54 protein-coding genes, 9 tRNA genes and 1 pseudogene are annotated in these 57,671 nt (G+C 30.8%); 34 read left to right on the forward strand and 30 right to left on the reverse strand.

All coding sequences use genetic code 11. The annotated features are described in order from the left end of the window. Nucleotides 1–180 precede the first annotated feature (180 nt). The 7 genes from EO083_RS07785 to EO083_RS07815 form a co-directional block, all read right to left on the reverse strand. Nucleotides 181–741, reverse strand: a complete 561-nt coding sequence (locus EO083_RS07785) for a glycerol-3-phosphate responsive antiterminator (RefSeq protein ID WP_126993597.1) — start codon at nt 739–741, stop codon at nt 181–183. Next, entirely contained in the window at nt 741–2,210 is a 1,470-nt protein-coding gene (gene glpK / locus EO083_RS07790; RefSeq protein ID WP_444545708.1) for a glycerol kinase GlpK, read from the reverse strand. The genes EO083_RS07785 and glpK overlap by 1 nt, the downstream gene beginning before the upstream one ends. A gap of 25 nt (nt 2,211–2,235) precedes the next feature. Continuing rightward, on the reverse strand, nt 2,236–2,595 hold the full coding sequence (locus EO083_RS07795) for a DUF1667 domain-containing protein (RefSeq protein ID WP_126993599.1): 360 nt from the start codon (nt 2,593–2,595) through the stop codon (nt 2,236–2,238). Then, on the reverse strand, nt 2,588–3,814 hold the full coding sequence (locus tag EO083_RS07800) for an NAD(P)/FAD-dependent oxidoreductase (protein ID WP_126993600.1): 1,227 nt from the start codon (nt 3,812–3,814) through the stop codon (nt 2,588–2,590). Before EO083_RS07800 ends, EO083_RS07795 begins: the two co-directional genes overlap by 8 nt. Further along, entirely contained in the window at nt 3,811–5,247 is a 1,437-nt protein-coding gene (locus tag EO083_RS07805) for an NAD(P)/FAD-dependent oxidoreductase (RefSeq protein WP_126993601.1), read from the reverse strand. Before EO083_RS07805 ends, EO083_RS07800 begins: the two co-directional genes overlap by 4 nt. A 129-nt stretch (nt 5,248–5,376) precedes the next feature. Beyond that, nucleotides 5,377–6,864 (reverse strand): GGDEF domain-containing protein, encoded by a 1,488-nt coding sequence (locus EO083_RS07810; RefSeq protein ID WP_126993602.1) that lies wholly within the window; start codon nt 6,862–6,864, stop codon nt 5,377–5,379. 105 nt (nt 6,865–6,969) lie between these two features. Beyond that, nucleotides 6,970–7,058: transfer RNA gene (locus tag EO083_RS07815), tRNA-Leu, on the reverse strand. Between the two features lie 156 nt (nt 7,059–7,214). Here EO083_RS07815 and clpX point away from each other — a divergent pair. Continuing rightward, nucleotides 7,215–8,438 (forward strand): ATP-dependent Clp protease ATP-binding subunit ClpX, encoded by a 1,224-nt coding sequence (gene clpX / locus EO083_RS07820; protein WP_126993603.1) that lies wholly within the window; start codon nt 7,215–7,217, stop codon nt 8,436–8,438. Further along, a complete protein-coding gene (gene tsaD / locus EO083_RS07825) occupies nt 8,439–9,431 on the forward strand; it encodes a tRNA (adenosine(37)-N6)-threonylcarbamoyltransferase complex transferase subunit TsaD (protein WP_126993604.1) in 993 nt (330 codons plus the stop codon). On the opposite strand, the gene EO083_RS07830 is transcribed toward tsaD, so the two are convergent. The 8 genes from EO083_RS07830 to rodA all read right to left on the reverse strand — a co-directional run bounded on the left by EO083_RS07830 (nt 9,421) and on the right by rodA (nt 17,331). Next, complete coding sequence (locus tag EO083_RS07830; protein ID WP_126993605.1) at nt 9,421–10,341, reverse strand: CBS domain-containing protein; 921 nt, start codon at nt 10,339–10,341, stop codon at nt 9,421–9,423. The genes tsaD and EO083_RS07830 overlap by 11 nt on opposite strands. 54 nt (nt 10,342–10,395) lie before the next feature. Continuing rightward, the gene (gene hflC, locus EO083_RS07835) at nt 10,396–11,250 is read right to left on the reverse strand and encodes a protease modulator HflC (protein ID WP_126993606.1); all 855 of its coding nucleotides are present in this window, start codon (nt 11,248–11,250) and stop codon (nt 10,396–10,398) included. Further along, nucleotides 11,247–12,176, reverse strand: coding sequence for an FtsH protease activity modulator HflK (gene hflK, locus EO083_RS07840; RefSeq protein WP_126993607.1), 930 nt, complete (start codon nt 12,174–12,176; stop codon nt 11,247–11,249). The genes hflC and hflK overlap by 4 nt, the downstream gene beginning before the upstream one ends. A 63-nt stretch (nt 12,177–12,239) precedes the next feature. After that, on the reverse strand, nt 12,240–12,746 hold the full coding sequence (locus EO083_RS07845) for a rubrerythrin family protein (protein ID WP_126993608.1): 507 nt from the start codon (nt 12,744–12,746) through the stop codon (nt 12,240–12,242). 27 nt (nt 12,747–12,773) lie between these two features. Further along, on the reverse strand, nt 12,774–14,765 hold the full coding sequence (gene glyS, locus EO083_RS07850; protein WP_126993609.1) for a glycine--tRNA ligase subunit beta: 1,992 nt from the start codon (nt 14,763–14,765) through the stop codon (nt 12,774–12,776). After that, nucleotides 14,765–15,616, reverse strand: coding sequence for a glycine--tRNA ligase subunit alpha (locus EO083_RS07855; protein WP_126993610.1), 852 nt, complete (start codon nt 15,614–15,616; stop codon nt 14,765–14,767). The genes glyS and EO083_RS07855 overlap by 1 nt, the downstream gene beginning before the upstream one ends. 15 nt (nt 15,617–15,631) lie before the next feature. Further along, complete coding sequence (locus EO083_RS07860; RefSeq protein ID WP_126993612.1) at nt 15,632–16,267, reverse strand: hypothetical protein; 636 nt, start codon at nt 16,265–16,267, stop codon at nt 15,632–15,634. Next, nucleotides 16,264–17,331: a rod shape-determining protein RodA gene (gene rodA / locus EO083_RS07865; RefSeq protein WP_126993614.1), complete on the reverse strand. Its 1,068-nt coding sequence runs from the start codon at nt 17,329–17,331 to the stop codon at nt 16,264–16,266. Before rodA ends, EO083_RS07860 begins: the two co-directional genes overlap by 4 nt. A 112-nt stretch (nt 17,332–17,443) precedes the next feature. On the opposite strand from rodA, the gene EO083_RS07870 reads away from it, so the two are divergent. The 13 genes from EO083_RS07870 (at nt 17,444) to rplA (ending at nt 21,674) form a co-directional block, all read left to right on the forward strand. Then, nucleotides 17,444–17,520: transfer RNA gene (locus tag EO083_RS07870), tRNA-Cys, on the forward strand. Nucleotides 17,521–17,529: 9 nt separating this feature from the next. Beyond that, nucleotides 17,530–17,605, forward strand: a tRNA-Met gene (locus EO083_RS07875). A gap of 87 nt (nt 17,606–17,692) precedes the next feature. Next, complete coding sequence (gene rpsF / locus EO083_RS07880; protein WP_126993616.1) at nt 17,693–18,052, forward strand: 30S ribosomal protein S6; 360 nt, start codon at nt 17,693–17,695, stop codon at nt 18,050–18,052. Further along, the gene (locus tag EO083_RS07885; RefSeq protein WP_126993618.1) at nt 18,049–18,453 is read left to right on the forward strand and encodes a single-stranded DNA-binding protein; all 405 of its coding nucleotides are present in this window, start codon (nt 18,049–18,051) and stop codon (nt 18,451–18,453) included. Before rpsF ends, EO083_RS07885 begins: the two co-directional genes overlap by 4 nt. 25 nt (nt 18,454–18,478) lie before the next feature. Beyond that, nucleotides 18,479–18,703, forward strand: coding sequence for a 30S ribosomal protein S18 (rpsR, locus tag EO083_RS07890; RefSeq protein ID WP_114702926.1), 225 nt, complete (start codon nt 18,479–18,481; stop codon nt 18,701–18,703). 39 nt (nt 18,704–18,742) lie between these two features. Then, nucleotides 18,743–18,818 (forward strand) — tRNA-Thr (locus tag EO083_RS07895). A 9-nt stretch (nt 18,819–18,827) separates the two neighbouring features. Continuing rightward, nucleotides 18,828–18,914, forward strand: a tRNA-Tyr gene (locus EO083_RS07900). A gap of 25 nt (nt 18,915–18,939) precedes the next feature. Beyond that, nucleotides 18,940–19,089: a 50S ribosomal protein L33 gene (rpmG, locus tag EO083_RS07905; protein ID WP_004104464.1), complete on the forward strand. Its 150-nt coding sequence runs from the start codon at nt 18,940–18,942 to the stop codon at nt 19,087–19,089. Nucleotides 19,090–19,095: 6 nt separating this feature from the next. Continuing rightward, nucleotides 19,096–19,171 (forward strand) — tRNA-Trp (locus EO083_RS07910). Nucleotides 19,172–19,196: 25 nt separating this feature from the next. Continuing rightward, entirely contained in the window at nt 19,197–19,385 is a 189-nt protein-coding gene (gene secE / locus EO083_RS07915) for a preprotein translocase subunit SecE (protein ID WP_126993620.1), read from the forward strand. Nucleotides 19,386–19,402: 17 nt separating this feature from the next. Next, a complete protein-coding gene (locus EO083_RS07920; RefSeq protein ID WP_126993622.1) occupies nt 19,403–20,467 on the forward strand; it encodes a transcription termination/antitermination NusG family protein in 1,065 nt (354 codons plus the stop codon). A gap of 57 nt (nt 20,468–20,524) precedes the next feature. Beyond that, complete coding sequence (gene rplK / locus EO083_RS07925; protein WP_126993624.1) at nt 20,525–20,950, forward strand: 50S ribosomal protein L11; 426 nt, start codon at nt 20,525–20,527, stop codon at nt 20,948–20,950. A gap of 25 nt (nt 20,951–20,975) precedes the next feature. Further along, nucleotides 20,976–21,674, forward strand: a complete 699-nt coding sequence (rplA, locus tag EO083_RS07930) for a 50S ribosomal protein L1 (protein WP_126993626.1) — start codon at nt 20,976–20,978, stop codon at nt 21,672–21,674. A gap of 172 nt (nt 21,675–21,846) precedes the next feature. Here rplA and EO083_RS07935 read toward each other — a convergent pair. The 5 genes from EO083_RS07935 to EO083_RS07955 form a co-directional block, all read right to left on the reverse strand. Next, nucleotides 21,847–21,921, reverse strand: a tRNA-Gly gene (locus EO083_RS07935). 12 nt (nt 21,922–21,933) lie between these two features. Further along, nucleotides 21,934–22,020 (reverse strand) — tRNA-Leu (locus EO083_RS07940). A gap of 5 nt (nt 22,021–22,025) precedes the next feature. Further along, nucleotides 22,026–22,101 (reverse strand) — tRNA-Lys (locus tag EO083_RS07945). An 82-nt stretch (nt 22,102–22,183) separates the two neighbouring features. Next, complete coding sequence (locus tag EO083_RS07950; RefSeq protein ID WP_126993628.1) at nt 22,184–23,236, reverse strand: sensor domain-containing diguanylate cyclase; 1,053 nt, start codon at nt 23,234–23,236, stop codon at nt 22,184–22,186. Nucleotides 23,237–23,249: 13 nt separating this feature from the next. After that, nucleotides 23,250–23,714 (reverse strand): GNAT family N-acetyltransferase, encoded by a 465-nt coding sequence (locus tag EO083_RS07955; RefSeq protein ID WP_126993630.1) that lies wholly within the window; start codon nt 23,712–23,714, stop codon nt 23,250–23,252. Nucleotides 23,715–23,793: 79 nt separating this feature from the next. Between EO083_RS07955 and EO083_RS07960 the strand changes: the two genes are divergently transcribed. From EO083_RS07960 to EO083_RS07980, 5 genes are all read left to right on the forward strand, one after another. Next, nucleotides 23,794–24,279, forward strand: coding sequence for a dihydrofolate reductase (locus EO083_RS07960; RefSeq protein WP_126993632.1), 486 nt, complete (start codon nt 23,794–23,796; stop codon nt 24,277–24,279). A 93-nt stretch (nt 24,280–24,372) separates the two neighbouring features. After that, the gene (locus tag EO083_RS07965) at nt 24,373–25,824 is read left to right on the forward strand and encodes a GGDEF domain-containing protein (protein ID WP_126993634.1); all 1,452 of its coding nucleotides are present in this window, start codon (nt 24,373–24,375) and stop codon (nt 25,822–25,824) included. 138 nt (nt 25,825–25,962) lie between these two features. After that, on the forward strand, nt 25,963–27,483 hold the full coding sequence (locus EO083_RS07970) for a sodium-dependent transporter (protein WP_241230022.1): 1,521 nt from the start codon (nt 25,963–25,965) through the stop codon (nt 27,481–27,483). Between the two features lie 2 nt (nt 27,484–27,485). Beyond that, nucleotides 27,486–27,587: a MetS family NSS transporter small subunit gene (locus EO083_RS07975; RefSeq protein ID WP_126993638.1), complete on the forward strand. Its 102-nt coding sequence runs from the start codon at nt 27,486–27,488 to the stop codon at nt 27,585–27,587. Nucleotides 27,588–27,694: 107 nt separating this feature from the next. Next, entirely contained in the window at nt 27,695–29,635 is a 1,941-nt protein-coding gene (locus EO083_RS07980) for a S9 family peptidase (RefSeq protein WP_126993640.1), read from the forward strand. Nucleotides 29,636–29,660: 25 nt separating this feature from the next. Here the strand turns inward: EO083_RS07980 and EO083_RS07985 are convergent, their stop codons facing one another. From EO083_RS07985 to EO083_RS07995, 3 genes are read right to left on the reverse strand one after another with little or no spacing between them, the layout of a single operon-like run. Next, entirely contained in the window at nt 29,661–30,317 is a 657-nt protein-coding gene (locus EO083_RS07985; protein WP_241230023.1) for a DUF1175 domain-containing protein, read from the reverse strand. After that, nucleotides 30,235–30,633: a hypothetical protein gene (locus EO083_RS07990; protein ID WP_164723708.1), complete on the reverse strand. Its 399-nt coding sequence runs from the start codon at nt 30,631–30,633 to the stop codon at nt 30,235–30,237. The genes EO083_RS07985 and EO083_RS07990 overlap by 83 nt, the downstream gene beginning before the upstream one ends. Nucleotides 30,634–30,640: 7 nt before the next feature. Continuing rightward, nucleotides 30,641–34,555 (reverse strand): MG2 domain-containing protein, encoded by a 3,915-nt coding sequence (locus tag EO083_RS07995; RefSeq protein WP_126993642.1) that lies wholly within the window; start codon nt 34,553–34,555, stop codon nt 30,641–30,643. A 187-nt stretch (nt 34,556–34,742) separates the two neighbouring features. On the opposite strand from EO083_RS07995, the gene EO083_RS08000 reads away from it, so the two are divergent. The 9 genes from EO083_RS08000 (at nt 34,743) to EO083_RS08040 (ending at nt 44,428) form a co-directional block, all read left to right on the forward strand. Beyond that, nucleotides 34,743–36,056: an ABC transporter substrate-binding protein gene (locus EO083_RS08000; RefSeq protein WP_126993644.1), complete on the forward strand. Its 1,314-nt coding sequence runs from the start codon at nt 34,743–34,745 to the stop codon at nt 36,054–36,056. 71 nt (nt 36,057–36,127) lie between these two features. Beyond that, nucleotides 36,128–36,994 carry a carbohydrate ABC transporter permease gene (locus EO083_RS08005; protein WP_126993646.1) on the forward strand — a complete coding sequence of 289 codons (867 nt, stop codon included), beginning with the start codon at nt 36,128–36,130 and terminating at the stop codon, nt 36,992–36,994. 10 nt (nt 36,995–37,004) lie between these two features. Continuing rightward, the gene (locus EO083_RS08010; protein ID WP_126993648.1) at nt 37,005–37,838 is read left to right on the forward strand and encodes a carbohydrate ABC transporter permease; all 834 of its coding nucleotides are present in this window, start codon (nt 37,005–37,007) and stop codon (nt 37,836–37,838) included. Between the two features lie 192 nt (nt 37,839–38,030). Further along, nucleotides 38,031–38,234, forward strand: coding sequence for a hypothetical protein (locus tag EO083_RS08015; protein ID WP_126993650.1), 204 nt, complete (start codon nt 38,031–38,033; stop codon nt 38,232–38,234). Continuing rightward, nucleotides 38,228–39,892 carry a LytS/YhcK type 5TM receptor domain-containing protein gene (locus EO083_RS08020; protein WP_126993652.1) on the forward strand — a complete coding sequence of 555 codons (1,665 nt, stop codon included), beginning with the start codon at nt 38,228–38,230 and terminating at the stop codon, nt 39,890–39,892. The genes EO083_RS08015 and EO083_RS08020 overlap by 7 nt, the downstream gene beginning before the upstream one ends. Beyond that, nucleotides 39,889–40,569 carry a LytR/AlgR family response regulator transcription factor gene (locus tag EO083_RS08025; RefSeq protein ID WP_126993654.1) on the forward strand — a complete coding sequence of 227 codons (681 nt, stop codon included), beginning with the start codon at nt 39,889–39,891 and terminating at the stop codon, nt 40,567–40,569. The genes EO083_RS08020 and EO083_RS08025 overlap by 4 nt, the downstream gene beginning before the upstream one ends. A gap of 137 nt (nt 40,570–40,706) precedes the next feature. Further along, nucleotides 40,707–42,392 (forward strand): carbon starvation CstA family protein, encoded by a 1,686-nt coding sequence (locus EO083_RS08030; protein ID WP_126993656.1) that lies wholly within the window; start codon nt 40,707–40,709, stop codon nt 42,390–42,392. 147 nt (nt 42,393–42,539) lie between these two features. Further along, nucleotides 42,540–42,812 (forward strand): hypothetical protein, encoded by a 273-nt coding sequence (locus EO083_RS08035; RefSeq protein ID WP_126993658.1) that lies wholly within the window; start codon nt 42,540–42,542, stop codon nt 42,810–42,812. 233 nt (nt 42,813–43,045) lie between these two features. Then, a complete protein-coding gene (locus EO083_RS08040; RefSeq protein ID WP_126993660.1) occupies nt 43,046–44,428 on the forward strand; it encodes an ATP-binding protein in 1,383 nt (460 codons plus the stop codon). 167 nt (nt 44,429–44,595) lie between these two features. Here EO083_RS08040 and EO083_RS10230 read toward each other — a convergent pair whose 3' ends face one another. From EO083_RS10230 to EO083_RS10115, 4 genes are read right to left on the reverse strand one after another with little or no spacing between them, the layout of a single operon-like run. Then, a complete protein-coding gene (locus tag EO083_RS10230) occupies nt 44,596–44,985 on the reverse strand; it encodes a DUF4143 domain-containing protein (RefSeq protein WP_241230024.1) in 390 nt (129 codons plus the stop codon). A 29-nt stretch (nt 44,986–45,014) separates the two neighbouring features. After that, a complete protein-coding gene (locus EO083_RS10235) occupies nt 45,015–45,266 on the reverse strand; it encodes a DUF8612 domain-containing protein (protein WP_506016860.1) in 252 nt (83 codons plus the stop codon). Continuing rightward, on the reverse strand, nt 45,263–45,664 hold the full coding sequence (locus tag EO083_RS10190) for an AAA family ATPase (protein ID WP_206512286.1): 402 nt from the start codon (nt 45,662–45,664) through the stop codon (nt 45,263–45,265). Before EO083_RS10190 ends, EO083_RS10235 begins: the two co-directional genes overlap by 4 nt. Then, complete coding sequence (locus EO083_RS10115) at nt 45,631–45,753, reverse strand: hypothetical protein (protein WP_277600367.1); 123 nt, start codon at nt 45,751–45,753, stop codon at nt 45,631–45,633. Before EO083_RS10115 ends, EO083_RS10190 begins: the two co-directional genes overlap by 34 nt. A 741-nt stretch (nt 45,754–46,494) precedes the next feature. On the opposite strand from EO083_RS10115, the gene EO083_RS08055 reads away from it, so the two are divergent. The 5 genes and pseudogenes from EO083_RS08055 to EO083_RS08075 all read left to right on the forward strand — a co-directional run bounded on the left by EO083_RS08055 (nt 46,495) and on the right by EO083_RS08075 (nt 55,150). Next, nucleotides 46,495–50,235, forward strand: coding sequence for a PDDEXK-like endonuclease domain-containing protein (locus EO083_RS08055; RefSeq protein WP_164723709.1), 3,741 nt, complete (start codon nt 46,495–46,497; stop codon nt 50,233–50,235). 582 nt (nt 50,236–50,817) lie between these two features. Next, the gene (locus EO083_RS08060) at nt 50,818–51,327 is read left to right on the forward strand and encodes a hypothetical protein (RefSeq protein ID WP_126993664.1); all 510 of its coding nucleotides are present in this window, start codon (nt 50,818–50,820) and stop codon (nt 51,325–51,327) included. 459 nt (nt 51,328–51,786) lie between these two features. Continuing rightward, complete coding sequence (locus EO083_RS08065) at nt 51,787–52,116, forward strand: hypothetical protein (protein WP_126993666.1); 330 nt, start codon at nt 51,787–51,789, stop codon at nt 52,114–52,116. 25 nt (nt 52,117–52,141) lie between these two features. Then, nucleotides 52,142–53,255: pseudogene (locus EO083_RS10195) on the forward strand (IS3 family transposase). Nucleotides 53,256–53,767: 512 nt separating this feature from the next. Then, nucleotides 53,768–55,150, forward strand: a complete 1,383-nt coding sequence (locus tag EO083_RS08075; protein WP_126993668.1) for an ATP-binding protein — start codon at nt 53,768–53,770, stop codon at nt 55,148–55,150. Between the two features lie 85 nt (nt 55,151–55,235). Here the strand turns inward: EO083_RS08075 and EO083_RS08080 are convergent, their stop codons facing one another. The 3 genes from EO083_RS08080 to EO083_RS08090 form a co-directional block, all read right to left on the reverse strand. After that, nucleotides 55,236–55,634: a putative toxin-antitoxin system toxin component, PIN family gene (locus EO083_RS08080; protein ID WP_126993670.1), complete on the reverse strand. Its 399-nt coding sequence runs from the start codon at nt 55,632–55,634 to the stop codon at nt 55,236–55,238. Beyond that, on the reverse strand, nt 55,618–55,908 hold the full coding sequence (locus tag EO083_RS08085; protein ID WP_126993672.1) for a hypothetical protein: 291 nt from the start codon (nt 55,906–55,908) through the stop codon (nt 55,618–55,620). The genes EO083_RS08080 and EO083_RS08085 overlap by 17 nt, the downstream gene beginning before the upstream one ends. Before the next feature lie 349 nt (nt 55,909–56,257). Beyond that, nucleotides 56,258–57,427, reverse strand: a complete 1,170-nt coding sequence (locus tag EO083_RS08090) for an ATP-binding protein (protein ID WP_126993674.1) — start codon at nt 57,425–57,427, stop codon at nt 56,258–56,260. Nucleotides 57,428–57,671: the final 244 nt, after the last annotated feature.

Below are 57,671 nucleotides of genomic sequence, written 5' to 3' on the forward strand. Positions count from 1 at the left end.
TTACTCAAAAACAACGTACCTTATGTACCTAATAGATAAATGTAAATAGTTTAAAAGAGAAGTTACATGTGAATATGTATATTTAATCCTCAAAAGCCATATTATATGACTAAATATTTTTGTTTTTTTCTTTATCTCTTGCTTGACTCATTACCGGAAATCTGCTATATTTAGTATAGTTTAAATTAATTCAAATTCATTCCAGAGGCTTTCACAGCTTGTTGAAACTCCAATAGCACCATTTTCTAATAGTAGTTTTGCCTGCTCTTTTGTAGTAACAAGTCCACCTGATATTATTGGCTGAACAATTTCTTCTTTAATCTTTTTTACAAGCTCTGGTATTAAACCGGGTAAAACCTCCACAAAGTTAGCTTTGTGCTTTTTCACCTGCTCTATACCAGTTTGAAACGCTTTAGAATCAATTAAAAAAATTCTTTGGATAGCCATTAAATCCAACTTTCTTGCAAAATCAATCAAATTTGAACGTGTAGTTATTATCCCATCTGCACCTACAAATTCTTTAACCAACTTAACACTTGCTTTATCTTTTCCTATACCTTCAACAAGGTCTACATGAACAAATACAAACTTTCCGTGCTCCTTTAATTTTTTACACGCTCTTTTAATTTCAAATATATCTCCTTCAAGCAAAAACACAGAACTTGCCTGCGTACTAATTATCTTTTCAACCATCTTTAAATTACGTATAGCAGGCACAATAGGATAAATAAATGGGTGCATTACTCTTCACTCCATTTCATGGATCTCTTTACAGCTTCTTTCCATCTTGAATACAATCTTTCGCGCTCTTCCTTTGAAAGTTGAGGTTCAAAACGTTTATTTAAATTCCATGCAATTTCTTCCTTACTCTTCCACAAACCAACTGCAAGACCTGCAAGATATGCCGCACCCAAAGCTGTAGTTTCTGTAACTTCAGGTCTTTCTACAGGAACACCTAATATATCAGCTTGAAATTGCATCAAAAAGTTATTATTTGAAGCGCCACCATCTACTCTTAATGTTCCCATATTAATTCCTGCCTCTTTTGACATTACTTCCAAAACATCTCTTGTTTGATAGGCAATTGATTCAAGTACAGCTCTAACAATGTGTGCCTTTGTTGTACCACGCGTTATACCTATCAAAAGACCTCTTGCATACATATCCCAATATGGAGCACCAAGTCCAACCATTGCAGGAACAAAATACAAATCTCCAGAATCAGGAACCGATTTTGCTAAATCTTCAGTTTCTGCAGCGTTATCAATCAATTTTAAATTATCTCTAAGCCATTGCACTGCTGCACCTGCAACAAATATACTGCCTTCCAATGCGTATTCTACTTTATCATCAACACCCCAAGCAATGGTTGTTAAAAGCCCCGAATTTGAATAATAAGGAGTGTCTCCTGTATTCATTAGTATAAAGCAACCTGTTCCATATGTATTTTTCACCATACCCTTTTCAAAACAGGTTTGGCCAAAAAGTGATGCCTGTTGATCACCTGCATCTCCTGCAATTGGAATTTTACCCCCAAAAATTTCTGTATATCCATATACATAACTTGATGGCATTGGTTTAGGTAAAATCGCCCTTGGAATGTTAAGGATCTCTAAAATTTCATTATCCCAGTCCAAAGTTTTTAAATTAAACAACATAGTACGAGAGGCATTCGAATAATCAATCACATGTACCTTTCCACCGGTAAGATTCCAAATAAGCCAGCTATCAACTGTTCCAAATAATATATCTCCACGCTCTGCCTTTTCCCTTGCCCCTTCAACATTATCCAAAATCCACTTTATCTTTGTCCCCGAAAAGTATGCATCAACCACAAGCCCAGTTTTTTCCTTTATAAGTTTTTCATAACCTTTTTCCTTTAAACCATCACAAATTGATGCAGTTCTCCTGCACTGCCAAACTATAGCGTTATACACAGGTTTTCCAGTCTTTTTATCCCAAAGTATAGTTGTTTCACGTTGGTTGGTAATTCCTATCGCAGCTATATTTTCTGCTCCAACTGTTTCTACTACCTTTTTTGCTACTTCAATTTGTGAATTTAATATGTCGTATGGATCATGCTCTACCCATCCAGGTCTTGGATAAATTTGTTTATACTCTTTATTTAAACCATATACATATTCACCCTTTTCATTGAAAAGAATAGCGCGTGAACTTGTTGTACCTTGATCAAGTGCCAGTATATACACCATATCCCCCCTTGACTTATTCTAATCATTTTTTAAGAACGGTTCTTGTAGCAATAAGGTTTGCACCGGTATTTAAGAGATCCTTTACTATTATATCACCTCTTTTAATAGGTGCTTGAACTTTTAAACTTTTTATATATGAAATAGCCTCTTCTAATATTTTCTTAGGAATAGGTCTATCTGTCCTTGTCGAAACAAGATCCATAACACCATTTTCTACCTTCACACTTATTGTAAGCATCCTTTGAGGATTTGTTACCTCATTTTTTGCATATTCAAATCCTCTTGGACATCTGTTTCCTTCTACTTTTATATCATCACCTTCCACATAAACAGTAAGCTCACAACCAATAGGACATGATATACAAGTTAGTTTTTTAGTCAAGACTGCTCACCTCCACGGTGATTTTACTATCAAAGCCCTCAAAATCTTTTACAACCAAGTCTATCATCTCACTTGGTCTAATCCTCCAGTTGAATTTTCTAATTATTTTATCTGAAAATTTTAAGACAGATTTTTCCAAGCTTTTTGTAGGCCTTATATACATCTTAAATGATTGTGCCCCAGTAAACTTTTGAGGAAGCATTACTCCAACATTTTTACCTCTTACAAACTCGTATTTTACTTCCGGCAGCTTTTCTCCCAATGCATACCTTGCTGCATACATTCCAGCAATCTTTCCTTCGTCATATACAAAATCAACCAAATCATGTATAGCAACGTTATTACCTGCTGCAAAAATCCATTCAATACTTGTTCTCATGTAATCATCTACAACTGGTCCTCTATTTATCGGATCCATTTCAACAAAGTTTTCAATCAATTCATTTTGTGGAATAAGACCAACAGATGTTACTAGTGTATCAACTTTAACAACTTTTTCAGTTCCAGCAATTGGTTTTCTGTTTTCATCTACTTTTGCAATTACTACCTCAGAAAGCCTTTCTTTTCCATGAATTTCAATTACTGTGTGACTTAGCCACAACGGTATATTAAAGTCTTCAAGACATTGTACAACGTTTCTAATAAGGCCACCTGGCTCAGGCATTATTTCTACAACCCCCACAACATCCATGCCCTCTATCTTTAACCTTCTTGCCATAATAAGGCCAATGTCTCCAGAACCAACTATTAAAACCCTTTTCCCTGGAAGTCTGTTGTATATATTTACCATCTTTTGTGCAACTCCTGCTGTATAAATACCAGCAACTCTGGAACCTGGTATTCTAAGAGAATTCAAAGGCCTCTCTCTTGCTCCTGTACTCATAACAAGAGCTTTTGGTTCAAATACAATTATCCCATCTTCTGAAAGGGTAATTACTTCTCTTGTGTTAGGATTAATCTCCAAAACTGTAAAATTAGGCCTTATTACATCCTCTTTTAATTCTTCCCAGAGCCTTTCCATAAACTCTGGACCAGTAAGTTCCTCTTTAAATACATGAAGTCCAAAACCATTGTGAATACATTGGTTTAAAACCCCTCCAGTACTTCTATCTCTTTCTAGCAAAACTGTTTTCGCACCACTTTCGGTTGCAGAAATTGCTGCAGCAAGCCCTGCTGCACCTCCACCTACTATCAAAACATCTACTTTTTCCCTTCTCATGCTCTCACCTTGCCATCCATGATCCAAGAATTTTTTGAATTAAGCTTAACTTCTTCCATTGGTATATTTAGCTCCCTAGAAATTATCTCCACAATCTTCAAACTACAAAAACCTCCTTGACACCTTCCAAAAGATGCTCTTGTTCTAAACTTTACTCCATCAAGTGTTCTAGCACCCCTTCTTATAGCTTCAACAATTTCAGCTTCTGAGACATTATTACAAAAACAAACTGTTCTTCCATATCTTGGATCCTTCTTCACAAGTTCTTCCCATTCTTTTAAACTTACATCTCTTATATTGGTAATTCTCTTCCTATATGGATTAAAGTCTTTCTTTTTTGAAAGATTAATTTTTAGCTGATCCTGTAAAATATCTTCTACCACATACTTTGCAAAAGAAGGTGCTGCTGTAAGACCTGGTGATCTTATCCCTGCTACATTAACAAATCCCCAAACTTTTGTAGCAGAAATGATAAAATCTTTTTCTTTGGTTTCCGGTCTAAGACCAGCAAATGTTTTTACTGTATATGAAAGATCCACTTTTGGAACAAGTCTTTTTGATTTTTCATATACCTCTTGCAATCCTTCAGGTGTCGTACCAAGATCGTACTTCATACTCTTTGGAAGGTCTTTTGCATTTGGACCTAACAGTATTCCACCATCTACTGTTGGAACAACTAATATTCCTTTTGATTTTTTCGTTGGTGTAGGAAATACAACTGTATTCACAAGACCTTTCAATTTTTTATCAAGCAGTATATATTCACCTTTTCGTGGGAAAATTTCAAAATCACCAACGCCAGCCATCTTAGCTATTTCATCTGCAAAAAGACCTGCTGCGTTAATAACTACATCTGCTTCATATTCTCCTTTGTTGGTTATAACTTTCGACACTTTTTGATTCCTTGTTTGAATATCTAAAACTTCTTCTTCAAGGTGCAAAATTGCTCCGTTTTCAACAGCGTTTTCAATAGCTGCTATTGCAACTTCCCAAGGTTCAGTAATTCCTGCACTTTTACAATAAAGTGCTGCAATTGCTTCATCGCTTATATTCGGCTCAATCTTTTTTAACTCACTCTTTTCAAGGATTTCTAGATCATCAACTCCGTTTTTTTTGCCACGCTCTTTCAACTCTTTTAAATAATTTATATCTTCTTCTTTAAAAGCAACTACAAGAGATCCTATTCTTTCAAAATCAAAGTCAAGTTCTTTTGAAAGTTCCTCATAAAGACGGTTACCTTTTGCAGCAAATTTTGCCCTAACGCTTTGAGGTGGATCATCATATCCACCATGAACTATTGCAGAATTTGCTTTTGTCACACCCCAACCAATGTCTGGAGCTTTTTCCAAAATATGAACTTCACAATCATATTTTGAAAGTTCCCTGGCTATAAGACTACCTGAAATCCCCGCACCAATAACAAAAACTTTCATATCCACACCTCCAAACAAAAAAGCCATATGCCAGGTCTTTCTGGCATATGGCTTCTCCATTATCTCTTAAGCCTGTGCTTTATTTACTTTCACAAAGTATTATATCACAAACATGAAAAATTTTTTAAATTACTTATTTTTGTTTCTTGATTTCATATCATAGAGTAGTTTATCTGCCAATCTATAAGATTCTGAAAAATTGCTAAATTTGACTATGCCGTATGAAAAATCTAGATTAATAACCTTTATTGAAAGCTTTCTAAGTCTTTCAACAAAACTTTCAGGATCATCTAAATTAACAATTAAAGCGAACTCATCCCCACCAAGCCTTATAAATAGATCTTCTTCTCTAATATTTTCTCTGATTAATTTTGAAAATTCAACAAGAACTTTATCACCTTTATCATGCCCAAATTTATCATTTAATTTCTTAAAATCATTAAGATCAATTAGAACAAAGAAGCCTTCAATATTTGAATTATCTAGCTTTTCCAGAATGTTTCTGTTATAAGCTTTTGTCAATGGATCAATGTATCTTGAATTGGAAATTTTGTTTGTTTCAACAATCACCTTCTCAAACTCATCAGTTAGCATTAAAATCACTGAAATTGAAAGGAAAGCCGCTGCATAACCTGTCAAAAATTCTTGAAAATGATATGATCTTACATACAAAAAATAAAGGATAATATGAATATAAGAAAATACTATGAAAAATGTAGAAAAGTAAAGTCCGCTCATTTTTAAATGCAAAACATCGAAAATTACATAAAACAGGATAACAAGCATTAACATATTTGAAACTGTCGAAAACTTAGCATAATCATTTAAATTAAATGAAAAGATCGGAAAAAGGGAAGCAAAAATTACATACCAGACAAGCCATTTTGTTCTAAATCTTTTTAATTTATATTTTTCAAGAGCTGCTATATAAAATAGCGAAGAAAAATATGTGGAAATCAAAAATATCTTTTTAAAAATCAAAAAGGTAATTTCATTAAAATGAAAAGTTCTAACTTGATAATCAAATAACGCTATAGCTGTTAAAATTAAAAATAAGGCAAATAAGTCATAAGATTGACTTATCTGCTTTGCTTTTAACAAATAACCTAAAAAGAAAGATATTATCCCTGCAACAAAAGAAATTCCAATTGAAATTATGTAAAAATCGTGCCTTAGAAAATTTTGAAAGTTTTGATATCTTAAAGCATTTATTCTATCTGTCAAAAAGGGAAATCTTGGCAGTCCTGCATCGTATAAACCAAAAATTTCAATCTTTAATATATTTTTATTTGAACTTAAATTTTTTAGTGGAACAACATACGTATAACTCCAAATATTGCCAGTTTTTGTTCCAAAAGAATATATCTCTTCTCCATTAAAGTAAACTTTAAACAAATTACCAATAACTTTTGGAATGACAAGAGTATCAAAACTAGTATTATTAAATTCAGTAACATAAACGCATGTACTAGGCTCATCAAGTAAAATTTGATCTGGAACCTTTTGATTCCAGTTATTTAAAACATATTTGTCTTTTACAAAATTACCATTAATCAATATACCTAACACTACAAACGTAAAAAGTGCAATAATAAGGTTCTTAACAATCTTTTTCATATCCTCACACCATTGAACATTTTCTAAACTTTAAAGGTCAAAACAAGCGAAAACAATGTCACGTTCAAATAAAAGTTTGGGAGCCAAAACTGGCTCCCATTTTTTTGGTGCCGAGGGCGGGACTCGAACCCGCATGGGGCGTCAACCCCAGTTGATTTTGAGTCAACCGCGTCTCCCAATTCCGCCACCTCGGCATAGACTAATATCACGTTAAATATTTTAACATATAAATCTAGTATGTCAATAACCAGAAGGTTAATTACTGTGAAAAAAAGACTAAACATAATAGAAACAATTTGATTTTATTAATATGATAAAATTAGAATGAATTAATTTAAGGAGGCAAAAGGATGGCTCAAAAGTTTTGTTCATTCTGTGGAAGATCGGCTGATAAAGTAGAAAAACTTATTGCAGGACCCGGAAATGTATATATATGTAACGATTGTGTTGATATCTTTCACGACATTCTAAGCGAAGAAAAGAGAAGTTTTTCTCCAAAAAAAGACAAGAAAAATCTTCCAAAACCATCTCAAATAAAGGCTGAACTAGATAAGTATGTCATCGGGCAGGAAAGAGTTAAAAAAATCCTGTCAGTTGCCGTATATAACCACTACAAACGTGTATTTTCCGATATTGATTTTGACGATGTTGAAATAGAAAAATCAAATGTTATACTAATAGGGCCAACCGGTAGTGGTAAAACTCTTCTTGCAAGAACACTTGCAAAAATTTTAGATGTTCCGTTTGCAATTGCAGATGCAACTCCACTTACTGAGGCCGGATACGTGGGAGAAGATGTAGAAAATGTAATATTAAGACTTCTCGAAGTTACAAACTTTGATATAGAACGCGCACAATACGGTATCATTTACATCGATGAAATCGACAAAATTGCAAGGAAATCACCAAATCCATCTATTACAAGAGATGTTTCAGGTGAAGGAGTTCAGCAAGCACTATTGAAAATTGTTGAAGGAACTATTGCAAATGTTCCACCACAAGGTGGAAGAAAACATCCGTATCAAGAATTCTTAAAAGTTGATACATCAAACATCCTATTTATCGTTGGAGGAGCATTTGATGGAATTGAAGAAATAATAAAAAGAAGAATTCAAAGCAGTGCCCTTGGTTTTAATGCTCCTGTAAAGAGTAAAAAAGAAATGAGGTTGGGAGAAATTCTTTCACATGTAACTCCAGAGGATTTAGTGCAATACGGCCTCATTCCAGAATTTGTTGGAAGATTTCCTGTAATTGGAGCATTAGAAGATTTAACAGAAGATGATATGGTAAGAATATTGACTGAACCTAAAAATGCAATTTTAAAACAATACAAAAAACTATTCCTTCTTGATAACGTAGAACTCGAAGTAACCGAAGAAGCATTACGTGCAATCTCAAGAAAGGCTTTAGAGAGAGGAACCGGTGCAAGGGCACTAAAAAGCGTCTTTGAGGAAGTTATGATCGATGTAATGTTTGAACTTCCCGATCTAAATAACATTGAAAAGGTTATCGTCACTGAAGAATGTGTAACTAACAAAGAAAAACCACAGCTGGTAATGAAGGAGTCAGCATAGATGATAGTTTTAGGTATAGAAACCTCTTGTGATGAAACATCAGTTGCAATTCTCAGCGATGGAAAAATTTTAAGTAACGTAGTTTCTTCACAAATAGATATTCACAAAAAATTTGGTGGTGTCGTGCCAGAAATTGCGGCAAGACACCACCTTTCTAATCTTCCAATAGTATTTAAAAATGCTATAGATATTGCAAATATATCCCTTGATCAAATTGATTTGATCTCTGTAACATATGGCCCTGGCTTAATTGGAGCACTGCTTGTTGGAATATCCTTTGCAAAGGGACTTTCTTTAAGATTAGGCAAACCATTAATTGGTGTAAATCACATCGTTGGACATGTATTTGCAAACTACATAACATATCCACATCTTAAACCTCCGTACATTGTCTTAATGGTATCAGGAGGCCATACTGAAATTTTATTAGTTAGAGAAGACGATAAAATAGAAGTACTGGGAAAAACTGTTGATGATGCTGCAGGAGAAGCATTTGATAAAGTAGCAAGAATACTTGGACTTGGATATCCTGGTGGCCCAGAAATTGATAAATTATCCAAAAATGGTGATGAAAATAAATTTAATTTTCCAAGGCCAATGATGGATTCTAAAAACTATAACTTTAGTTTTTCTGGATTAAAAACTGCTGTGTTATACACCGTTCAAAAATTTGATAAAGACAACATCCCAAAAGAAGATATTGCCGCATCTTTTCAAAAAGCCGTTGTTGATATACTTTTAAAGAAAACATTCAAAGCTGCAAAAAATTCAAATGTAAATACCATAGTACTTGCAGGTGGAGTCGCCGCAAATTCGTATCTTAGAAAAAAAGCTCAGGAACTCTCTGAAAAGCAAAACATAAAAGTTTTAATTCCACCTCTTGAATTTTGTACAGACAATGCAGCAATGATAGCCATGGCAGGATACAAATTATATAAAAAATGTTTATCTTCAGATTTAACACTAGAAGCTGTGCCAAATCTTAAGATTTAAAAAATACCATTTCGACTATAACACCTTTATCTTTCTCAGAAAGTATAACCAATTTGTCAGAGTATCTTTTCATATTTGGAAGCCCCATTCCTGCTCCAAAACCTAATTCTCTAACATGATCCGGTGCTGTAGAAAAACCTTCCTTCATGGCAAGATCAAGATTTTCTATACCTTTTCCCTTATCCTCAACCCTTACCACAATACTATCATCTTTTATAAAACAATATATTTCTCCATCACTTCCACTATGAATTACTACATTTGCTTCAGCTTCATAAACACTAATAGCAATTTTCCTAACGAGTTTTTCATCTACACCTTTAGAAAGTAAAAACTTTTTCAAGCTTGCAGCACCTATTCCTATCTGATTTATATCATAATAATTTATCTTAAAATAAAAATCGCTCTCTTCTTTTTTTAAGTCCATTCCCAAGATTAGAGATTTTTCTGAATTTTGAAGCGCCCTTTCGCGTCTTTCATCATGAAGGTACATTATTCCTAGTTTCATTGCTACACTCTTTAATATATCATTTTTTGTAACTATTCCTACCAATCTGTGCTCATCATCTACCACCGGAAATCTTCCATATCCATACTTTTCAAATAGTTCCATTACATCCCTAAGAGTATCGTTAACATTTACAACCACAACGTTTTTTGTCATTTTTTCCTCTACAAGTGCATTTAAACTATTTGCTTCAAGACATTTTATTATATCTTCAATACTTATTATTCCAACAACTCTCTTTTTGTAATTAACAACTGGCACACCGGAAATTCTTTTGAGTCTTAGAATTTCCTTGACCTGTGCAATAGTTCTGTTTGGCAATACATAAATTACATCACTATTCATAAATTCTGAAACTTTCATATCAGAAAATATATGTTTTACTTTATCAAACAAATCCATTTATATCAAACTCCTTTTAGTTAAACTCCTTAGGGGGAAACTCCCCCTAAGGAATTATTTTACCTCAAAAATATACTTAAATATCTCTAGATCTTTTCCAAAAATCACCGTTCCATTGTTTAGTATTGTATCATATGCACTTAAACTTCTCCAAAGTTCAAAAAATTCTGGATTAGTCTTATATGCAAGTGCATAAATTCTAGTAGCGCTTGCCTCTCCGTCTCCTCTAATTTTTTCTGCTTGACTTTGCGCCTGTGCCAATATAACGGTAACATTTTTATCAGCTTCAGCTCTTATTTTTTGTGCTTCTTTTTGACCTTCTGCTCTGATTTGTGCCGCTATACTGTATCTTTCCGCTTTCATTCTCTCATATACTGCACTTACATTTTCCGAAGGTAAATCTGCATGTTTTACTCTAACATCTACTATTTCTATTCCAAAATTTTCAAGATCAGCTCTTGAAAGAGTTGTTACTTCCTTTAAAAAACTTTCCCTTTTGTCTGATATTATCTCATCAAAAGAGTGTTTTGCAAAGACATTTCTGATATTCGAGTATACTATATCATCTATCCTTGATTCAGCAAGACCAATTGTTTTCATTGTCTCAATAAATTTCTTTGCATCGACTATTTTCCATAGAGCATATGTATCAACTATCAATGTCTTTTTATCTAACGTGATAATTTTTTCTGGTTCAATATCGTATAGAAGTATTCTCTTTTCAAACTTTACAACGTTATCTACAAACGGAGTTCTAAAATGTATTCCTGGTGTTGAATATGTATTAACTATCTGTCCAAATCTTAAAACTACAGCCTGTTGAGTTTGATCAACAACAAACATTGAAAGTGTTAAAAATACAATAGCGATTAGTAAAATTACTGATATCGTTATTATTTTGGCTTTCATTTTGTATCACCACCAATCAAATCATTAACATTCAAGAGTTTTATTGTACCACTATCATCAAGAACAAAGATATTTTTTGTACTTGAAAATACAGTTTGAAGTTTTTCAATAATCAATCTTTTTTTGGTTATTTCAGGTGCTATTTCATATTCTTTTAAAACGCTCAAAAATCTCTGTGTTTCACCCTGAGCCTCAAGTATTTTCTTTTGAGCATAGGCTTCGGCTTCTCTCAAAATCTTTTCTGCTTGACCTTGGGCTTTTGGAATAACATCGTTTGCATACTTTGTCGCCTCATTTATAAACCTTTCTTTATCTTGCTTTGCATTGTTTACATCATCAAATGCAGCAACAACCTGATCTGGGGGTGCAACCTCTTGCAAGTATACCTTGTTAATTAGAATACCTGAATCGTAGCTATCTAATATCTCCTGAACTTTCTCTGCAGTCTCAAGTGCTATTTTATCCCTTTCAACAGTTAAAACATCGTCAATAGTTCTTACAGCAATTCTTTCCCTTAAAACAGACTCTGTTGTAAACCTTACCAGTTCTTTACCATTTATAACATTAAACGCAAATTTTACAGGATCTTTTATTCTATATTGTACTGCTGCTTCAACACTGATGATATTTCCATCGCCTGTTAGCATCAGCGCTTCTTCATTTACAGTTCTGTATGAAATTTTTCCATAGCTTTCAATAGTCCTAAAGCCTATCTCTTCTTTTCTAATAGTCTCAACATCTACTATTACGTGAGACTGGAATGGATAAGGAAGATGAAAATGTATACCAGGGCCTGTTGAATGTGTATATTTTCCAAAAGTTTTAATAAGTGCAACTTCAGATGGACCAACTTGATAAACACCTGTCGACAAATAAATTAAAATGATAACTGCTAGAACAAGCCAACCAATTAATTTCTTCCACATCAAACCACCTCCAAATAAATAAATGGGGGATCTATTTCCCCCATTTACTTTAAAAGCTAATAATTAAAATTCAACAAATTCATCCTTTGGAGCACCACATACAGGACATTTTTCTGGTGCTTCATCTTCTACGGTATATCCACAAACTGGACAGATATAAATTTTTTCTGCTGGATAATCCTCACCTTTTTCAACTAATTCTTTTGCTTTTTTGTACATATCCGCATGTATTTTTTCTGCCTCCAATGCAAAGTGCGTACTTCTAATGGCATCTTTTTCATCTTGAAATTCTGCAGCATTTTTATAGACTGGATACATTTCTTCAATTTCAAAAGTTTCTCCATCAATACAGCTTTGAACGTTATCCTTCATATCATCCGAAAGTTTTTTCAAAACTTTAAAATGATTCTTTGCATGAACATACTCTGCATATGCAATTGCTTTAAAAAGTTTTGAAAGCTTTAATAACCCCTTATTTTCTGCCTCTTCTGCAAATATTAAATATTTCATATGCGCCATAGATTCTCCAGCAAAAGCTGCTTCTAAAAATTGTTTTGTCATCTCACGCATATTTTTCACCTCCCCTGCGTTATTATATCATTTTTTCTCTATTAGATTCAAATCTCCAAGTTTTAAAAAGAGTTTGTCCAAATTCTTTAAAAATGCAAGTCTATTCATTCTAATATCATCTTGCTTTGTCATAACAAAAACATTATCGAAGTAATTATCTATAAATGGTCTTAATTCAATCAAGTACTTTAATGCTATATCAATGTTTAGATTATCTATTGCCTCAAGTATCTTTGGCTTTTGCTCTATGTACTTATTAAATAACTCTTTTTCTGCATCATCTAGGAACTTGGTACTATCAAATTCATATGAATCAAATTTGCTAGAAATGTTATGGACACGTTCAAATCCAGTTAGAAGATGTTGAAATTCTTCTTGATCTACAATGTTAATCAATGACTCTGCTACAAGTCTTCCATACAATGGTTTTTTCCAAAATCTTTTTACCGCTCTTGCTATATCGTATCTTGTATTTTGATTAAATAACTCATACCTTGTTTCAAAAAATTCAACAAGTTCATTTGGAATATCTTTTGAAAACAAACTTGCAGTAAATTTTGAAAGATTTTCAAGGTCAATATTGAGATTATATTTGACTATAATTTCAAATATGGTATCGGTTTTTTTCCTAAGTCCAAATGGATCTTTTGAACCAGTTGGAATATTTCCTACTAAAAAGTTTCCCACAATAGTATCAATTCTATCAGCTATTGCAACAATTGCACCTGTTAAACTTTCTGGAACATCTTTATAGTGCTCTTCTATTCCAATTGCAACTTTATAATCTTCTCCATCTTTTAGTGCATATATTCTTCCCATCGTCCCTTGAAGTTCAGGAAATTCATATACAACATTTGATGCAATATCTGCCTTACAAAGATGTGCTATTCTTAAAATCCTTACCTTATCTGAATATCCAATACTTAAATCATCACACAACTTTTCTGAAATTTTTTCAATTCTTTCAACTTTATCCATTAAAGTTCCAAGATCCTTCTGGAAAATTATATCCTTTAAAGACTCATTAAATTTCTCCAATGGTATTTTCAAATCTTTTTCATAGTAATATCTTGCATCTTCCAATCTTGCATTTACAACTTTCTCGTAACCTTTCTTTATAATCTCTATATTACCAGTTGGTGAGTCAATAAATGAAAGAAATTTATTGGTTATCTTTTCACCTTCATATACTGTAAATGACCTCTGGTGATGTTTAATGGTTGTAGTAATTAATTCCTCAGGCAGTTTTAAATACTCTTTAGAAAAACTTCCCTCAACTACTTGAGGATGCTCACAAAGTGTTACTACTTCATCTATTAACTCTTCATCTTTTAAAACACTGTAATTTGAAAGAATACCTTCCACCACTTTTTTTCTCTCATCATGCAGAGCAATAACATTTGTATCTTTGAGCTTTTTAAAATAATCATCTATTCCAGATATCTCTATAGGTTCGTCTTTAACAAATCTATGACCAAACGTCTTATTGTCCGCCTTTAAATCAAAAATTTCAAAATCCAAAACTTTTCCATTATATAACGACAAAATCCAGTGAGGGATTCTAACAAAAGAATAAGTTCCATTACCCCATCTCATCGGTTTTCTAAAACTTAATTTTGAAATAATACTTGGAATATTTTCTTTCAAAATAACGTCTGAACTTTTTCCTTCTACCTTTTTTTCTATATATACATAGTTATCTTTTATTACAACATCTTCTAATGAAGCCCCATTTGATTTTAAAAAGCCTTCAAGTGCTCTTGTAGGCTGTTTATTTTCATCATATGCAATATTTACAGAAGGCCCCCTCTTTTGGACAATTTTATCACCTTGTTTTTCATCGAGATCTTTTATATAAAATCCAAAGCGTCTTGGAGCATAAAAAACTTTCAACTCACCATATGATAAGCCTTCATCACCCAAAAGTTTTGAAATCTTTTCATTCAATTGAACCAATATGTTCTCAACTTCTGTGGTTGGGAGTTCTTCAACACCTATTTCAAAGATGTACTCTGCCATTAATTTTCACCTTCCTCAAATTCTAAAAATCTTTTTGCACATTGCATAGCCATAGTTCTTATATCTCTAATATAATTCTGTCTTTGTGCAACACTAATTGCATTCCTTGCATCAAGAAGGTTAAAGGTGTGAGAACACTTGATTAATTGCTCATATGCTGGAAGAAATAGATTATTCTTTATTAATCTATTAAACTCTTCCCTGTATAATTCGTATAATTTAAATAACTTTTCAACATCAGCCATTTCAAAGTTATAAATTGAAAATTGTTTTTCGTTTTCTAAAAAGAGCTCCTCATATTTTACATCCTTATTCCACATAACATCATAAACATTATCTACACCTTGAAGATACATGGCAATCCTTTCTAAACCGTATGTAATTTCAAGCGGTATCTTTTTCAAAGATATGCCTCCAACCTGTTGAAAATAAGTAAATTGCGTAATTTCCATTCCATCGAGCCACACTTCCCAGCCAACACCCCACGCACCAAGTGTAGGTGACTCCCAGTTATCTTCAACAAATCTTATATCATGCTCTCTAGGATTAATTCCCAATGCTTCTAGTGATTTTAAATAAAGTTCTTGAGAGTTTTCAGGGTTTGGCTTTATAATTACCTGATACTGCAAAAATCTTTGCATTCTATTTGGATTTTCTCCATACCTTCCATCTGTTGGCCTTCTACTTGGTTGAACAAATGCAACTTTCCAATCTCTGTTTCTTAAGACTCCAAAAAAGGTTGATGTATGAAATGTTCCTGCACCCATTTCCATATCATATGGCAGGTCTATAAAACAGCCATTTTGAGCCCAAAACTCATCTAATTTTTTTATCACATCTTGCAAATACACCTCATATCTCCTCCTTTATCTTCCAGGAACATATAAACTAAATGTTTTCATCAAATTATTCACCTTCATATCCTCTATATGAACAATTTTTGTCGGATGAAATGATGATCCTACACCATAAAATAGGAGATATACTTTTCCCGCCTTTCCTACAACAATATCAGCATCTGGCGGAACTATTATATCGTAATCCGTCATAATCTTTGGACTTTTAAAGTAATAAAACTTATACTTTGAAAGTCCTGGATAAATTTCTCTTGAAAAATACGTCTTTTTATCATCTTTAACCGTAACCCAGCTAGGTTCATTGCCAACTACAAAAACCATGAAATATCCAGTTCCTGGCTCATCTTCAATATTATTTAAAATGTATTCTAGATCAGCTCCAAAATTTTTTAAATAATTAACCGAAAGTATGTATTTATCCAAAACTGAATTTGGACCAAATTTACTTTCAAGATCATTTAGTTTAGCTTCGTATCCATTTAATTTGCTCTCAACAAATTTTTTCAGAGCACTATAATCATCTAAAATTTTTCTATACCTGAAAAAATTACCAAAAGCAAAAAACACTGTTATTATAAAAAGTATTACTAACCCAAATACTAAAACATAAGGCCAAATACGCTCCCGTCTTCTTTTGTGAATCATAAAATCACCTTCCTTGATTTATCGACAAGTGCTAAAGACTTTAAAAGAAAACCAATCATAATCCCAAATATAAATGTTGATGTTCCACCATAGCTTAAAAATGGAAGTGGAATTCCAGTTACTGGCATTATACCTATATTCATTCCAATATTTTCAAAAACATGAAATGTAAATGCTGATAGAATACCTACAGAAACAAGTCTCCAAAAATTATCTTTAAAATCTTTCATCTTACTAAACACTCTAATTATAATAACTAGATATGCTGCAAGGACAAGTATACTTCCTAAAAATCCAAATTGCTCACCAATTGCTGAAAAAATAAAATCCGTTTCCATCTTTGGAACATAATTACCATTTACAGCCGGAGAAATTAAATACCCTCTCCCAAGAAGCCCGCCAGAACCAACTGCATTTTTCGACATTATAACATTGTAGGCGGCTCCTTGTGCGTATTTTTCTGGGTTTAAAAACGATAATATCCTTGCTCGCTGATAGTCTTTCAAAAAGAAAAAGTATATTATTGGAATAGCACCTACTCCACTTCCAACTATGGGTAGAATATACTTAAACGATATTCCTGAAAACAAAAGCATTGTAAACCATACAAAGATATGTAATACTGACATTCCTAAATCGGGTTCCCTTAATATCAAGAATACTGGAACTACTAAAATAAGGATAGAGAAAAAAAACGATCTTAAATCTTTCTTTACAAAGATAACTGATAACATAAGTATTAACGATAATTTTGAAAGCTCTGAAGGTTGAAAAGAAAGTCCAAAAAATCTAAACCATCTTACAGAACCATATACCCTAGTCCCAAAAATCAACACAGCAGCCAGTAAAACTACAGAGATTATATATAAAGGTATCACTAATTTTTTAATCAAATTTTCTTTAAGAAAATAAACAAAAATTGCTGCTCCTATTGCCAGCAAGTCCCAGAAAAATTGTTTAACAACCAAATATTTAGATACACTGTATAAATTCAAAAGTCCAAAAACAATTAAAAAAATAACCGAAATTAAAATTATAAAGTCAAATTTTTTATTCTCCCTCATTTTATTCACCAAAGAAATTATATCATAAATTATAAAATGTATATATTTAACATTCTTTTAATAAAAGACTTATTGACAGAAAAAATATATTATGTTAAAATCTGACTTGCGAGGCGACGTGGCCAAGCGGTCAAAGGCGGGGGTCTGCAAAATCCCTATTCGTGGGTTCAAATCCCACCGTCGCCTCCAAAGTAAAGTGGGCTCGTAGCTCAGTTGGCAGAGCGTCCGGCTCATAACCGGATGGTCGGGGGTTCGATTCCTCCCGAGCCCACCAGAAGGGAGCAATAGCTCCCTTTTATTCTGAAAAGCCCGTTCCGCCTAAAAGAGGTGGGACCAAAAGACCGAGGGAGGAGGTGCAAGGATGAGAATATACGAAACAATGTTTATCATCAAACCAGATATTGCAGAAGAAGAAAGAGAAAAGCTTGCAAACGGTGTTGTAGAATTTTTGAAGGAAAAGTTAAACGCACAAATTGACAATGTAGACAGATGGGGAATAAGAAAAACAGCATATCCACTTAAGAAATACAACGAAGCAGATTATACAGTAGTATACTTCAGAGCAGACGGAGAAAAACTTAATGAGCTTGAGATGTATTTCAAAGTCAGGCCAGAATTCTTAAGATGGCAAACATTCAGAAGATTCGACTTAGAAAAGAAAGAAAGAAAAGCAGCAAAAAAAGAGGAGACGGTTGAAAATACCGAGAAGGTGGAAGAGTGAACTATAATAAGGTCGTCCTCGTTGGGCGACTGACGAGAGATCCAGAAGTCAAGCAAACAATAAACGGGACAATAGTCGCAACATTTACAATAGCAGTAAACAGAAGTAACAAGAGGGGTAATGATGAAGTAGATTTTATAAGAATAGTTACATTTAGTAGATTAGCGGAATTTGTTCAAAATTACTTGACCAAAGGTAGGCTAGTCCTCGTTGAAGGAAAACTAAGAATAAATAGATGGCAAACAAGTGACGGACAAAATAGGACTACACCAGAAATTTGGGCTGACCAAGTTACGTTTATGGACAAGAAAGATGATGTTTCAATAGTACCGGAAGCTGAGAATGAAATCGAATATGACGAGTTGTTTGATAACAATGATAATGATGAACCACCGTTTTGATCTTTGAAAAAGGGAGGTAATATAAATGAGATATAGAAGAAAGAGAAAACCAAAAGTATGTAAGTTATGTCAATCAAAGGTAGAATATGTTGACTACAAAGACGTCAAACTTCTAAGAGAATTTTTAACAGAAAAAGAAAAGATAATTCCAAGAAGAATTACCGGAAATTGTGCAAAACACCAAAGAATGGTTAAAATTGCAATTAAGAGAGCAAGACAAATGGCACTTTTACCCTATGTAAAGTATTGACAGGTTCTTTGATATAAGGTATAATAGAAACCGCAGCGAGCCAGCGTAGCTCAATTGGCAGAGCGATTGATTTGTAATCAATAGGTTGAGGGTTCGAGTCCCTCCGCTGGCTCCAAGTATAGGTGGTGAGGTGCCCGAGTGGCCAAAGGGGGCGGACTGTAAATCCGCTGGCAGAATGCCTTCGAAGGTTCGAATCCTTCCCTCACCACCAGATTTTTTTAATAGGAGGGAAGACGATGAGAATACAAGTTGCTTTGAAATGCTCCGAATGTGGAAATAAAAATTATTATACGACTCGCGAAAAAAACAAGAAGGAAAAATTAGAACTTAGAAAATATTGTCCAAAATGTAATAAACACACAAAACATGTAGAAACTAAAGCATAAAAACGCAGGGGCGTAGCTCAACTGGCAGAGCACCGGTCTCCAAAATCGGGTGTTGCGGGTTCAAGTCCTGCCGCCCCTGCCAAATTTTTTTATGGGGGAGATGCCAGATGGAAAAATTAAGAAAATTTTTTAGAGAAGTAAAGACTGAAATTAAAAAGACACATTGGCCAAATAAAAAAGAGCTTTGGGGAGCAACTGGTGTTGTTCTTGTTATTTTGTTGGTTACCGGAGTTTACTTCTTTACTCTTGACTTGATTTTCTCAGGCGCATTGAGTGCTCTATTTAAGCTTTTTTAATTTTTGAGGTGGTATAAATGAAAAAAAGATGGTATATTTTACAAACATTGGCGGGGTATGAAGCTACCGCCAAGGAGAATTTGGAAGCAAAAATAAAAGCTCAAGGACTTGAGCACGTTATTTCTAGGGTACTCTTACCTGAAGAAGTTGTTATTGATGCTTCTTCAAAATCGTCTGAAAGACACATCGTATCCTTAAATGCTAAAATTCTTGTATCAAATGGTACTTTAGTTAAAAAAGGTGACGTTTTAGCTGAAGAGCCAGCTATAAGGGTAAGAAGAGATGGCATTGTAACTGATGTAAGAAATGCCAAAAAGGTTGTTATAGAAACAGAAGATAAGAAATTTACAAAAACATATGTTATTCCTCAAAAAAATAAACCAATTACGGGACTTAAAATTGGTGGACATGTAAAGCAAGGAATGCCACTTTCTAGTGATGAAGAAATTATTTGTGAAATAGATGGAAAAATTATTCAAACTGAAAATATGAAAAGAGTTGTTGTAAGAAATTCTATTAGTGAAATAGATGTATATGTTGTTCCAAATGAAACTTTTGTCTCCACAATTAAGAAAGGAACGCAGGTAAAAACTGGTCAGATATTAGCTGAGCCAAAAAAAGTTACCGCAAAAAGTTCTGGGAGAATTGAAATTATAGATTTTCCAACAAAAAAAGAAATAAAGGTTCAAAAAGTGAAGGTTAGAAAGCTTTTCCCTGGTTATCTCTTTGTTGAAATGATAATGAATGACGAATTTTGGCACTTTGTTAGAACCGTTCCTGGAATTATAGATTTTGTTTCTTCTGGTGGTAGACCAATTCCAATTGATGATAAAGAAGCAAAGGTTCTACTAAGACTCGCTGGTGCCGAAGAAACTCCACAGGTAGAAAAAGAAAAAGAAATAAAGATTGAGTTTGATTTTGAAGTTGGAGATTCTGTAAAAATTGTTTCAGGTCCATTTGAAGGTTTTGTTGGAAGTGTCAAAGAAATTAATCCGGAGCATAACGAATTGAAAGTTTCTGTTACCATTTTTGGTAGAGAAACACCAGTCACTGTTCATACCAGTGAAGTTGAAAAAGTTTGATATATTTGTTACCAAGTGGGAGGGTTAACCCTATAACCACAAGAAGGAGGTTGTATTATGGCAAAAAAGGTAGTTGCACAAGTAAGATTGCAACTTGAAGCAGGAAAAGCTACTCCTGCACCACCAGTTGGTCCTGCATTAGGTCAACGTGGTGTAAACTTAATGGAATTCTGTAAAAAGTTTAACGCAGCAACTGCTGATAAAGCAGGTATGATAATTCCAGTAATTATTACAGTATACGAAGATAGGTCATTTACATTTATTACAAAAACACCACCAGCATCATTCTTGTTGAAAAAAGCTGCAAAAGTAAACTCTGGTTCTCAAGAACCAAAGAGAAAGATGGTAGGAAAAGTAACAAGAGAACAAATTAAAGAAATTGCAGAAATCAAAATGAAAGATTTAAACGCAAATGATATTGAAGCGGCCATGAAGATAATTGAAGGAACCGCAAAAAGTATGGGAATTGAGGTTGTAGACTAATAAATTTTAGGAAGGAGGAGGCAAAATGCCGAAGCACTCCAAAAGGTATAATGAGGTAAGAAAACTTGTAGACAGAAGCAAAGACTATGACTTAAACGAGGCAATCGATCTTGCTAAAAAAGTTGCAACAGCTAAATTTGATGAAACAGTTGAGCTCCACATAAAAACAAACATCGATTACAGAAAATCCGACCAACAAATTAGAAGTACTATTTCATTGCCACATGGTACTGGTAAAGAAGTTAAGGTTTTGGTATTTGCAACTGGTGAAAAGGCTGAAGAAGCAAAAGCAGCAGGTGCTGATTATGTTGGTGCAGAAGATTTAGTTGAAAAGATACAAAAAGAAAACTTCTTGGATTTTGACGTTGCAATAGCAACACCAGATATGATGAGAGTAATAGGTAAACTAGGTAAAATTCTTGGTCCAAGAGGCTTAATGCCAAACCCAAAAGCTGGTACAGTTACAAACGACGTTGCTTCAGCAGTAAAAGAATTCAAAAAAGGTAGAATGGAAGTTAGAACCGATAAAACCGGAAACTTACATATTCCAGTTGGTAAGGCATCCTTTGACAACGAAAAGTTAAAAGAAAATATAAAATCAGCATACGAACAAATATTGAATTTAAAACCAGCAGGAGTTAAAGGTAACTTTATAAAGAAAGTTGTTCTCTCAACAACAATGGGACCTGGTATAAAAGTTGATCCTGCAACATTAACACAATAAAGCAAAAAATCTCCCTTTCAAATGAAAGGGAGATTTTTTTACTTATATCTATTACTTATATCTACTAAAAATAAATGTTTTAGCATTTATATAATTTTTAATTATCAATAAAAAATGCTCCATAGAATGGAGCATTTTTCATATAATTTTGATTTAACTTTCATTTTCATTTTGGAGCGGGCGACGGGATTTGAACCCGCGACCTCCTGCTTGGCAAGCAGGCGCTCTACCACTGAGCTACACCCGCATACTTCCTTCTTGGTGCGAGAGGTGGGACTTGAACCCACACGGGCGCGAGCCCACTGGATTCTAAGTCCAGCGCGTCTGCCAATTCCGCCACTCTCGCCCCTCTGGTGACCCGGGCGGGATTCGAACCCGCGGCCCCCTGATTAAAAGTCAGGTGCTCTACCTGCTGAGCTACCAGGTCAACCGTCACAAGCCGATTAAAATAATACCATATACTTTATGTTCTGTCAAGTTTCTACAAAACTACAAAAGTAAATTATTCTTTAATTTTTGTTTTTATCTTTGTACATCCTTTCATCTGCTATTCTAATAGCATCTTCAAGTCCTTTATCCAACATACAATAGCCAATTGATACTCCGACATTCACATCTTTATCTTGTATATTAATATTTCTTGATACATGTTCTTTAATTCTTTGAATTAATTTTTCTAGACCTTCTCTAGTTGAATTTACTAAAATTATAAACTCATCTCCGCCATACCTTATTATTAGATCGTCACTTTTCACTGTATTTTTTAATCTCCTTGAAATTATTCTTAATACTTCATCGCCAACAAGGTGGCCAAAACTATCATTAACTTCTTTAAAATTATCCAAATCCAAAAAGATCAAGTAATTATATTTACTATTATCAATATAATCTAAAACTCCTCTATTGTATAAACCTGTTAGTAAATCAATATTTTTTTCTTCTAATCTTTCTTTAACCCTTAAAATATTCAAAATTGGTTTTGATAATTCTTCAGTAATTATTTCAAAAAGCATTTTATCAATCTTTTTCAGTCTTTTTTTTCTATACCAATCAACATTTAAAATTGCATAGACTTCACCGTTATAAACCAATGGAATACCGCACCACGATTTTGTATCTATACCTTTAACTTCTTTCCAATACTTCATTTTCAAAACATCAGAAATAAAGTAATAGCGTTTTTTAAAAATAATTTGATTGAGATTATACGGTGTATTATTTTGAAAAAATTCTCCCAAAATCTCAAGCGGCTTATCATCCAAATTATAGTTCCAAACAATAAATCTCCACTTTTTTTCTTTTGGAGTTAAAAGAAGAGACCAAGCTTGAGCTTCTAAAATCTCAACTATAAACTCAAATATTTCCTTTAAAGTATCTATAGTATCATCTTTATCGTCATATCTATTAAAAATCTTATACACTCTATACAAAAAATTCTTTTCAAAAGCCTTTTTACATGAAAAATCAAAACATCCAACTTTTTTCAAAACTCTTAAATTTCTCCAAAAATAGAGAAATAAAATTAGCAAAAAAAATGCTAAAATAACAACAAAATATATCATTTTTTACTCCTTTTTATTTATCTAGCAAATCTTTATATACTCCTGGACTTGAATCTGGAATTTCAATTGCTCCAACTGCTTTCTTATAATATTCAACAGGTCCCGCATCCCCAATTATAGCGTATGCATATCCTACATTCATCATATCCTGTAACGCTCTTAAAAGCAAAGTTTTGCCAATACCTTTCTTTCTATATTCTTTTAATACACCGGTTGGTCCAAAAAAACCTCTTGATGTCGTATCATAACAAGCAAAACCAACAATATCTTTACTTTCTTTTTCATATGCAATAAAAACGGATATTGGATTTTTTGAAAATGCAACATCAACTTCACTTGCCCAAAGTTTTCCAAAGTTTTTTAAAGTCCACTCAACCACATGAATCTTTTCAGGACCAATAGGTCTTTTTATAAGAATATTTTCTGGTAAATCGTAACTAAAATCCAAATCATATAATTTGACAATTAAATCCGACATGTGTTCACCTCATTTCTATATTCATATTATATAACAAATTATGTTAAAATTAAAAAAATGATAAAAAAGGGGGATTAATATGCATTTATCTATGATTGTTGTTACAGACATGTTTGGGGGATTTGCCACCTCTGAATACGATAGAATAGATTGGGGATCTAAAGAAGACAAAGCACATTTTAGAGAGATTACAACAAAGATAGGAACGGTAATAATGGGTCGAAAAACGTACGAAAGTATTGGTTTTCCACTAAAAGATCGCCTAAATATCGTTCTTACAAGTAAAAATTATAAAAATTCAGAAAATCTTATTTTCTTAAATGAATCACCAGTTCAAGTAATAAGATTTTTAGAAAAAAATAAAATTAATGAAGCTGCAGTTATTGGTGGTAAATCAGTATTCAAGCAATTTTTTCCATACATTGATAAAATTTACATTACAATTGAACCAATTACTCTTGAAAATGCAGAAAAACTTTCTTTTTCATATCAACAATTTAAATTAATTTCAACTAATATTTTAAATGAGAAAGGAACTATTCTCCTGGAATATTCAAAATTATAATGAAAATCTTTACTTCTTAGTTGCCATTTTTCTATAATAATGATAACATAATTTTGATAAATATATTATTTTTAAAATATACGTGAGGTAAAAATGAAAAAACTTTTCTTTTCTATTCTTATATTTACATTATTATTCCTTTTTCTAAACCAAATAGTTAAAGTAGACGGTATACCATTAAATGATATTAACTTTCCATATACTACACTTAGTAAACCTTCGACAATAAGTTTGTCAACTACTATTAAAGTTGACAAGTTTTATAATTATCTTTTCTTTGGAAAGGTTTCCGCAAGCAAGATCAAAATTTTTGTAGAAAATGATGAAATATTTGATCTTGGATCAGTTTCAGGAAACTTATGGCCTAAAGCAATTGTTGTAAAAATCCCAGAAAAATTTAACAATCAAAAGGTAAATTTAAAAGTCGTTTTTTTTGGAACCTACGATATCGGCATACATTATACTCCAGTTTTAACAGATCAAAAAACTGCCAACCTTCATGAAACATTAATCAAAGTCTTCAGACAAGATTTCTATATCTTTTCACAAGGGATAACACTTATTGTTGGAATAATTTTGATCCTGTCATCTTTTAAACTAGAAAAAAACATTGAAGGATCTATTTTCTACACAGGGCTTTCTTCAATTTTTACATTTTTGATGTTATTCGACTTTCAATTTAGAACTTATTCAGGGGATATCTCAACATTCATATTCTTTAGAAAAATATTCATATCTTCTGGAATACTTGCCCTCTGTTTTAACATTATAGGTTTTAATTCCTTTTTAAACAAAAACAAAAAAATATTCTTAGTACCAACATCTATTTTATTGTCCATATTCTTTGCGTTTAACTCTTTGAGTTTATTCAATCTTTTAAGTAGTATTTTAAATGTTTACATAATAATTCTGTCTGTATTTATTTTTTATTTGGTATATAAAAACAAACTTAAAATGTTTTACTTTAGTACAAACTTTCTCATTTTATCAATTTTGCAGACAATATATCTTCTTTTTTCAAAAACATCCAGTGAAATTATGCTTCCATATGGTGTTGTAATCTTTAGAACTGGAATAAGCTTAATTTTAATAAGAAAGTTTGAAGAAATTGTAAAAGAAAAAGAAAACCTAAAAGGACTTACGGTCATAGATCCAATGACTCAACTTTTTAATCGTAATATAATTGAAAATGTTCCAAACAAAGGAAAGCTAATTTTAATAGATTTAGATAACTTTAAAAAATTAAATGATACTCTCGGTCACCAGTTTGGAGACAAAATTTTAAAAGAATTTGCAGATATTTTAAAAGAAAACACAAGATCAACAGATTATGTTATAAGACTCGGGGGAGATGAATTTGCTATAGTTACTGACACAAAAAACCCAGAAGAATTGGTTAACAGGATTAGAAAAATTTCAATTAATAAGCTAAAGTTAGATTTTTCATATGGAATTTCCAACAATTTAAACTTTGATAAAGCATATAGTGTTGCAGATAAAAGGTTATACACAATGAAGAATGAAAAAAAGAAGATAAAAAAGTAACCCCCTCCTTACCTACCTTTTGTTACGTTTAAATTGCCTGTGTTGTTTTTAAATTAACAAAGTAAATTTTATTTGACTAACTTTTATGTTTTTTGATATAATATTAACTAAGCATTACATCTTTTGAGAGGAGGGGATATGGTGGCTAGGCAAAAGTGGGGTTCCAGATGGGCTTTTGTTCTTGCGGCAGTAGGGTCAGCTGCTGGTCTTGGTAATGCTTGGAGATTCCCTTACATGGCATATTCAAACGGTGGTGGAGCATTCTATGTTCCATATTTTATTGCTCTATTTTTGGTAGGTATTCCACTACTTATGGCCGAATTTGCAATCGGTCAAGGGCTTCAAAGTAGTGCTCCAAAGTCAATGGCAATCATAAGAAAGAACGCAGAATTCATTGGTTGGTTTGCAGTTATTGGCGGTGCAATCATTGTATTCTACTATAACGTCATTATGGCTTATATTTTCAACTATCTTTATTACTCTTTTGGAGTTGCCTGGAAAGATGATCCAAATGGATTTTTCTTTGGAAAATTTTTACAAGTATCAAGCGGACCTGGCGAACTTGGCTCAATTAGATGGCCAATTGTAATTGGGCTTGCTCTAACCTGGCTATGGATATACTTTATACTAAGAAAAGGAACAACCTCAGTTGGAAAAACAGTTGCATGGACAGTTCCACTTCCAGTTATACTTCTTTTAATCCTTGGAATAAGAGGGATTACATTAGAAGGTGCTGCAAAAGGATTAAATTTCTTGTTTGAACCAAACTTTGCAAAACTTGCTGATCCAAGAGTTTGGGCAAATGCATTTGGCCAGATATTCTTCACATTAAGTCTTGCATTTGGTATCATGATCGCATATGGTAGTTATAACAAAAAAGATAGTGATATTGCAAACAACGCTATTATAACCGCCCTTGGAAATAGTGCAACATCTTACCTTGCAGGTATTGCTGTATTTTCAGTTCTTGGATATATGGCAACCCAGTTATCTGTTCCAGTTGATAAGGTTGTAAGTGGTGGAATAGGCCTTGCATTTGTTGTTTATCCACAAGCTATTTCTCTTTTCCCAGGTGGAGTTGTTGTACAATCAATTATTGGTCTTTTATTCTTCTTAATGCTCTTAACACTAGGTATTGACTCTGCATTCTCTCTTGTCGAAGCAGTGGAAGCTGCTGCATCAGACAAATTTAAAGTAAATAAAAAGGCATTCTTAATAGGCTTTTCAATCTTTGGATTCCTCGCAGGTCTTTTGTTCTCAACACAAGGTGGACTTTACTGGCTCGATATTGTTGACCACTTTGTAAGTGTTTACGGTCTTTTGATTGCTGGAATTTTGGAATCAATAATAATAGGTTGGTTGTTTGGTGCAGAAAAACTTAGAAAATATATAAATGAAGTATCGGAAGTTAAAGTTGGAAAATGGTTTAACTTCTCAATAAAATTCCTTATCCCAGCTGTACTAATTTTAGTTTTAGGTCTCAACTTCTTTGATGAACTTAAAAAACCATACGGTGGTTATCCATCATGGGCATTGTGGACTGGATTTTCAATGCTTATTATAAACCCGATCATAGCAATTATACTTTCAAAGATTCCTCCAAAGGATAAAGATTATTACAAAAAAGCAGAAATTGATCTTACGGAAGGAGGAAACTAATCATGAGTGTAAGTGCTATTATATTCTTAATTTTAGCAGGCGTTGTCTTGTTTGGTGGTCTTTTCTGGTCACTCAGTATTGCTGCAAAATCTCAAAAAAAGTAATATAACATAAATCTATATCCCCCATCCTTTTTGGATGGGGGATTTTTTATATACATTAATTCGCAAAACTAACTAAAAAGATGTATAATATAAATGGAGGTGGAAAAATGGAAAAAATAAAAATTGAAGATTTATTCAATTTTAATTTTTTATCTAGCATTTCATTATCTGATGATGGAAAGTATCTTGCCTTTGTAGTAAGTAAAGCAAATAAAGAAAAAAACAACTATACATCGAACATCTGGCTGCTTGATACAACAAGCCACAAATTAAAAAAGCTAACAACATACGGAAACGAAAGCAATTTTATATGGTTAGATAATAAAACAATACTCTTTCAAGGTATTAGAGAAGACGATGAAAAACAGAGAAAGCAAGATGGTGAGAAATTTTCTTCATTTTATAAAATAAGTATTGATGGAGGAGAAGCTGAAAAATACTTTGAGATCCCACTAATTGTCAAAAAAATAAAAAAACTTGACAGTGAAAATTTTGTAGTTCTTGGTGAATATAGTATATACGATAACGACAATGATTACGTAATATTAGATGAAATCCCATTTTGGTCTAACGGCGCGGGTTTTACAAACAAAAAAAGAACTAGGTTATATCTTTACAACTTAAAAAATAAAGAAATTATGCCAATATCTGGAGAGTACGAAAATGTTTCACATTTTGATATTGCAAAAGGTGGAAAAAATATATTATTCATTTCAAATGAATACAAAGATAAAATGGAAATACGCTCAGACTTATTTATATTTAACCTAGAAACCAAGGAAAAAGAAAAAATAACTCATGATGATCCATTTCGATACACATACGCATACTTTTTAGATGACTCAATAATATTTGCTGGAAGTAACATGAAAAGTTTTGGAGTAAATGAGAACCCAAAGTTTTATCTTCTTGATCTACAATCAAAAAAAGTCACGCTGATAACTCCTAACTTTGATTTGAGTATAAGAAATAGTGTCGGATCAGATTGCAGATATGGTAGTTACAATAATGCTGCTATCGATGAAAATTACCTCTATTTTGTAACTACTGAATATAGTAGTTCCTATTTAAATAGAATAGATAAAACTGGAAAAATAGAAAAACTTACTAATAGTGAAGGTTCTATAGATGGATTTGACGTAAAAAACGGAGAAATTTATTTTATTGGCCTAAAAAACTTTAAATTACAAGAAATATACAAACTTGAAAAAGTCGAAAAACAAGTAACGTTTTTTAATGAATGGATTGTAAACGAAAGAAAAATATCAAAACCAGAAAAGTTTACATTTATTAACAAAGATGGGATTGAGTTAGAAGGATGGATAATTAAACCGGTTGATTTTGAAGAAGGACAAAAATATCCAGCAATACTAGATATTCATGGAGGTCCAAAGACTGTATATGGAGAAGTTTTCTTCCACGAAATGCAAATATGGGCAAGTGAAGGCTATGTAGTTCTGTTTACAAACCCAAGAGGAAGCGACGGCAGGGGAAATAAATTTGCAGATATTAGGGGTAAATATGGAACAGTTGACTATGAAGATCTAATGAGCTTTGTAGATGAAACACTAAAAAGATATTCATTTATCGACAAAGAAAGGTTAGGAGTAACTGGTGGATCATACGGTGGATTTATGACCAATTGGATAATAGGTCATACAGATAGATTCAAGGCCGCTGTATCTCAAAGAAGTATTTCAAATTGGATATCCAAATTTGCAACAACAGACATAGGTTATTACTTTGTAGCAGATCAACAATCAACTACCCCATGGGATAATTTTGAAAAGCTCTGGTGGCATTCTCCTATGAAATATGCAGATAAAGTTAAAACTCCTACACTTTTCATTCACTCAGATGAAGATTATAGATGCTGGATTGCAGAAGCAATTCAAATGTTTACTTCTCTCAAATACTTTGGAGTTGAAAGTCGTCTTGTTATTTTAAAAGGAGAAAATCACGATCTTAGCAGAAGTGGAAAACCAAAAAACAGAATTGCACGCCTTAGAGAAATAACGAATTGGTTTAATAAATATCTAAAAGAGTGATGCAGACGCATCACTCTTTTTACAATCAATCAGTTAAAAATTTTAATCTAAAATACCCCAAAAATGCCTTATTAAGCCTTATTGGCCTCCATGCCATATCTCCAAGCATCATATCTTCAAACCTTACATATCTTATCTCTCCACCAGGCCCCGTGTGGTAAACAAAACCATTTGTTGTATAGATCATTACATGAAATGGAAAGTCTGGATCTTCTGGGTGGAAAAAGAAAACTAGATCTCCAACTTTTGCATACTCTCTTTCAAAAGAAACAAATTCAACGTTATACATTAAAAGATTGTAGGCTGTAACATACGGCACAAAATCTTTTCCATCAAAAAAGATATTAACTGAAAGTGGGGTGTTTGGATAGTTGTATTTTTTAACATCCTCAAAAATCGGTCCCCTGTATCCTGTTTCCTTTATCCATTTCATATCATGCTTTTTTAATGCCTCTTTTAATGAATAAAATACAAAACCTGCACAATCTTTTGTTTTGAATAACGGATGCTCATTATCTACGTTATCAAGAGCTATTGAGACAAACCAGAGTCTAAAGTTTAAACTATCATTCAAGTCTAATGCAAGCTTTGAAAAACCTTCATTCATTCCAATGGGAAATAATAAAGTTGTGCAAGTTACCATCAAAAACATTAAGAAAATCTTCAACTTCTTTTCTATCATATTCACTCAACCACCAATATATCAAACCTTCCTGGTATCTTTCATCTAAACCATATAATACCCAATGCAATAACTCATGAAGTAAAACCTTCTCATATACTCCTTTTTTCTTCAAGATATCTATTGGCTGCAAAATTATCTTAAAATCAAAATATACTCCTCCTACGCTAAAGGGCATTCCTGTAATTTTGTTAAATTCTTGCAATGACCTACTTTCAAATATAACCACGGGCCTTTTAGGAATAGTAATACTTGCCTCGCTTAAAAATTCATCTAACTTTATTAATACCGAATCTGGAATTTGTTTATCAAACAAAATTTGACTATTTAATAACAAAGGTATCAATATGAGAGATAGCGTAAGTATCTTCGTAGTACATATTGTAAACGTATGTAGGCCTTTTAATATATTTTCCACTAGAAGTCACTCTCCAGTAATATGCAAGTTTTCCAGGAGTAAGGTATCTAATAAAAAATGCTACTCTATCTTTTTTTACATCCCTATAGCTGTACCATATATTATTATCTTCATACCATCTATACGAAAATTTACTGTAATACTCCGGTGTTTTTTCATAGTAATATTTATTAACTTGTGCACATGCAGGAAGATATTCTTCAACCACTAAATATTCTCCGGTGCCATCAATGGTAATTTGCGTCTTTAAAAAGTCCCCTTTTTGAATTTCAAAATTATCATTTTCTACAAATTGAATTTCATAATATCCTTTATCAAAACTATACTCATTTCCTACAAATTTAAACGGTCCTTTTACAACCAACTTCCCATTTTCAAAAGAAAGTGGAGTACCTTCTTTCAACAACATTGAGATCTCTCTAGGCACTTTTGAAATCAATACTGGTGTTGAATCAACTAATTCCATACTAATTGGGATCCAACTGCTTTTCACTGGTAAAAACGCATCGATATACTCTCCATCGAATAAAAATTCATGTCTTTTAAAAATTTCTGTTTTTAACTTTATTCCATGATATTGATCTTCTTTTTCAATTCTTTCAGTTTGTTTTACTTCAATGAACCCTTCACCACTTACAATTACTTTTCCACCTTCACTTTTAATTGTTATATCACTCTTTATGTCTTTAAAACTACCACTCTCAAGAATCGCAAGAATAGAAGCAGCTGTATCTTTTGTAGAATACCAGAAGGGGCCGTTCTTTTTTGAAAGAAGGTAATTTACCATTTTTTCTCTTAAATCAGGATATTTCCCTTCTAAAGACAGAAGTCTTAACGCATAGCTTGTAAGATATACCGAAGAATAAAATCCATTCGACTCTATATATGCTACATTTTCTCCAACTTTTGCATATTTTAATATTTTTTCTGGGCTAGTAAATATTTCATCAATAATATTTTTTGCTTTAAAGTCTACTTTTTCTCCGTATAATTTTAATACAAACACTGCATAACCATTTAACTCTTGTTTTTTTAAATAATCTATTGCTTCGTCCAAAGAAACTTGCGGAAAATAATAACCATTTTGTTTTGCATAATATAATCCTTCCAAAACATAGCTAGTCATATAAAGATCACTTTTATCATTAGTCCACCAACCCCAACCACCATCTCTATGCTGCAATTTTAAAATTCTCTGAAGTCCCTTTAAAACTATGTCATCAATGTCTTTTCTTTCCAATATTTTCTTTGCAACCAAAGCCGGATAAAAAGAACTCATAGTCTGTTCAGTACATCCGTAAGGATAAGTTATTAACTTCTCAATAGATTCAGCAAGTAAATCTTTTAAATTACTTATAACCTTTATATCTACATCATTTTCAAATTCCATTTTACCTTTTATCTTTAAAACTTTACTAGATGTTTTTTCAATATAAGCTTTATTCACAGGCACTTTAATCTTTATAGCATCATGCTCGCCATTTAAAGTTGCTTCCAAAATAAGTTCTACATTTTCCCCGCTAACACCCTTAAGTGAAAATGGTATTCTTAAATCACGTTCTATTTTAAAAGTACCACTTTCAAAAGTCGAAGTTGCGTTTTTAACACTCAACCTTACATCTACTTTTCCTGGTTTTCCTGTATAATTTTTTACATAAATTACACAATCTGGTTGATCATTATTCGTTAAAAACTCTGGAACAAATAATTTTACCTCAAATGGCTTTGTAACTACAAATGTTGCGCTTCCTTCTGCAATGAAGTCACTTGAGATTTCATATGCCAGAACTCTCCATTTTGTTATGCTATCCGGTACTTTCACGGTTAAATTTTCTTCAAAAAGATTAGGATTCCAGTACAAAGTTTCTGGAAAATATTCTCTTATGTTTTTTTCTTCCGATTCCTTCGAACTTGCAAATATATGCTTTTCTTTTTCATTTTCAAATCGGCTTAGATAGTCTAAATAAATATATTTTGAAGAGCTATAGACCTCAAAAGTTGAATAATAAAGTCTTGGATATAACTCATTTATAACAGAACCTCTATCAGACAAAAGATAGAGACCTTCATCGATAATACTTACCACTTTTAATGATTTTGAATCTTTAAAAGAAACCTTAGCAAATTCTCCTGGTTTATAAGTATTTTTATTTGTCTTTATTTCTAATTTTTTTACTCTATCATGTAAAATATTTATCTTGATATTATCATTAAATTTTAAACCGTAAAAAGAAATAAAATATCTATCCGATATTTCTTCTTTTGGAATATTAACTTCTACACTTTCCTGCTTATTATCTATGATCTTAAACATATCAATATTTGTACCACCGGCAACAAGCACTCCAACATCGTCTTTAGGATCCACCGTTATTTTTATTTTTCCACCTGGTTCTATACTATCTCTATCAACAGTTAGTATTCCTGCTTTACTTTCTCTGTATTTTTTAAATACTAACTTTCTTTCCTTTCCAAATTGAACTTCAACGTACCACGTATTTTTTGGCAAATTCAAGAAACCTTTTCCATTTAAAACCGTTACATATTCTTTTTTTTCGTTTATTTTAATCAAAGCAACTCCATTTAATGGTGTACCAGAAAGATCAGTTATGTACAAATTCAAGTTATTATTATTTATCTTTGCATCTATATTTACGTTGTCTTTTTTTACATCTATAAAAACTTGTTTTTCATATTGTCTCCCTGAATCATCCACTACAAGCGACTGTATACGATAATATCCACCTTCTTTTAGATATAACCCATACAATGCCTGACCATTTTCATCTGTTACTGCCTTAGTTTTATTAATTAATCTTCCGTCTCTAAAAGCATAAAAAAGTACTTGGGCCATTTTTACTGGATCTCCATTTAAATATCTTGCAGAAAGTTTTACGTTAACAGTTTGTCCCACAAGAGATTGTGTGGCAGAAGGAGTAAGCTCTATTGTATAAGTAGGTTTTACATAATCTTGCAATAGAAAGTAGTGATAACCTAAAGTTTTTCCTTTTTCCTCTATTGTTAATACATAATTTCCAGTTATTATCTCATCTGTTGTCTTATATTCAAATGATACTCCTCCAAAATCATCCGTATTAAACTCTTTTGAAAAAATCTCATTTGAAAATGGATCCCTTAAATGTATGTAAACTTTCGACGAATATGGAACGTATTTATTTCCTTCTCTTTTAAATAAATTAACTCTAAACCTTAGCACATCACCAGGTTTATAAATAGGTTTATCTGAGAATACCAAAACCTTTTTTTCTGAATAAGGATTGTATGCAGAATATCTTGAGATAAAGACTACGTTGTTTTTATAAAAAAAGACTTTTCCTTTGTATTTTTCTATATCAGTTTTAAAAACAGGTCCTGTAATCCTCCTTAAAAAATCATCATCAAAGTAGAAAAGACTATTTACAAATTTTCCCTCTTTTGAATCATACACCGAAAAATAAAATTCTTTATCATTGCTTGCTATAAAGGCTTCATAGTTTGTAAGAAAAAATAAATTGGAGACATATTTATCTTGACCTTCTAAAATAACATAATATGCCCCTGGACTTTGTGGAAGAATTATCGAAAATACTTTTTCATCAGACTTTTCAAGCAAAAATCTTACTGATTTTCCATTTTTTAAATCCTTTTTAAATATCTCCTTTGTTATATCAAACTTGTATACCCTTACTGAAACAGGCTCATCTGAGTAAAACGATATAGTTCTATTTGGATAAAGTAAAACATCAGGTGTCCTAAAGTAGGTATAGGAAAAAGAAAATACTATGGCTGTTAATAAGAAAAACACAAAAAATTTTTTCATATTATTACCCCCACTAATTTGATAATACAAAACAATTATACCTCACTTTAATAGAAAAAATTAATTTTTTAGCTTAATATATCTTAATATTTTCAAAAACAAATTAAATAAACATTTAATAAAATCTTTTTAAGAAGTTTAAATTTTGCTCTTTATATATTTAAAACCAAATTAATCTTATTGAAAAATGAAAAAGTTGTTGGTTTTAATTCTTGTTGTGATTAGTATACACACTTTTTCCAAGGTAACTATTGAATTTTGGCATGCTATGAGTGGTTGGAGAATTGAACTTCTTGAAAATATGGCTAAAGAATTTATGGCAACTCACCCAGATATCCAAGTAAATGTTCAGTACACAGGTTCTTACAGAGATACATTTAACAAAACAATTGCAGCTGTAAAAGCTGGAAACGCACCACATGTTGTACAAATATATGATATCGGTACAAGAGCTATGATCGATGGAAACATAGCTGTTCCAATAGGAGATCTTATTGCCAAAGATCCAAGTATTGATTTAGGAGCTTTCTTGCCTCAAGTTCTAAATTATTACACAGTTAACGGAAAACTCTATTCTATGCCATTTAATTCTTCAAATGCAATTTTATTCTACAACAAAACTTTCTTTAAAGAAGCAGGGTTAGATCCAAATAGGCCACCAAGAACCTTCGACGAATTAATTGAATACAGCAGAAAATTGGTCAAAAAAGATAAAGATGGAAATATCATCAGATACGGTTTAACTTGGCCAACACACTCTTGGTTCTTTGAACAACTTATGGCAGTACAAGATGCACCACTTGTAAACTATGACAATGGTAGAGGAGGAAAAAGACCTACTGAAGCTGTATTTAACAGTCAAGCAGGTAAAAATATTTTCGAACTATTAGCAAAGATGACTAAAGAAGGGTTATTAATAAACACAAAGAGGGAAGATTGGAGTGGGGCAAGACAGATATTCCTCTCTGGTAAAGCTGCTATGTTACTTTACTCAACTTCAGATGTTAAATTCATAACTGAGACCGCAAAGGAAAATGGGTGGGAAGTTGGCACCGCATTTTTGCCAAAACCAAGCCTTTCTATCCAGGGTGGTGTTGTAATAGGTGGAGGTTCACTTTGGATTCTTAAGAATCATCCAAAAGAAGAAATAGATGCTGCGTGGGAATTTGTAAAATGGATGACAGAACCAGCACAACAAATTAAGTGGCACCTTGAAACTGGTTACTTCCCTGTAAGAAAAGATGCATTAGAACAACTTTTAATGGAAGGCTTCTACGCTGATCATCCAAATTACTTAACAGCTATATTCCAACTCCTTCTTTCAAAACAAACACCTAATACAAATGGCGCAATTATTGGTGTATTCCCAGAAACAAGAGAAATTATAGAAACAGCATACGAAAAAGTTATAAACGGTGAAATGACAGTTGATCAAGCTCTCAATTGGGCAGCAGATCAAGTTACTAGAGCATTGAAGAAATACAATAGACTATATGAATAATAAGTTCTTTCAATAATCTTTAGATGCGCCTCCTTTTTGGGGGCGCTTTTATAGAAATAGGAGGTGTTGTCTTGAGAAAACTAACACCATATCTTTTGTTAGTTCCAACCTTTTTAATAATCATTCTTTTTATCTATTTTCCAGCCTTTAATTCTTTTAAATTGAGCTTCTTTCAAGAATCTTTCTTTGGAGATAAATCTATTTTTGTTGGGCTAGACAATTATATTGATTTATTTACCGATAGTGAGTATTATAAAGTTTTAAAAACAACTTTTATTTACTCACTTTCTAGTGTTGGTATTACGATATTTCTCGCATTTCTAATCGCACAACTGTTAGTTAAAAACTTACCTGGTACTAGGATTTTTAGAACTTTAATGTTCTCACCATATGCAGTTTCACCAGCAATTTCTGCAACCCTTTGGTCCATGATGTTTACTCCAACTGCAGGTCTTTTGAGCTATCTTTTTCAAGTCATCTTCCATATCGACGTTGACTGGTTAACAACCGTTCCATATGCTATGATTGCATTAATAGCAGCAACCGTGTGGAAAATGCTTCCATTTGATCTGATCTTTTACATTGCTGCACTCCAAAATATTCCAGATTCAATCTTAGAATCTTCCCTCATAGATGGGGCAAGCTCTTGGACTCGAATGTGGAAAATTAAATTCCCACTTGTAACTCCTATTACCTTCTATCTATTTATAATGAATTTTACAACAACTATGTTTTCTTCTTTTGGAATTATAGATATTATGACTCGAGGAGGTCCACTGGGAAGTACAACCACAATGATTTATAGGTTATATCTAGATGGATTTGCTTTCCAAGACAACGGCCTTGCCGCTGCTGAATCAGTAGTAATGTTTGGTGTAATGTCAGTAATTACATATCTTTACTTTAGATTTGTCGAAAAAGGTGTACATTATCAGTGAGGTGATAATTGTGAATAGAAAAAATAAAGTTTCCTTTATTATTTCAGAAATCATTTTAATCTTGGTTACAATTATTATGTTTTCTCCAATTTTTCTTGCTTTTATGATGAGTTTTATGACTCCTGCTGAAGTATTTAGCTTTCCTCCAAAAATAATACCAAAAAGTTTGTATTGGCAAAACTATAAAGAAGCATTAAGACTTGTTCCACTAGGCAGAATGATAATTAATTCTGCTATAGTAGCTTTGTTTATAACCCTTGGGAAACTAATAACTGGGATTTTAGCAGGTTATGCTTTTGCAAATTTTAACTTTAAAGGCAAGAAAATCGCTTTTGCTACCTTGTTTATTACCCTATTTCTTCCAGCTGAAACAGTAATGATTGTCCCTCTTTTCTTGTTAATGAAATCTCTTGGATGGGTAAATACTTATTATGCCTTAATAATCCCATTTACTGCAAGTGCTACAAATACATTTTTAATGAGGCAACACTTTAGAACTATTCCTATGGAATTAAGTGATGCAGCAAGAATAGACGGTGCAAGTCCGATGCAATATCTTTTTAAAGTTTTACTTCCATTATCCAAAGCTATGATCGGAGGAGCTGCATTAATTAACTTTGTATATGCCTGGAACATGTATCTATGGCCTCTTGTTGTTACAATGGATGATAAAATGAAAACAGCCCAAATTGGAGTAAAGATGTTAATTGATGCAGAAGCTGCAAACAATTGGGGAACAATTATGGCAGGTACTATGATTGTTCTTGCACCAACACTTTTAGTATTCTTCCTTATTCAAAATCTATTTGTTAAAAGCCTCGTTAGCAGCGGTCTAAAAGGTTAATTTACATAAAAGCAAAATATTTACAAATAATGGAAATTCCTGTAAAATACAGGAATTTCCTTAAAATTTTTTATTTGATACAATATAAACTGGAAAGTAAAACAAAAAGGATGTGATAGCATTAAAACTCTCATTTTATACGGTACTGCTTTAGGAGTTGTTGATATAAGGAGCATTAAGAAAGTTTTGAACATGTATGAAAAAGTTTTAATATACACAGCTAAAGAGCCGCAAGGCAAAGCTAAAGAAATGCTTAAAGACCTTAAAAATGTCGAAATATATATAACTTTCAACTTTTACAAAGAGGCAAAGGCTAATGCAAAAAAACTTGGCAATTGCGATTTAAAAGATTTAGGTGATTTTGGTGAAAGGGCGATGATGAGAGACCCATGTTAGAAAACATAAGTTTAATTTTACTTGAAAGGGTTTCCTTAATATTGGTAATTACATATATAACTTTTCAAAGCTACTTTATCAAAAATATTTTTGGTAAAACCTTAGTTGCAAAAAATAAGCTTGTCTTAGGTATCATTGGAGGATTTCTAGGGATTTTAGGAACAGTTTTTGGAATACGATATAACGGAGCAATAGTTAATTACAGGGACATTGGAGTTATTTTCGCAGGAATGCTAGGAGGAATACCTTCTGGTTTAATTGCTGCTTTAATATCTTCAATTTTTAGGCTCTTTTTAGGTGGTACAACTGTTATTCCTTGCTTTCTTGGAACTATCACAGCTGGTTTTATCAGCGGTCTTATATCACAACTTTATGGGAGAAAGCACTTTACATTTTTTAGAACACTCTTTTATACTGTATTAATTGAAATCACACACCTTACATACGTTTTGGTTATGGTAAAACCATATTCTCTTGCCTTTGATATAACATTTAAAATACTTTTCCCCATGGTTATAACAAATTCTCTTGGAGTTTCTTTCTTAAATTACATGATTAAAAATATTGAAGAACAATTGGAGCAAACAGCAGAAAATACAATAAATACAATATTTGTTATCATGGAAAAAAGTTTAAGTTCAATTGAAGAAGGCTTTAACGAAAAAAACGCAAAATTAATTGCTGAAACTATATTAAATAACACAAATTTTGATGCAGTAGCCATTACAGATAAAAACAAAATATTGGCCCATGTAGGCATCGGCAGTGATCATCACGTTACTGGCATGCCAATACAAACAAATGCTACAAAAAAGGTAATAGAAAGTGGTCATGGTTTAAAGGTTGTCGGAAAGAAAGGAATCAGTTGCTCCGTTCATAACTGCCCTCTTTATTCTGGAATAATAATCCCTTTAACAGATTTAAATAACGAATTAATTGGGACCTTGAAATTATATTATTCAAAAAAAGGTGAAATTAAAAACTCTGATATAATATTTGGTAAAAAATTAGCCCAGACATTATCATTAATCATTTCTCTGGCAAAAATAAATGAAAGTCTAAAGCTAGCAACTGAAGAAAAACTAAGGGAATTAATGTCCAATTTAAGCCCTCATTTTTTATTCAACACACTAAATGCTATAAAATACATTTCAAAAAAGGAACCTGATAAGGTAAATTATTTTATTGATAACATCTCTGAACTATTAAGGTATACCCTATACGAAAATAAGAAATTTGTTTCTTTAAAGGACGAAATAAAATTCACAACTAATTATTTAGAATTAATGAAATTAAGGTACAAAGATAAATTAAACTATGAAATAATGGTAAACGTTGAAAATACAACAAAAATTCCTCCGTTTATACTACAACCCCTTGTTGAAAATTCTATAAAACACGGAATGAAGGAAGATGAATTGATAATAAAAGTAAAGGTTGAAAATGTAGATGAATATGTAAAAATTTCTGTTGAAGATAATGGTAAAGGGTTTAAAATTCAAAACAAAAAAGGAAAAGGTCTTGAATTAATACAGAAAAGATTAAACTCAATATATGGGGAAGATTATAGCTTTTCTATAAAAAACGGGCTCTTTTGTGGTACAACGGTTGAGATAAAAATTAAGAGTAGCAATATAAAGGTTGGTGAATCTGTATGATAAAAGTAGCTATTATAGACGATGAATACTATGCAAGGGAAAGCTTAAAAGATCTAATAAACGAAATGACAGATTTTGAAATAGTAGGTTGCTTTGAAAGTGTGCAAGATTTTTTGAAAAATAAAAAAAATAAAGAACCTGATGTTATTTTTTTAGATATTGAAATGCCATCTATAAACGGTATTAAAGCTTCAAAGTACCTTGATAAGTATGAAATAGTTTTTGTTACTGCATATTCAGAATATGCTGTTGAGGCTTTTGAGGTAAATGCCCTTGATTATTTAACAAAACCAGTGTCAGAAGTCAGGTTTTTCGAAACTATAAAACGAATAGAAGAAAAATTAAGTAAAAAAGTTATTAATACAATTGCTGCAGAAAACAATAAAGAAATAATTTTTTTAAGCTTTGATGATATATTATATTTTGAATATTTTGACAAAAATATCATCGCAATTACAGAAAATGGTGAATATGTAATAAAGCATTACAAAAGTCTTGGAAGTTTAGAAAAAGAACTTCCGCAAAATTTTGTTAGAATCCACAAATCATATATCATCAACCTCAACTTTATTGAAAAATTTATTAAAGAACCTGTCTCTCTTGAAATGAAAAATAAAAAATTACTTCCTATAGGAAAAACACATTTAAAAGAAGTCAGAAAAATTTTAAAAATATAGCTTTTGTCAAGAAAAATTAATATCTTTTGTTCCTAAAAAATGGCCATTTAGGCCATTTTTTTTAACGTATAAGATTAAGCTGCATATTCTAATGATAAATTAGATTTTGGAAAACCATTAGAGAGGAGGGCTATTTTATGAATTCTTTGCTACTGGCTATACTAGCATTCGTTGGTTATTGGGTAGCATATAACACATACGGAAAGTGGATATCAAAGAAGATTTTTGGACTAAATGACAAAAACCCTGTTCCTGCAAAAGAGTTTGAAGACGGAGTTGATTTTGTTCCAACAAAAAAACATATTTTACTTGGTCACCACTTTACTACAATAGCAGGTACAGGTCCTATTGTAGGTCCCGCAATAGGTGTTATATGGGGATGGGTTCCAGCATTTATATGGGTGTTCTTTGGTTCAATATTCATGGGTGCAGTTCATGATTTTACTTCTCTTGTAATTTCTGCAAGACACCAAGGTAAAACCATCGGTGAATTAACAGGAAATCTTATAAATGAAAGAACAGCTAAAATATTTTTAGTGTTAATACAATTTTTGCTTTGGATAGTACTAGCTGTCTTTGCTATGATAGTGGCTTTACTATTTATTATGTACCCACAATCTGTATTTCCAGTATGGATGGAAATTCCAATTGCTATGTGGTTAAGTTATATGGTTTACAACAAAGGAAAAAATGATACATTATATTCCATAATAGCAATTATATTAATGTATGTAACAATTGCTATTGGTGTTGTATTTCCAATTAGTGGTATATCACTCCTTGGCTGGATATACATTTTAATGATTTATGTATTTATAGCCTCTACTATGCCAGTTCATAAATTACTTCAACCAAGAGATTATATAAACTCTCACGAACTTTTAATTGCCATGGCACTATTAGTATTGGGGGTTATAATTGGACATCCTAAAATAGTTGCCCCAGCATTTCAAACAGTTCCAGATGCACCTCCAATATTCCCAATTCTATTTATTACAATAGCATGTGGTGCTATTTCAGGATTCCATAGTTTGGCAGCTTCTGGTACAACCGTTAAGCAAATGGAAAAAGAAACAGATGCTCATTTAATTGGCTATGGTGGAATGATCCTTGAAGGTGTTTTGGCTACAATAGTAATTATTGCTGTAACCGCTGGACTTGGAATGAATGGTGGAGGAGTACAAGCATTTACATCACATTATGCATCATGGGCAACAGCAAGTGGTTTGGGTGCAAAACTAGCAGCCGTTATCAATGGTTCTGCAAACTTGATGCATTCATATGGAATACCACTAGATTTAGCAAAAACAATAATGGCAGTGTTCATAGTTTCTTTTGCAGGAACAACTATGGACTCTTCAACAAGAATTCAAAGATTTGCACTGCAAGAGCTATTCTCCAACAAAAAAGGAGAAGTAGTAGTTAAACCTTTAAAAAACAGATTTGTCGCTACCGCGATAGTAATACTAGCAGCTTTAGCACTAGCATTATCAACAGGCGATGGTAAAGGTGCTTTAACATTGTGGCCAGTATTTGGTGCATTAAATCAATTACTTGCTGCTCTAGCTCTATTAATTGGTACGGTCTATTTAGCAAAAAAGAAAAAACCAATATGGATTACAGGAATACCAATGATATTTATGTTTATAATAACACTGTATGCAACCGTATTAAATCTCAAAAAATTTATAAGTGGAGGAAATGGTCTGTTAATATTTGTAACTATTTCAACACTTGTAATTGCTTTATGGATAATGATAGAAGGATTTATAGCTATCTTTAAGTCTAACAAAGAAATTGTACCTGTGGAAGAAGAAATTTAAAAAAATTTATCTCTATGCAAAAATCAATAAACAAACACTCTCAAAAAACAATAAATATACTGAACTCAAGAAATGATTCAAGATAAAAAAGAAATGAAAAACACCCCCAAAGTGGTACAATAAGGCTAACAAAGGGGGTGTTTTTCTTTGACTAAGAAAGGGCAAAAGTTTAGAAAACATCCTTTGAATATAAAGAAAGAAGTCATTAAACTTTACATGGATAAAAAACTTCCTAAGAAAATTATTGTTTCTCTCTTAGGTGTTACTGAAAGTAGAATGCAATTGTGGATAAAGAATTATTTAGCATATGATAGTACTGAATTTAAAAAAGGCAGACCAAAGAAAAAAAGAATATACACAATTCTACAATTAAGAAAGATATCAAGCGAGATTAAAAAACATGGCTTCGAAAAAGTTTAAAAGCCATGCTATTTGAAAAGTAAATTATTATCTTTTTTATTCGTCTCACTTATGGAAGTAAGTTCAACAAAAAAATGTTTTTATATCAACTTTTATTAATAATTTTCAATCAGCCTTTGAATTTATGGCTTCTTATATGATAAAATTATTATACCAATAATATGTTATTCAACATAATGTTAGCCAACATAATGTTTAAAAACATATAATAGTTGTATCGAGAGGTGATTTTAATGGAGTTTTATAATAGAAAAAAAGAGCTGGAATTTTTTGATGAAATTAAATCTCAAAAGCAAAAAAATCTTTTTATAGTTGTTTACGGAAGAAGAAGGATTGGAAAAACTACACTCGTAAGAAAAGCTTTTGAAAAAGAAGAAAATGTTTTCTACTATTTTGTGGATGTTTTAAATCCAAATAACTTGCTTGAAAAAATTAGTCTTTCTTTTTCAAAAGCTGTTTTTAAAGATTGGTACGATTTGTTTCTAGAACTTTTTGAAAAATTTGAATTTGTCATTTTCGATGAATTTCAAAATTTTAACAAAGTTTCCCCGGCCATACTTTTTTCTCTTCAAAAAGCATGGGATGAAATTAAATACAGAAACCATAGCACAAAGCTTATTGTACTAGGTTCATACGTTGGACTTATGAAAAAACTATTTTACGATAACAAAATGCCACTTTTTGGTAGAAAAGATTATTTAGTAAATATTTCCGAATTTCCATTAAGTGAATCAATAAAATTACTTTTAAACTTTGGATACTCAACAAAAGAAGCATTCGAGATATATTCATTAACTGGTGGGATCCCAAATTATCTTTTGCTTTTTAAAGAAAAAAAATCTTTAAAAAGTCATATTTTTGATCTGTTTTTAAAAGATTATGCTCCTTTAAAAAATGAAGGGGAAAATATCCTAGTATTAGAATTTGGAAGTGAGCACAAAAGCTATTTTTCAATTCTAGAGTCAATTTCAGGTAGCCCAAAAACTATTTCTGAGATTTCAGATTTATCAAAGATTGAAAAAACTTCACTTCCACGTTATTTAAAAGAATTAGAAGAAGAATATGAGATTGTAAAATCCATTGAACCACTTTTTCCTCAAAAAAAGAGAATGAAAAAATACAAAATAAATGATTTTTATTTTGACTTCTATTTTAATTTTATACGAAAATACATTTCAACTATAGAATTTTCTCCTGAAAAAGCGCTAGAGTTAATATGGAAAAATCTTCCACAATATTTTGGATTAAAATTTGAAACAATTTGTCAAAGATTTTTGAAAGAAACACCAGAAGTTTTAGGATTTATTCCAGAGAAAATTGGAAATACATGGGGAAAAGTTCCTGGAAAGAAAAATGAATCATTTGATATTGACATAGTTGCATATGACTCAGAAAATGTTGTTTTTGGTGAATGCAAATGGACTAACAAAAAAGTTGGTATGGAGGGTTATAAAAAGCTATTGATTAGAAGCAGCTATGTGGATTGTGGAGAGAGAAAGAAAAAATATATTCTTTTTTCAAAAGCTGGATTTGAAAAAGAATTGCTAGGTATCAAAGACTTAATTTTGTTAACCCCTGAAGATATGGTAGAAAAAATTAAATCAAACGTACCATAAAATTCTCACATTTATTGATACAATTTCTATGTCATTTCACCATTAGAGTAATATTTATTTGAATTTGTTTTTGTAAATCATTATAAAACACCAATACCATGAGTTATATGACTCATAACATTTGAAATAGAACCCAATATTTTCTTTAAGGATCGAGATTTAGCTTTTTAAATACTTTTAAAATTATCAGATACAACTTTTTTTATTTCATAAAAAGGAATTATTTTGACCTTTGTTTTATCCAATTTTTCTTCATGTTTAGAAAGCAAATTTACAACTATGGCTTCTTTTGGTTGATACTTTTGTATGAAACTTCTTAAAGCCCTTGTAATTTTAAATTTTTTTAGATTTGTATATTTAACTTCTATAGGAATATAATATATACCTTTTCTTAAAATAAAATCAACTTCAGCTTTGTCTTTTGTTCTCCAATAATGAATAGAAAAATCGTATTTTTTTGATAAATAATACAGATTTATATAAACAAAATTCTGAAATAAAAAACTGAAGTCATTTACATTCCCAAACTCACCAGATGCATAATTTTTTAAACCCAAGTCTTTAAAATAACAAACTGGTGATTTTGTTAATTCTTTTGCTTTATTGTGAAAAATGGTTGGATTGAATCAATTACATAAGTTTTTTGAAGATACCAGATATAATCTTTTAAAGTTTTTGTAGATATTCCCGTTTCTGATGAAAGATTCGAAAAGTTGAGAGTTTTACCAGTTAAATGTGATAGTATTCTGACTAATAAATTAAACTCACTAATTTTGGCAACTTTTAAAAGACTAACTATATCTTTTTCTATATAACTATGATAAATTTCTTTGATTATCTCATTTTTTCTTTTAAACTTGTTTCAAGTATAACTCGAGGATAACCTCCAAAATTCAAGTATTCTTCTAAAAAAGATAAAGTTTTAGTTTCTTCTAAACTAAAAAATTTTTCTAATTTATTTTCGTATTTGTAATCTGTCTTGTAATTTACAAACTCTTCAAAAGTTATAGTTGAAAGTTCAAAAATTCTTTTTCTTCCAGCAAGTGATTCCTGAATTTTTTCTTTGAGTTTAATACTTCCCGAACCTGAAACTATAAACTTATACGGTAAATTTATATCATATATTCCTTTTAAAAATAATCCAGCATTTTCTTTCCTCTGTATTTCATCTATAAATACATAACCTTTAGAATCTCCAATTTCTAATTCAATTTTTTTAATAAATCTACTTGAGATTTAAAATACTTCATTTCTTCTTCTATATCAAGATTCAAGAACAAAGTTTTTTCTCCAGATGAAATAAATTCCTTTTCAATAATTTTCATTAATGTAGTTTTTCCACTTTGTCGCGACCGATAATAACTGTAATTTCAGGTTTATTTAAATGTTCTTTTATCTCTTTAAGAAGCTCTCTTTTTATTAGATTCATATTTTCACCCTCTTTTTGAAAATATATCCATTTAAATTATAACACGAAAATTTAGGAAGTAAACTTCTAATTTAGTACGAGATTTTTAGAAGTATATTTTATAAATAGACCGATATTTTACGAAGTAGTTAATGACTACCTCCATTTTACACCTTATCAATTACTTTTTCTATTTGTTGCATACAACCAGAAAATGTTGCTTTTGGTAAATGCAATTAGACTGACCAAAAAAATTGATATGGAGGATTATAAAAAGTTGTTGATTAGAAGCAGTTATGTGGATTGTGGAAGGGAGAAAGAAAAATATATTCTCTTTTCAAAAGCGGGGTTAAAAATGAATTATCTGGTATTAATGATCTGATCTTAATTACTCCAGAAGATATGATAAAGTAAAGCAAATAGTAGTTACTTTGCTTATTTGATAATATACAAACTATTTTTTAACAATATATGAAATTTTAGTTATTACAACTTGACTTTTACAAAAAAAGTGTGGTAGTATTTTGTTAGATTGAATTTGTTTTTATATACTAGAACAAATAAGTTAATTGCTAATTTTATATAGTTGCAAAAAGTGATTATCAACAGCTTTTTATAAATAAAAACCGAAATGGAGAGTAACCGTGGAGGTGCACTAATGTCAAATATTGAATATATATTAGAGCAATACAAAAATAGACTAGTCGACATTTCTACAAGGAACAGAACTCTTTGTTTGACAAAATTATATAAGCGTCGCTCTTTTGATTTGTTTCTTCTTGAAGAATATTTTAATGGTATCATAGAAAAAGTTCTAGAACATATTATTAATAGAAATGGAAAGAAAGTTTGTATTTTAGATATTGAAAATATAAATATAATAAATGAAGATGAAGAAGATCTCATCAAGAATGAATTGTCGAATTTTTCTCATATTTTAAGAACTATTAAAAGAGAAATAGACCTAATTGAAAAAGAAACAGGAAGATATGAATTGTTTGTTGCATATCCTTTTATAGAAGGTAAATTTTTAGATGGTACCTATGTAAAATCTCCAATTTTCCTTTTTCCAGTAAAGTTAGATTATAGTAATGGAAAGTGGTATTTAGAAAGGATAAAAGATGAAGAGGTTTTACTAAACAAGGTATTTTTAATAGCTTTTAAAAGGTATAATTCAGCAAAAATTATTGAGGAAGATTATAAAGAAGATTTTTCGTTGGAAAGCATTATAGAGTATTTTAGAAATATTGGAATAAAATTAGCTTGGAATAATAGTACAAAAATAGAGAAATTTAAAGAGGGGAAAGAAAATAAAATACCTTCTGGGATTCTTGAATTGAAAAACTATATTATATTAGGGAATTTTAAGATAGCAAGTTCAATATATAGTGATTATATAAATCTAGAAAATAAAGTTATAAATAACGAACTTTTAAAACTACTGCTGACAGGTAAGAAAAAAGAAAATTTTTCCAAATACGAAAATTTAAAGGATAATGAACAAATTGATGAAAAAAATTTTTTCTATATTTCATCACTAGATTTCAGTCAGGAAAAAGCCATAAAAATGGCAAATGAAAAAGATGGTGTTGTAATATACGGACCTCCTGGAACCGGAAAATCTCAAACTATCTCAAATTTAATAGCTGATTTCCTTGCAAAGGGAAAAAGAGTTTTGGTAGTATCAGAAAAAAGAGCAGCGTTAGATGTGTTACTTAATAGACTTTCTCCTATCAAAAGCAAAGTAATGTTAGTGCACGACTCGCAAAAAGAAAAAAAAGAAATATATAACAAAATAAGGCAGGAGTATATAAAAGTAATAAACGAAAGTATTGAAGGCAAGCTTAAAAAGATAAACAATTATTCCAAAAAAATAGAAGAAAAATTGATAGAACTTGAAGAATTTTCAGATACAATGTACAAAGAAAGAGAATTTGGTTTAAGTCTTGCTAATATGTATGCATTAACAAGTAAAAATCTGGAAAATAAGGAAAGAGAATTATTTTTAGACTTTCGAAGTAATTTTAGTGGACAGTATAAATATGATGATATTAAAGAAAGTTGTAACCGTGTAAAAGGATTGTTAAAAAACTATATAAGATATAGAAATATCGAAGAAGAATATAAAAAACAGATAAAAGACACAAAAAAGGGATTGGATTCATTTTTAATTCAACACACTTTAGATGAATTTTCAAAATTACAATTTGAATGGAAAATAAATTTTAACAGCAAATACAAAGAAGAAATTAAAAGAGCACTTCAAGAAAAGGAAGAAATCAATACACTTGTGAAAGAAATAAATGAGAGCATAAATTTAGAACTTTTTAAAAAGCTTAAGAAAGTGTCAGAATTTAAATGGTATAATCCTATTCATATTATATTCTTAAAATTTAGAAGAAAAACGAAAGAAAAGCTTGAAAGATTAATAGAAGAAAAAGAAAGCGAAATCCTAAATGAAATAAAAAATGACTTCGAAAAAGGAAAAGAAATTCTTTCGAAAATAGGATTTCTAGAAAATGTTATTGATAATTTTTCAATGTTTGAAAAGAAAATCTTAGATGAACAAGATTTAAAAGAGTACATTGGAAAACTAAAAGATTTTCTAAAAGTATATGAAGAGTATTATACACTAGATTCTCAACTGTTAGAAATTCTAGAATTTGACAGGAAGATCCTAGAATTCATATATCAACAAAGAAATTATGGTATTGATTTTGTATTTCATAGAATAGAGAAATTTTTCATATTAAATGAAATAACAAAAATTGAAAAAGAAGAAAAGCCAAAAATAGTAAAATATAAATCATATAATAATATTGTAAAAGAAGTTTTTGAAAATATGGAAAACAAAAAAATAACAGTCAAAGAACATATCATTAATTATTGGAACAAAGAATTTTTAAACACCTTAAGAGGAGATGAGAAACTTTCTAAAAATTTTGAGAGACAAATTAATAAAAAATCAAAGTTATGGAGCATAAGAAAATTAATCGAAAATTTTAATTTGTTAGTTTTAAAACTTTTTCCTTGTTTTCTTGCCACACCTGAAACGGTCTCTGAGATATTTCCGCTTAAAGAGGGATTGTTCGATATAATAATATTTGATGAAGCTTCTCAAATTTTTATCGAGAAATCAATTCCTGCAATTTATAGGGCAAAAAAGGTTGTAGTTTCTGGCGACGATAAGCAACTAAAACCAACTTCAGTATTTATGATAAGAGAAGAGCAAGATGAAGAATTTGATATGGAAATATCTGCAGCTATGGAAGAGGAAAGTTTACTTGATGTTGCTAAAGTAAACTTTGATTCAACCCATCTTTTGTTCCACTATAGATCAGAATATAAAGAACTCATTGAATTTTCAAATCATGCTTTTTATGATGGAAGATTATATGTTTCACCAAATATATCAAATGAAAAGCCAATTGAAAGAATTAAAGTAAATGGGACCTGGAAAAATAGACAAAACTTGGAAGAAGCAAAAGAAGTTGTAAAACTTGTTAAAAAGATACTAAAAGAAAGGGAAAACAAAGAAACTATAGGTATAGTCACATTCAATTTAAATCAAAGAAATCTGATTTACGATTTATTAGATAACGAATCAATGAATGATCCAGAATTTCAATCATTATATGAAATTGAAAGTAATAGAGTCGAAAACGGAGAAGACAAAAGTATATTTGTAAAAAATATAGAAAATGTTCAAGGAGATGAAAGAGATATAATCATATTTTCAACTTCTTATGCAAAGGATCAAACTGGAAAATTCAGGTTCAATTTTGGACTTCTTTCACAAGAAGGTGGTGAAAATAGATTAAACGTTGCAATTTCAAGAGCAAAGAAAAAGATATATGTCGTGACTTCATTTGAACCTGAAGAATTAGAAGTTGAAAGTTCTAAAAACAGAGGTCCGAAACTTTTAAAAGAATATTTAAAATATGTAAGAGCAATTTCAAATGGAAACATTGAAGAAGCTAATAACATACTTTATAACCTTTCAAATGTTAAAAATAATAAAAGTTCGGAACCTGAAAAATTTGAAAGTCCATTTGAAGAAGAAGTCTACGAATATCTAGAAAATAGCCAAATTTTGAAAAAATATGACCTTGAATTACACACACAAGTAGTTTCATCAGGATATAGAATAGATTTAGGTGTTTATGACAAAAAATTTGGTAGATACGTTTTGGGAATAGAATGTGATGGGGCAAGATACCACAGCAGTTTAACTGCAAGAGAAAGGGATATACACAGACAAAGATTTTTAGAATCAAAGGGATGGAAAATAGTAAGAATTTGGAGCAAAGATTGGTGGCAAGATAAAGAAAGTCAAGTAAAAAAAGTAGAATTATTTATAGAAAAAGAACTTGAGAAATATTTAGATGCAAGTGTTTGAAAATACTTTATTTTTTACCTTTTTACTTTGGTCAGGATCATCATACCTTTTAAATGTACTTAACGAGAAACATTGATAGCCAAATAATAGGAGAAAAGATCCTTTGTTGTGCTCAAAGTGACAAAAGAAAAGTAATTTGGTAGAACTCCCTTCATGTCATTCTGTGGTGCAAAGCAACGAAGAATCTTGACTGATACTTAATTATTGAAGATTACAAAAAATTTTTTGTAAATATTTACAACACAAGCAAAAACCACAGTTTTCCTGTGGTTTTTTGTTTGTAACTGTTTGTTATACATAAGTTTTCTAAATTAAGTTTATATTTACTTTCTATTTTTTGGTTTTTAAAAAGATTAGTAATATTTAATAGTTTTATAACGCTTTAAGCATTTGCAGAACTTTCTTGTTTGTTTATAAGTCAAAATAATGTAACACAGAATAAAGTAATAAGTAATAAATAATAAATGCTGTTACAGACGTGATATTTTAAATACTAAAAAATCAATATAAATAAAATAATCTTGTTGGAATTACTATTAAGAAATGGACTTAGTTAAAGAGATCAAAAAAGGAGGTTTAAAAGTGAGTTGTGAGAATTTCGAAATATTTTTGACAGAATTAGAGCGTCAGTGTAATTTTGCAGGAATAGCTTTAGAACATATAAATATGGGAGTTAAAGCAATGAATTTGGAATTTGTATGGTATTCCATTCAAAGTTTTTTGATTGCAACAGCTAATATTTCAAAGATTTTGTGGCCAAGTTCTAAACGCTATAAAGAAAAGGGGGAAAAATTAAGAAAAGTTTTAGACATAAGTGAAAATTTTCTTATTAAATCAAGAGAATTCAGAAACCACTTTGAGCATTTTGATGAAAGAATAGATGAATGGATAAGGAAGTCTAAAAGTCATAATTTTGTTGATTCAAATGTCGGAGCTATTAATGAAATTCAAGGAATAGAACAGGAGGACATTTTTAGAAATTTTGACCATAAAAAATGGGAGCTTATATTCCAAGGAAAGACTTTTAATTTAGCAAAAGCAAAAAAAGAAATAGAAGAAATATATGGAAAAATTCAAAAGACAAAAAGGTAATATTATTTCTTAGAATTATAGAAGAAAAGAAAAAATGAAAGAGTATTGAGCAATGAATTTTTTGAAAAAGTTTTGATTTAATACAGAAGATTATAGACATATATAATGATTAAACAAATATACAGATTTCCAAGCTAGCAATTACTAAAAAACTTGATAATGTTCTTTTGGAAAAGATAAGAGTAATGAGCTAATAGCATTAAAATTAGGAAAAAACAATATCAAATTTTGTTATGCTATGGATTATCAAAGCAGCTTGCTAAAAAGGTTAATAGTCTAGCACCAAATAAAATAAGGAAAATTACAAATGTAAAAACATATACGATTTTATTTGGTTTTGAACAAAATACATATTTAGAAAAGATAAAAAACAATACATTTAATCTAAAAATAGTTCAGATTTAAATTACAAAATTTATGTGGAGGGAGTTAGAAAAATAAGTTAATGAGGTGATTTTTATGCTTAATAGTAAAGGTATAATAGATTTAGAGGAATTGTTGATTACAATCTATGATTCAGAGATAAAAGAACTTATGAGAGAAGCAGTTGATTGTTATAACGTAGGAGCATATAGAGCAGCTATTATTCTTACATGGAATGCAGTGTTATATGATTCGTATAAAAAAGCTAAATATTTAGCAGAAAATTTTGAAGATGATCAAGCCAATGATATTGTATCAAAGATTGAGACAAATCTAAAAAATGGGAATCTTAAAAGAGAATGGGATTTGGTAGAGGAATATACTGCTCCCCTGAAAAATTGGACAGAGAAAAAAGAGAGAGTATAATTTTTCACGAGGGGGAGTAAAAAGTATGAGAAGAAAGTTTTCTGCTGAAGAAAATTGTAGTTGTTCTTGAAGGTTTAAGAGGGCAAAAAGCTATAGCTGAAATTTGCAGAGAACACGGTATTTCTCAAGGACAGTATTACAAGTGGAGAGATAAGTATTGGTGCAAAGTCTGCACTTGAAAATTCTTCCAATTCTTCTCAAGTGGCACAATATCAAAGAAAGATACAAGAGCTTGAACAAATTATTGGTAAACAAGCTATCGTTATTGAGACACTAAAAAAAACAGTCATTCATCCTGGAGGAAAACAGTAAGTTTATTAATTGAAAAAGGATTCAGTATATCTGAAGCTGTAAGGTATTTGAAAATAAGTAGAAGTACGTATTATTACAAAACGAAAAAATACATGAGAATGAAAAATGATGAAAGTGTTCTTAAACTTATACAAAAGTTAAAGCAGGAACATCCATATTGAGGATATAGACGTATTTGTGCTATGCTTAGAAAACAGGGAAAGAAAATCAATCACAAAAGAGTCTACAGAATAATGAAAGAAAATGGATTGCTTCTAAAGAAGCACATAAAGAAAGCAAAAAGAAGTTTTCAAAGAAAGATAATTCCAACCAGGCCAAGGCAGGTATTGGGAATAGACATGACGAAAGTAATGACGAAGGATGGAGGCTGGGTAAATTACATAGCAGTAATAGACTGGAATACAAGAGAAGTACTAGGCTCACAAATAAGTCTTAGGGGAAGAACAGAAGAATGGCTAAAAGCGCTGAATAAAGCATTAAATGAAGGGTATAAAGATGGGGTAAGAGGAAAGGGAGTAATACTCGTAAGTGATAATGGTAGTCAGCCTACAAGCAGGAGATTTATGGAAGAGTGTAAGGTATTAGGAATACAGCAAATATTTACAAGTTACAATAATCCGAAGGGGAATGCAAATATAGAAAGGTATTTTAGAACGTATAAAGAAGAAGTAGTATGGCCGGTTGAAGAAATGAGTTATTCAGAGTTAGTAGTAAAAACAAAAAGATACGAAGAATTTTACAATAGTAGATATCCACACAGTGCATTGAAATACAGAAGCCCACGAGAGGTATACGAAGAATACTTAAACTACACAAAAATTTCTTGATTTCTGTCCAACTTTTCGGGGTGCATTACAACATCTTTTAGAAGATTCATTTGTAAAACACAAATTTCTTTGTCAGTATTAATGACAATGTTAGAACAAGATTAACTCATATTCTTGAAGTTAAGCAAATTGTTAATACTTTTTCTAGCTAAACACTACATTAACTGAAACAATAGCTTTTGATCATTATATTGGATATCCACCATTTAGCCATATTGGAGAAAGAATTTTGATTTTATAAAAAATACCTAAATAAGTTGAGTGATAAAGAACATTCTACTCCAACATTAATTTTGCACTTTCAATAAATCATTCTATTCCTCATCTTCTGTCTTTGATTCATATAAAATCAGATTTCCTATATAGGTTAGCTTTAGTGAAAAGTAATTTTTAGACAATTTTCCTAAAATATAAAAATTAATAGAAAATTTGGTAATTTTAGTATTTTTTGCTATAATACTAATTATAATTAGTATAATTATGATTAGTATAATTGTATTTAGTTATATTAAATGGGTGGTGATATTATTTTTATAAATCGATTTGAAGAAAAGAAATTACTCAATGAAATACTTACCTCTTCCAAAAAAGAAGTTTTCATATTATACGGAAGAAGGCGTGTAGGAAAAAGTGCTTTGCTAAAAGAAGTTTCAAAAAATAAAAGAACTTTATTTTATACTGCTAGAAAAATATCAAAAAATGAACAATTAAATAGTTTTTCTAGAAGTGTTGGAATTTTTTTAAATATGGGAAATATAAGATTTGAAAATTGGGAAGATGCTTTTAGAACCTTATTTAATTACTCAAAAAGAAAAAATATAGTTATCATTCTTGATGAATTTCAATATCTTGCAGAAAAAAATGAAGAGATAATTTCTATTCTTCAAATTTTACTAGATGAGTTTGATGATTCTAAAATTAAACTTATTCTTTGCGGTTCAAGTATAAGTTTTATGGAAGGAATATTGAGTTATAAAAATCCATTATATGGAAGAAAAACTGGGAGTTTAAAATTAAATCCCATTTCTTTTGAAAATTTAAAGCTTTTCATACCAGAGTATAATTACCACCAATTAATTGAAATCTATTCAATAATTGGAGGTATCCCCTATTATCTAACTTTATGGAATGGAAAAACAGATATATTTTCAAACATTGAAAATCTATTTTTAAAACTTGGTGCGCCATTAAAAGAAGAACCATATTTTATTTTGTATCAAGAACTAAGAGAACCTGCAATCTATCAATCAATACTTGAAGCTCTTGCAAGTGGTAGAAATAAAATCAATGAAATTACATCATTTATTGGAGAAAATGATTCTAGAAAAATACAACCGTATTTGAAATCACTCATTAACTTAAAATTGATAAAAAGAATTACTCCCGCACTTTTAAAAAATCCTCATAGAACAAAAAATTTCTTGTACGTTATTGACGATCAGCTGTTTAGATTTTGGTATAGATATATTTTCCCATACAAAGAAAGCATAGACTTAAATGAATATGAAAACGTTTTGAATTTAATTGAAAATGATTTTTCACAATATGTTTCATTTGAGTTTGAAAAGCAAAGTGTAAATTACTTAAAAAGGCGTTTTAATTTAATTGAAGCGGGAAATTTTTGGAAAAAAGATGTTGAAATAGATATGTTAGGAAAAGACAAAGAAGGGAAAATATATGCTGCTGAAATAAAATGGCGAAATAAAAAGATGAATATAAAGGATTTTTATAATTTGAAAAACAAAGTTGAAAAACTACAATTGAATGTAGACTATTTTATTTTAGTTTCAAAAAGTGGTTTTGAAGAAAATCTTTCTGAAATAGATGATAATGTATACTTTATTGAATTTAACAAAGAAAAAGGTTGGCAAGATTGGCACGGTGTAAAAAGATAACAAATTCTTGTTTTACCAGGGGCATCTAATAGCTGTAATTTAGATTTTCTAAATGCTCTCTTATTTTTCTCAAGTAATGTACTTTTTATCTGGTCTTGTATAATTTCAAAAAGTCATTAGGAGTATAAATTATTAAATCTTTAATTTCTTGAAAATGCTTTTTGTTTCCAGTAATTATTGGCACGTTTACAAATAAAGCTACTTCTATAAATGGTAGATCACCTTTATCTATTAAGTCCAACGAAATTGGCGGAGGAGACACTAAAATTGACGTCGATTCAATGAAATCAATTAGGTCATTAACTAACTTTTTTGGAAATCCAAACTTTTCTCTCAATAACACATTTCTATACTCGCTAACTATCCTACTGTCAGCACATATTAATAGTTTTTCTGAAAGAACTAAATTCAAAATTTTAGCAGGGAGGCTTTCAGGTTTTAATATTCCAGAAACTATTACATTAGTATCAACAACTACCTTCATCTCGCACCTCATCAATTACTTTGGCTATTTCCTCATCGCTGAGTTTATCTAATCCTTTTTGTTTAGAAATAAGTCTCATTTCTTCAAGGGCTCTCATAGCTTTTACCTGTCTAAATGCTGCTAAAGTACTCTCAATATCTTCGATATCGTTTTCGATACGAATAACAATTGCTTTTGGCTTCCCATTTGAAGTAATAATGGTTTCATTTTCTTTCCATAAAGTAGCGGGGTTTGAACGTATTTCTTTACTTCTTACATAGCGTATTTTACGCATCATATCACCTCCAATATCCTACTTTAAATCATACCATATTTTATATTTTTATCAAAATATGAATAATTTCTTATTTTTTAAAGTTCAAAATAAATTTTTCATAAAATAAAATGCATTTATTAACAGTACAATGAAAAACGCACGTGTATCAAAATATAATTTTACTTTTCGAAAATCATGAAAAAGAATTGAATAAGATTTAGATACAGAAGATAAATATTAGCTTTAAATAAGGCATGAAAACACAAATACTTATTTTCAAGTTTGCAAGTCCTTACATTTATTAAATGAGTTTAAATAAAATAGTAAATATGTTTATTTATTTGAATACAATTATTATCGACTGTTTTTACCACAAAAAACCAAGTACCCACAATGGAATTTTATTTTTGATTGGAATGTCAAGATCATCTCTTATCACAAAATCTGAATTTTTTATCTTTTTGTTTTTACCTCCAACTTCTATTTTATAACTGTCAAACACAAAATCCCCCTCTTTTTCATTTTTAATTGAATATACTTTTCCAATTTCTTTCAAAGCAAAAACCACAAATGCTTCTTTGAAATTACCAATTTCACCATCAAAAATATGGTAAAATGATGGATCAGAAAGAAATATTTTATCACCTTTTGTATTAACTTTATAGTTCTCTTTTTTGTTCACTATATTTATTAGTCCTGATTCTTGTAACACATATAGTATTTCGTATAATTTTTGCTTTCCAACGTTCCATTCTCTGCACATTGATTCAACATTAATAGTTGGAATTTTTGAATAAATTAAATAGCTAACAATAGCCCACATTAATCTTAAATGGTTATCTCTAATAGTTTCTAGAAAATATGGAATATCACTATAAATTGTCTTTTCAAGAACATTTTTCATTTTTTCTGAAAAATTTCCTTCAATATAAAAAGGACGAGTTCCTGAAGTTGAATAATTTTTAAAATATTTCAAAATATCTATATCCTTGGTTATCGAAATGATATATTCTCTATCAAAATCAAATGGTGAAGAAATTTTATTAAATTTTATTCCAGTTTCAAAGTATAAATACTCTCTAAAAGATAATAACGGTAGTTTTACTTTAACAAATCTTCTTGAAAGGTCAGAATTTCCTTTCCTTAAAATAATGCTACTGCTATCACTTATCCAGATTTTTTTATTTGGGAAAGAATCATACAACGATTTTATTTGAATGCTCCAGTTGTTTAAATAATGGACTTCATCAACAATTAATCCATTAAAACCTTCTTGAAAAACACTTTCTCCAAGTTCATAAAGTGAAATTTGCGAAAACAGTGGATCGTCTCCTGAAACATAAAATAGATTGTTCTTTTTTGCGCTCATTAACAAATAAGTTGTCTTACCTACTCCCCTTGGACCATATATTAACAAACCTCTTTCTCTTTCAAATTTTTCAAAATTTTCAAAATAAAGTCTTTTTTTATTAGGAAGAAAATTAATCATTCTTTCTTTTTTCTCTTCAAATTTTTCAAGTATTTCTACTCTTTTCATATTTTTACCCCCATTAATTCGTTCTATAACAAAACTATTATACTATATTATCGTTTTATAATAAAACGTTATATAGGCTTAATATTAAATATCGTTTCAAAATAAAACGATATTATGTAAAAAAACGTTTTGAAACAGAACGATTATTTAATGTATGAATAAAACTTTTGAAATTTTATAAAAGAGTGTTATAAAGAATAATAAAATAGCAATTTTCATACCGGTCCAAGAATTTATTTTTCAA

Origin of the sequence: Thermosipho globiformans (assembly GCF_003990895.1) — a bacterium.
GTDB lineage: Bacteria > Thermotogota > Thermotogae > Thermotogales > Fervidobacteriaceae > Thermosipho > Thermosipho japonicus.

Bases quoted from the DNA above. Each gene is read 5' to 3' on its own strand.
- secE (WP_126993620.1), top strand. From the start codon at position 19,197: ATGGAAAAATTAAGAAAATTTTTTAGAGAAGTAAAGACTGAAATTAAA.
- EO083_RS10115 (WP_277600367.1), bottom strand. From the start codon at position 45,753: ATGAAAATTATTGAAAAGGAATTTATTTCATCTGGAGAAAAAACTTTG.
- EO083_RS08065 (WP_126993666.1), top strand. From the start codon at position 51,787: ATGCTTAATAGTAAAGGTATAATAGATTTAGAGGAATTGTTGATTACA.
- rpmG (WP_004104464.1), top strand. From the start codon at position 18,940: ATGAGAATACAAGTTGCTTTGAAATGCTCCGAATGTGGAAATAAAAAT.
- tsaD (WP_126993604.1), top strand. From the start codon at position 8,439: ATGATAGTTTTAGGTATAGAAACCTCTTGTGATGAAACATCAGTTGCA.
- EO083_RS07985 (WP_241230023.1), bottom strand. From the start codon at position 30,317: ATGATAGAAAAGAAGTTGAAGATTTTCTTAATGTTTTTGATGGTAACT.
- EO083_RS08080 (WP_126993670.1), bottom strand. From the start codon at position 55,634: ATGAAGGTAGTTGTTGATACTAATGTAATAGTTTCTGGAATATTAAAA.
- EO083_RS08040 (WP_126993660.1), top strand. From the start codon at position 43,046: ATGGAGTTTTATAATAGAAAAAAAGAGCTGGAATTTTTTGATGAAATT.
- EO083_RS08020 (WP_126993652.1), top strand. From the start codon at position 38,228: ATGTTAGAAAACATAAGTTTAATTTTACTTGAAAGGGTTTCCTTAATA.
- rpsR (WP_114702926.1), top strand. From the start codon at position 18,479: ATGAGATATAGAAGAAAGAGAAAACCAAAAGTATGTAAGTTATGTCAA.
- EO083_RS07965 (WP_126993634.1), top strand. From the start codon at position 24,373: ATGAAAAAACTTTTCTTTTCTATTCTTATATTTACATTATTATTCCTT.
- EO083_RS07805 (WP_126993601.1), bottom strand. From the start codon at position 5,247: ATGAAAGTTTTTGTTATTGGTGCGGGGATTTCAGGTAGTCTTATAGCC.
- EO083_RS08055 (WP_164723709.1), top strand. From the start codon at position 46,495: ATGTCAAATATTGAATATATATTAGAGCAATACAAAAATAGACTAGTC.
- EO083_RS07860 (WP_126993612.1), bottom strand. From the start codon at position 16,267: ATGATTCACAAAAGAAGACGGGAGCGTATTTGGCCTTATGTTTTAGTA.
- rplK (WP_126993624.1), top strand. From the start codon at position 20,525: ATGGCAAAAAAGGTAGTTGCACAAGTAAGATTGCAACTTGAAGCAGGA.
- EO083_RS07960 (WP_126993632.1), top strand. From the start codon at position 23,794: ATGCATTTATCTATGATTGTTGTTACAGACATGTTTGGGGGATTTGCC.
- EO083_RS07980 (WP_126993640.1), top strand. From the start codon at position 27,695: ATGGAAAAAATAAAAATTGAAGATTTATTCAATTTTAATTTTTTATCT.
- EO083_RS07810 (WP_126993602.1), bottom strand. From the start codon at position 6,864: ATGAAAAAGATTGTTAAGAACCTTATTATTGCACTTTTTACGTTTGTA.
- rodA (WP_126993614.1), bottom strand. From the start codon at position 17,331: ATGAGGGAGAATAAAAAATTTGACTTTATAATTTTAATTTCGGTTATT.
- EO083_RS07785 (WP_126993597.1), bottom strand. From the start codon at position 741: ATGCACCCATTTATTTATCCTATTGTGCCTGCTATACGTAATTTAAAG.
- EO083_RS07975 (WP_126993638.1), top strand. From the start codon at position 27,486: ATGAGTGTAAGTGCTATTATATTCTTAATTTTAGCAGGCGTTGTCTTG.
- EO083_RS08025 (WP_126993654.1), top strand. From the start codon at position 39,889: ATGATAAAAGTAGCTATTATAGACGATGAATACTATGCAAGGGAAAGC.
- EO083_RS07830 (WP_126993605.1), bottom strand. From the start codon at position 10,341: ATGGATTTGTTTGATAAAGTAAAACATATATTTTCTGATATGAAAGTT.
- EO083_RS07950 (WP_126993628.1), bottom strand. From the start codon at position 23,236: ATGATATATTTTGTTGTTATTTTAGCATTTTTTTTGCTAATTTTATTT.
- EO083_RS08000 (WP_126993644.1), top strand. From the start codon at position 34,743: ATGAAAAAGTTGTTGGTTTTAATTCTTGTTGTGATTAGTATACACACT.
- glyS (WP_126993609.1), bottom strand. From the start codon at position 14,765: ATGGCAGAGTACATCTTTGAAATAGGTGTTGAAGAACTCCCAACCACA.
- EO083_RS08085 (WP_126993672.1), bottom strand. From the start codon at position 55,908: ATGCGTAAAATACGCTATGTAAGAAGTAAAGAAATACGTTCAAACCCC.
- EO083_RS08030 (WP_126993656.1), top strand. From the start codon at position 40,707: ATGAATTCTTTGCTACTGGCTATACTAGCATTCGTTGGTTATTGGGTA.
- EO083_RS08090 (WP_126993674.1), bottom strand. From the start codon at position 57,427: ATGAAAAGAGTAGAAATACTTGAAAAATTTGAAGAGAAAAAAGAAAGA.
- EO083_RS08015 (WP_126993650.1), top strand. From the start codon at position 38,031: ATGTATGAAAAAGTTTTAATATACACAGCTAAAGAGCCGCAAGGCAAA.
- EO083_RS07955 (WP_126993630.1), bottom strand. From the start codon at position 23,714: ATGTCGGATTTAATTGTCAAATTATATGATTTGGATTTTAGTTACGAT.
- hflC (WP_126993606.1), bottom strand. From the start codon at position 11,250: ATGAAAGCCAAAATAATAACGATATCAGTAATTTTACTAATCGCTATT.
- hflK (WP_126993607.1), bottom strand. From the start codon at position 12,176: ATGTGGAAGAAATTAATTGGTTGGCTTGTTCTAGCAGTTATCATTTTA.
- rplA (WP_126993626.1), top strand. From the start codon at position 20,976: ATGCCGAAGCACTCCAAAAGGTATAATGAGGTAAGAAAACTTGTAGAC.
- EO083_RS07970 (WP_241230022.1), top strand. From the start codon at position 25,963: ATGGTGGCTAGGCAAAAGTGGGGTTCCAGATGGGCTTTTGTTCTTGCG.
- EO083_RS08075 (WP_126993668.1), top strand. From the start codon at position 53,768: ATGGGTGGTGATATTATTTTTATAAATCGATTTGAAGAAAAGAAATTA.
- EO083_RS07845 (WP_126993608.1), bottom strand. From the start codon at position 12,746: ATGCGTGAGATGACAAAACAATTTTTAGAAGCAGCTTTTGCTGGAGAA.
- rpsF (WP_126993616.1), top strand. From the start codon at position 17,693: ATGAGAATATACGAAACAATGTTTATCATCAAACCAGATATTGCAGAA.
- clpX (WP_126993603.1), top strand. From the start codon at position 7,215: ATGGCTCAAAAGTTTTGTTCATTCTGTGGAAGATCGGCTGATAAAGTA.
- EO083_RS07800 (WP_126993600.1), bottom strand. From the start codon at position 3,814: ATGAGAAGGGAAAAAGTAGATGTTTTGATAGTAGGTGGAGGTGCAGCA.
- EO083_RS07995 (WP_126993642.1), bottom strand. From the start codon at position 34,555: ATGAAAAAATTTTTTGTGTTTTTCTTATTAACAGCCATAGTATTTTCT.
- EO083_RS07920 (WP_126993622.1), top strand. From the start codon at position 19,403: ATGAAAAAAAGATGGTATATTTTACAAACATTGGCGGGGTATGAAGCT.